Below are 57,671 nucleotides of genomic sequence, written 5' to 3' on the forward strand. Positions count from 1 at the left end.
TGATGATTGGTCCTTTATGGGCTTCTTTCCTATTCCACAAACTTTAATCTCTAATCTAGTAGTATAAGCGACTCAAAAGTGATGTAAACAACACGTAACGAACGCAAACTTCTAAACATTTTGACTTAATCGACTGCTTCCTATTCCATACTTATTGCCAGTAAAATTAACTTTGTCTTGCGACTTAGCGAGTAGAAATATAATAAATAAATTGAAATAAAAAAAATATATGAAGGAAATCGACGACCATTTTATTGAAAAAATTTCTGTCGATATTTATTCCAAATCAGTGGAGAATGCCAGGTCTATAGAAAAAAATATAGACACTTTTATTGAGGACTATATCATTCCCTCTGTTGCCAAATATCTTGATGAATTGGAAAAGGAGTTGCATTATGCTTCCATACAGATTCCTGAGATAAGTATCTCTTTGGAACTTATGGAAGAGGATTTTTCAGACCCTAATTTTGTTCAGCAAGCATTTATAAATCAATTTAAAAGAGCAATATCAAAAGCAATTTCAACAACAGCCATAAATGACTTTAATGGAAGAGAAAAGAAAGGTGCATTTGTTCCAAGTAATTGGGCTCAGGATTCTATTTCAAAAGATGGCAATAAATCAAGCTTGGCTTTAAATTCAGTTGAAAACACTTTGAAGTCGTGGGTCTATTTTTTGGAACATGGCAACCTTCCTTGGTGGTATTCTATAAGGCAAGCAAGAGAATATTTCACTTGGGAAAAAATTAGCACCTTATTAAGTAAATCTATAGATAGGGAAGGATTGCTTAAAAAATTTCAACAAAAATCATTTCTGAATAGGCTATTTAGTCAATATTCAAATGATGATATAAGTGAATTAATATGGATGATCATAGAGAATAGTGCTCTGATAGAAAAATATCAATATGATCAAATTATAGCACGACTAGGGAATAACCAAATGGTTGTTTTATTTAGGTTCATTATAGGTTTAAGCTTGAAAAAAGTAATGAATGTTAGAGAAGATATAATATTTCAAGTTTGCCATTCAGAAGTCAGTACCTCAGAAAGAAAAATAGTAGAGAAAATCTTCAGAGAAGTCATAAAATTTGATGATATTAAAGGAAGAAATAAAGTTTCTCCTTTAGTGTATGAATTTTTAGAAGGAAATAAGGGATTAGCCGATGAATTATCGATTATGAAAAAGGAAAGGGAGATTATTTCCGAGGATTCTTTAGAGACCTACTATATAAACAATGCAGGTCTTATTTTACTACATCCCTTTTTAAAGGCATTTTTTATGGATTGCCAATTGATGGATGAAAATGAAAAAATAGTTGATGCAGATTTGGCAGTTCACGCCTTGCATTTTCTATCTACTAAGGAGGAAAAAGCCTTTGATTTTGAATTTGTTTTCGAAAAATACCTGATTGGCTTAAGCCAAGGCACAACTATAGCAAGGGAGGTGGAAATCTCCAATGAAATAAAAGAAAAGACGGATAAACTCTTGGGAGCCTTGAAAGAAAACTGGACTAGGTTGGGCAATACAGGCTTGGATACAATTAGAAACGAGTTTATTAATAGAAACGGTAAATTGGTGATTGAAGCGCATTCCAATCACTTATTTGTGGATAGAAAAGCCCAAGATGTTTTATTGGACAGTATTCCCTGGAATATATCCTTGGTAAAACTCCCCTGGCAAAAAAGACATTTGTTTGTAAACTGGTAACAAACATCCTTATGAAAAGACATGGTTTTAGAAAGTCATCCGTAGGTTTGATGAGTCCTGCATTTCAAAGCAAAGAAAGCAATGGTTTTTTTCGTCGGCAATCGGATAAAAAAGAAGCATTAGTTCCCAATGCAATCAATGATCATTTTTTTGACCCCTTCCTACAAAGAGCAACTGAAGAGAAAGAATCAGCGGATCCGGTACAGAGTAAGGAAGATGCTGAAGATAAGGTAAGCATGAAAGAAAATGCCGAGGAAGAAATAAAAAAACAAGCGAATTCGGAAGAAGAACCGGTACAGAAGGCAGAAGAGGAAGAAGCTGTTCAATCCAAAATAGAAGATAGTTTGCAAAAAGCAGAGGAAGAGGAACAGGTAAGTGCGTCAAGCGAAGAAGAAGAGGCGGTTCAACAAATGTCTGAAGAGGAGGAAGCTGTTCAGTCCAAAACGGAAGAGGAGGAACCTCTTCAAGCAAAAAACGAGGAAGAAGGCATTCAGGCCAAAGAAGATGGATCAAAGGAAATTAAAAGAGGCCAAAGTCAGGCCGATAGCATAGAAAGTACACTTTTTCAAGAAAAGGGTAAAGGCATGGCCCTAGTGCCTGATGTCAAACAAAAGATGGAGAATAGTTTTGATGCTGATTTTAGTAAGGTTAGAATTCACACGGGTCAAAAAGCACAAATGATGTGTAAAAAGATTCATGCCAAAGCCTTTACCCATGGTTATGACTTGTTTTTTGGTCAGGGACAATACCAACCGGAAACCAAAGCAGGAAAACACTTATTGGCCCATGAGCTTACGCATACCATACAGCAGAAAGGAAAAACCAAAAAAACTGTACAACCCAAATTAAATGATGGGCATGATTTTCATCCAACAAGTAGGTTTTCCACCATTGAACTACTTGAAGATATATATGACAATTATACAGTCTTGAAAATCGGCTCTAGTGGAAAAGAAGTAATGCTATTGCAATACGCTTTAATTGGTTTAGATTATCGTTTACCAAAATATGGTGCAGATGGCTCTTTCGGTGGGGAAACTAGCAGAGCGGTAAAAGCTTTTCAAGCAGATATGGGTTTGACTGTGGATGGAATTGTTGGTAGGCATACGATTAGTTACCTTGATAAACTTGACAGAAGAGTGGATGTTGCCGACCCTGAACTACCGATTACCATTGATACTAAAATCAACTTAAATAATGTAATAGCGCAAGCCGGAGCAATTCCTTCAAATACTTTAAGCCCCGTAGATATGGGGAGAGTATTTCCTGAAAATATTGAGGTTAGATTAAAATTGGTAGATGATGGGGCGATGTGGCACCCTATAATTACCGGATTAACAGGTCATTATTCAGTTCAAATAGGTTTGCTTCCGGGAATGAAGGAAGTCACAGGGCCGGGAGGAAACACCACAGAAGATAATTATTGCGATCAGATCAAGGATTTAAACAGTAATGCGCTTTCTTATGTAGATTGGTATATGGAGGATGCTATTTTAGCCCATGAAAGAGTTCATGCCTCTAAAATGCGTGAGACTTTGATTTCACCTGTCGTTTTGAAACCTTTAGAAAAGGCGATAATTGATTTGGCTTTTCCAAAAAATAATTTGGTGTTCAATGAAAAGGTGGCTGAAGTGATGCTGAGAATGGATAAAAGGTTTGAAGATGCAGTTTTTGAAACAGAAATAGCCTGGATAGAAAATTTTATTAATGTTATAAAAGATGACCATGGAGACCCGAAGGGTACCGGTCCTGCATATAGAGAAGGGAAAAAAATTGTAATGCCGATGATTAATAAAATTCGAAAGCATGCAAAAGCAAACAATTGGTCTTCATGTCCGCATGGCAGTACTTAGGATGAAAATGGTTATGAATAATTCTTGAAATGTAGTCAAAAAATGAATTGATGCAAGCAGTTGTATGAGCCACTTTAGTTCCAAATCCAAACTTAATCGAGGGCATTCCTCACAAAACCAGTCTGACCGATTTTTTCAGGCCAAATTAACGGTTGGACAGCCCGGTGATCAGTATGAGCAAGAAGCTGATGCCATGGCAGATAAAGTGGTACAAGAAAAAACGCAAGAAGAAAATGTTCAATCCCAAACAGAAGAAGACATCCAAACCCAGTCTATTGCTGAGGGGCTGACACCTTTGGTACAGAAAAGCACGAGCAACCCTGACTTACAAACGAATGAAGAAGGTGAAGATCAACTTTCTTTGGAGGCTGAAGAGGAGGGAGCCGAAGAATCTGTACAAATGAAAAAGGAAACAGAGACAGGTATTCCACCGGGTTTTGAACAGCAACTTAATCAAAATTCCGGGGGGGAAGCAATGGATCAAGAAACCCTATCGGGTATGGAGCAATCCTTTGGTGCAGACTTTAATGAGGTTAGGGTACACACAGACAGCCAGGCAGTACAGATGAGCCAAGACATAGGCGCACATGCCTTTACCCATGGTAATGATATTTATTTCAATGACAACCAATACAAACCTAGGGAAAATTCTGGACAGCACCTTTTAGCACATGAATTGACCCATACAATTCAGCAAGGAAGTAGTCCCGCGATACAAAATAGTACGATCCAAAAAGAAGGAGAAGAGGAAGCAGCTCCAGAAATGGAAGAAGAAACCGGAATTCTCGACGAAAGTGCCAAGACCATTACCTTTGACAAAATACCAATCCCGGGCTTTAAGTTGCAAGACCATAGGGGAACATTGTTTAGTAGCAAGGCACCGCTTAAAAGGAAAAACAATTATTTACGAGGCAATACGAACCAAAGGGATGGGGTTTGGAGGGAAGAAATTAGCACGGCAAATATAACGACGAAGTTAAATACGCTTTATGAAGAACATCATAAAACACCCCCTACGTCAGATACTACTCATGTTTTTAAAGCAAAAACCAATGGTCGTGGTGTAAAGCCAACTTTTATCGGTGGGATAGATGTTATTTCAAAAGAATTAACTACTCCAGGTTGGGGGAAAGATAAAAGTTATAGGAATTTTCATGTGGACCATATTGTGGAGCTACAGTTGGCCAACTGGAACACTGCAACTTGGCCCAATACTCTCGATAACATGGAATTGTTGGATGCCAGCAAAAACACTTCTAGTGGTTCTGTAATTAAAGGTCAAATTACTGAAAAACTCAATACTTTTAGAGAAAGACATGGGGCTCAATATCCCGGTGGGGATGCCACCTTTAAAAATAATTACACCTTGGTTTTTAATCAGGCAGATGCTTTAGCAGGAGGAGATGGAAACGCCACCGAAAACGAATTTTGGACCAAAAATCAAATTGAAAGTGGAGATCATTTAGAGCCCATAGAAGTAGGCAATTTAGCAGATATAGGTAGTGAAGGGGAGGTGCGTATCTTTCCCAATGAATCGGGAGGAATAAGCAAAAAGTTTGTATGGACAGGAGAGGGCAGCCCTGTTAGGTCTTCTGAGAAAAACTGGTTGGGAAAACCCTTCAGAATTACTGCCAAGCAGTTTGTTACAGAAGGTGAAAATGTTGAAAACACAGAAAATCTTGGCAGCATCTCAGTAAACATACCCTCATCTGATAAAACATGGGCTCCATGGCCCGAAGACAAAGTTTTTCCAGTTAAACGCTACCCCGGCTCAAAGTATGCGGGATACCTTACCAAACAATCCATTAAGTCAGGTTTGTATGGATTGCGTATTAAGAAGGCAAGTCCCGTGGAAATCCTTGAGTTGGATTTATTGCCTACAGGTATAGAGGCCTACGGGCAGATACTTCCCAGTATTCCCATTTTCGAAGGCAGCCCTATTGAACTATTTATTTCCAATGGAGAAATTCGGGTATCAAAAACCTTTGCCATTGAAGAAATCAATGTTCCGGCTCCTTTTGAGATCAGTGATAGTTCATTGACAATTTTTGCAAGTTCCAGAAATGGCTTAGGATTGACCGGCCAAACAAATTTTGCCATCAATCAGGTAGGTGAAGGTCATATTAGCGCTACGGCATCTACTGCTTCAGGGTTTGAACTTGAGGGGGCATTTAATTTTGATTCTGAATTATTTGATCCGGCGGAGATCAATATGGAATACAAGGAAAATATTTGGACCATAGGTGGAGAAATAGGAATTCCGGAAGGCAAATTAAGGGGTATCAAATCCGCAACCATTACGGCCAGTTACAGTGAAAACAATTTCTCTGCAACAGGTGAAGCGGAATTGGATGTTCCGGGGGTAGAACGGGGTAATATGGCTTTCAATTTTGGAGAGGACGGTTTTTCTTTCAGTGGAGATTTTGACTTAAATAGTGATATACCGGGGATTACCGGAGGAAATGTTGCTGCCAGTGTTGCCAAACCTGCAGGAGCGGAGAATTATGAAATAATGGTTACCGGAACCGCTAATCCGGATATACCGGGAATTTCATCCACACTGACCGTAACCTATGAAAATGGTGCGCTAACCATAGAAGGCTCAGCTGCCTATAGCCGAGGTATGCTGAGTGGAACAATAGAAGTGGGAGCCACCAACCGAGCCATTGGTGAAGATGGTCAACCAACAGGTGATCCGGATGAGACCATGCGGGTGTATGGTGGAGGGGAGCTTACCTTACAACTTACCCCATGGCTCGCTGCAACTGCAGGAGTAAGGTTACTTCCCAATGGGGAAATAGAGGTAACAGCCAGGCTGGCTTCAGAAAGTTATGAAGTTTTCCCAAGAAAAGAATTCAATAGGAATTTGTTTAGGGCGCCAACCATAGAAATTCCTTTGTTTGCCATTCCCATAGGTCCACGAAGTATAGGTTTGGTAGCTCAAATTGGAGGTGGTTTGGATTTTACCGCAGGATTTGGACCGGGAGAGCTCAGAGAAATATCAGCTGAAATCACCTATAATCCTGAAAGGGAGGATGAAACTACCATCAGCGGTCATGGGGAGTTTGGCATTCCTGCAGATGCAGGACTTACCTTAAGAGGAGACTTGGGATTGGGAGTAAGTGTAGCCATAGCTAGCTTGACAGGAGGTATAGAGTTAACCGGGGAATTAGGTTTGGAAGGAGAAGCGGCAGCTGAAGTAGATTTAAATTGGGGACCGCAAACCGGCTTGTCACTAGATGCAACCGGAAGGATTACTGTAAATCCTAAGTTTATCTTTGAGGTAAATGCCTTTGCCAGAGCAAGTCTCGGTGTAGGACTTTTGTCTGTATCCGAAACATGGCGGCATAACTTGGCCGGTTTTGAATGGGGTCCTGATATACAATTTGGATTGGTGTTTCCCGTCAATTATCGTGAAGGAGAACCTTTTGATATGTCTTTTGATGATATTGAAGTGATTTACCCTGACTTAGATATTGTAAATATGGGAAAAGGACTTGCACGAGATATAAAAAACGATTTATTCGATTAAATGAGTATTATGGAAAAAGAGAAGGCAATTGCCTTGAACAATGAGGGGGCCAGACATTTTTTAAATCAATCTTTTGGTAAGGCAGAGGAATGTTACCTTAAAGCCTACGCTATAGACCCGAAAAATACCTCCCTATTAAATAATATGGGACTTTATTATCAGCAGCAAAAATCCATCGACAAAGCCATAAGCTTTTTTGAAAAAGCAATAAAAATAACCGTCAAGCCTCATTTCTTGGTTAATTTAGGAAATGCCTTGTCCATGAAAGGTGATTTTGAGTTGGCATGGAAAAAGTATTTTGAAGCCAGTGAGCGGTTTCCTGAACATGAAAATGCAAAAATTGGCATGGCCAAGTTGGCTACACATATTAATAAATTGGATCAAGCGGTTCAAATATGGCAAAACATCATAGCTTCCAATCCAAACGAACAGTATAAGATTCATCTGGTAAAGGTTTATATGAAGAAGCAGGCTTGGGAAAGAGCCATCCAATTATTGAATACCATGGATTTGAATAGCAAAGAAGCTAAGCTATGGTTTTTAGCGGGACAATGCGAAATGCAGTTAAAAAATTTCGGGTTGGCCCTTAAAGCATTTAAATCAGCATTAGCTGAGGAGCCGGACAATACCAGTTATCGACATTATTTGGCCATGACTTACCTCGGTATGGGGAATGTGGAAGATGGATTGGATCAATTGATGAAAAATGAACGGTTGGCCCCAGAAAACCCAGCCATATTAACAGATTTAGCTGTAGTATATTTGAGTAAAGGAGATTTTGAAGCAGCTTCAGGCTATCTCAACAAAGCATTGAATTTTGCTCCGAATTTTGAAAAGGCCTTGTATTACAAGTCTCAATTGAATCAAATTAATTCTGCCCGACAAAAACAAAATTGATAAACAGTAGGTATTTCTAAAGATTTATGAAACAATTGTTGATTTTTTTGGAAAAGGTGATCAAGAGCAGAATGGACCATGAACTTGGGAAAACGGAAACACTGGCAAAGCCAAATCTGGATTTGTTCTTTGATTCGAATGACTATCTAGGAAAAACAATCAAAGCACTCGATATAAAGAACCAGGAGTTGTTGCTGTTATCATTGGCGATGGTACCCTATATCGACCCTGGATTTTTGAGTAAAATGGTTCAGGACTACTTTCCCGAAGGGACTTCTCTACCGGAGTTTGGAGGCTATAAAACAAAATACCATAGGGGAATTATTCCTACAGGAGAAACCCTCATGTATCTTCTGGCAGGGAGTGACCCTGACTCCAGAAAGAAATATTTTTCAATATTCAGAGATTCCAGATTATTAAAGGAGGGGCATATTATTCTTGGAGAGGCAGCTGAAGAAGAACCATTTTATGCTGCCCCTTTGTATCCTGATCCGGAATTTGCAGATAAAATTTTAATGGAAAGCATTAGGCCTCCAAAACCCAGCCCCAATTTTCCTGCAGAAAGGATTCAAACCGACCTAGACTGGGAGGACTTGGTTTTGTCTGAAAAAACACTAATCCAAATTAGGGCATTGGAAGACTGGCTGACTTATAATGATCGGCTTATGGAAGAATGGGGTTTGAAAAAAAGTGTAAAACCAGGTTATAGGGTTATGTTTTTTGGCCCTCCGGGCACAGGAAAAACTCTTGCATCAGGTTTATTAGGGAAATATACCGGTAAAGAAGTGTACAGGGTAGACTTATCTTTGGTGGTTTCAAAATACATTGGAGAAACAGAAAAAAATCTTTCCAGGCTTTTTCAAAAAGCATCCGGTAAAGGATGGATCTTGTTTTTCGATGAAGCTGATGCACTTTTCGGAAAAAGAACCAACCTAAAAGATGCAAAAGACAAGCACTCCAATCAAGAAGTAGCTTATTTGCTTCAAAGAATAGAAGCTTACCCTGAAATGGTAATTCTTGCATCCAATTATAAAAGTAATTTAGATACTGCTTTTATTAGAAGGTTTCAGACGATAATTGACTTTGAGCCTCCCGGTGTAGCTGAAAGGTTGGCTTTATGGAAGCAGTATTTGCCGAAAACGGTAAAGCTTGATGAAAAAATAGTAATAGAAGATTTGGCACGAAAATACCAATTGACCGGTGCCAATATTGTCAATATAATTCAACAATTGGGATTAAAGACTTTGGCAGGAAAACAAAGTCAAATCAATGAAGACTTATTGATCCAATGTATTCGATATGAAATTCAGAAGGAAGGTAAGATCCACTGATTTCCATTTCACCCAAAATTTTTAAGTAGTTTAATCAACAACCACAATGAAAGAAAAAATAAAAGTAGTCCAGCAGCTTTTGGTAGAAAAAGGTTTGTATAATGGAGCAATTGACGGTGATTTTGGACCTAAAACCCTTGCTGCGTTAAATCAGGTAGCAGGTATCCCTCAAAACCTTCCACAAGTAAGAAAAATCACCATGATGATACAGCTAGGGGCAAGGGAGAAAGGCTTTAATTCTGGAGCAATTGACGGGATGTGGGGCCCTCAAACTCAATTTGCCTTTGAAGAATTGGTGTATTTGCAAAAGTTTGGTAAGCCAAGTGATCCTTGGAGACCGGAAGACATAAACCCAATGAATCGATGGCCAAGACAGAATTCAGCGGCTTTTCATGAATTCTATGGGCTTAGGGCTAAAAATCTGGTTACCATTCCTGTGCCTTATGAAATGAAAATTGCTTGGGACATGAGGTACAGGGCAAGAAAGATTACCTGTCATAAAAAAGTAGCGCAAAGTTTATACTTGGTGCTGGAAAATGTTCTCAAAATATATGGGGAAAATGAAATTGACAGATTGGCCTTGAATAGATTCGGTGGTTGTTTCAATAACAGGTTGATGCGTGGAGGGACCCAATGGTCTACCCATTCCTGGGGTGTAGCCTTGGATTTTGACCCGGCGAGAAACCAATTGAAGTGGGGTAGAAATCAGGCCGCATTTGCACATCCTGTTTACAATGACTGGTGGCGATGCTGGGAAGAAGAAGGTTGGGTGAGCCTTGGTAGAAGAAGAAATTATGATTGGATGCATGTCCAAGCCGCTGAAATATAATCTCAACCCATAATCCCTTTTCGAGCTGAAATTTTCCATTTTGCCATAGGCTTTACATATGTGCTTTATGAGAACCAAGGTTAAAGCCCCAACGGGGTTCAATTGAAGCAAAGCAAAAAAACAACAAGCACATATAAGGGGTGGTATGGAAGTATCCGATATTCCACGAATCAGAAGGTGAAATCGTTAGGTTTACCCTTAAAAGGAAATTATTTAAGCTATTAAGGCTCAAAATATTTGATATGCAACTTTGATGTTCTAATTTTAGAGGATAAAGAAATTACTGCAATTGATTTTTATGGATGAAGCATTTCTTTATGCAATGGCAATTTTTTATTTAACAATGGGTGTAATGCATTTTGTAAAACACCGTTTGTTTACAAGTATTATTCCGCCCTTTATTCCTGCACCCAAACTGGTTAATAAATTAGTAGGGAGTATTGAGCTGGGATTGGGGGTTGGCTTGTTCTTTGAAACAAGTCGTACTGAAGCTGCCTATGGAATCATCCTTTTGTTAATTGCGGTATTTCCAGCCAATCTATACATGTACCAAAAAAAGCATTTAGGTATTCCAAAGTGGTTGTTGTTGATAAGACTACCGATACAATTGTTATTAATTGGCTGGGCGTATATGTACACTTAAATTAGAGAAAATTGACTTTTAGTGAATTTAATTTTGTTCCCGAACTACAAGAAGGTTTGGACGCAATGGGTTTTGAAAAAGCAACCCCAATACAAGAACAAGCAATACCAATTATATTGGATGGCAAAGACATTATTGCCACCGCACAAACGGGAACGGGTAAAACTGCTGCTTTTATCTTGCCTGTTCTCAATAAGATAAGCAAAAGCAATGGGAAAGGTGTGAAGGTATTGATCATAGCTCCAACCCGAGAATTAGCCATTCAGATTGATCAACAAATTCAGGGCTTAGCCTATTTCTTAGGTATTAGTTCAATACCTATTTATGGAGGAGGGGATGGAAAGGTGTGGGAACAACAAAGGAAAGCTTTGGAAATGGGGGCTGATATAGTGGTCGCTACACCTGGAAGATTGATCGCTCTGCTAGCAGGAGGTAAAGTGAAATTTGACAGCCTTGAAAACTTGATTCTTGACGAAGCAGATAGAATGCTAGACATGGGCTTTTCAGACGATATTTTAACCATCGTCAAACATCTTCCACAAAAAAGGCAAACCCTGTTGTTTTCGGCAACAATGCCTCCAAAAATCCGACAGTTTTCACAGCAAATTTTGCACAAGCCGGAGCAAATTTCTATTGCCCTTGGTAAAACTGCAAAAGGTGTAAGTCAATATGTTTATCATGTTTTTGATGGCCAAAAAGAAGCATTAGCTAATCATATTCTTAAATCTCAAGATTATCAGGCGGTCATCATCTTCTGTTCCACCAAAGACAAGGTAAAGTCTTTATTTAAAACCCTGAAAAAATCATTTATGGTGGAGGCTTTTCATGCTGATTTGGATCAGAATGAGCGGGAAAAAATCATGTCTGCCTTTAAAAATAAATCGCTTAAAATATTGGTAGCTACAGATATACTGTCCAGAGGTATAGATGTGGAGGACATTGAATTGGTAATCAATTTTGACAGTCCAAATGACCCGGAAGATTATGTTCACCGTGTAGGAAGAACAGCAAGGGCTGAGAAAAAAGGGAAGGCTGTAACCTTCGTAAATGAGAAGGATAGGTACAAGTATAGAAATATTGAAAACCTTATCGGCATGGAAATTGAGGTATTGCCTAATCCGGAAGATATCGGTGCAGGGCCTGATTTAAATAAAAAGCATGCTAAGAAATCTACCGGAGGTAATAAAGGGTCTTCATCAAATTATAAAAAGAAAAAGCCTTTTAGAAAACAGTCTAAACCTAAAGCAAATAGAAATTCAAATAGCCCTGAAAGTGGAAATCAGGAAACCAAGGCTAAAGCCAAACCCTCAGATGGAAAAGGGAAGTTTCGTGAACGTAAAAACATTAAAGATGGGCTTGATTAATTGATTGTAAAATTAAATCATACCTATGCTTGCATCTGAAAAATCAATATACATAATTGGCGCCGGAATATCCGGTTTAGTGGCTGCAATTGAATTGGAAAAAGCCGGTTATTTCCCGGTGATTCTTGAGGCTTCAGACGGTATAGGGGGAAGGGTTAAAACCGTTGAAGCATACGGTTATTTACTCGACCAAGGTTTTCAGGTGTTGCTCACTTCATACCCCGAATTGAGCAGGTACCTTGATTTGGGTAAACTGAACTTGAAGAAGTTTAAACCCGGAGCAATAATTTTTGAAGGAGGGGAGGATTCTTTTGCTGTACATGATCCCATAAGAAATCCTATTAAGTTGTTTTCCATGGCGTTTTCTAAAGTGGGTACAGTCTGGGACAAATACAAAATGTATTCCCTCACCAAAGCACTTAAAGAGAAGCGTATAGAAGAAATCTTTGACAGCCCCCAGCAATCAACTTTAGCTTATCTGGAAGAATATGGTTTTTCGAAAAGAATTATTCATAATTTCTTCAAACCATTCTTTAGAGGGATTTTTCTCGAAGAAAAGTTATCAACTTCTTCTGCAATGTTTGAATTCGTTTTTAAAATGTTCGGGGAAGGTTATGCTGCGGTTCCTGAAAAAGGGATGGGAGAAATTAGCCAGCAACTTTATGCTCAACTTGAGCACACACAGGTACGGTTTCAAACAAAAGTAACTTCGATAGAAAAAAACACCATTCATTTGGAGTCGGGGAATCAATTGACTGCTGACCAAATTATTATTGCAACAGTTCCAAATGAGATCATTGGTAAAGAAATATTAAAATACCACATGGTTACCAATTTGTATTTCACTTTGCAGCAATCTTTTATAGGTAGGCCAATGATAGGGCTTGTACCTGATGAGGAATACCTTATAAATAACATGGTTTTTATGACAGATGTAAGTAAGCGTTATTCCAGTGATGGGCGAGCACTTCTTTCTGTTTCCATCACCAAGGATATTGAAGGTGTTGAATCATTAGAAAATCAGGTTTCTAAGGAGTTGGAAGCATTGACAGGTATCAATGCCAATCATTTTGAACACATCAAAACTTTTTCGATTGAGAAAGCATTGCCCGTACTTTCAGAAGTTAAAAACACATTACCACTGCAACATGTGAAATTGTATGACAATGTTTATCTGGCAGGTGATTACCTATTAAATGGCTCAATAAATGCAGCCATGACTTCCGGAAGACTTGCAGCCAAGACTTTAATGGCCAATGACGGATAGTAGGGTAGGTCAAGTTATCCATGTTTTATTCTGAATTGCTGAAGAAGAAGGGTTTTAAAAGGCTTTAAATTCTTGCTTGGAAGGTGTACAAATCATGGTAACGTCCCTTGGATTGAATCAATTCATCATGACGTCCACGTTCTACAATTCTACCTTTTTCTATGACCAAAATTTGGTCGGCTTGCCTTATGGTACTTAGTCTATGGGCAATCACAAATGTAGTCCTGCCGGCCATTAGACTTTTTAAACTGGACTGAATAAAATGCTCACTTTCTGCATCTAGATTACTTGTTGCTTCGTCTAAGATTAATATGCGTGGGTCAGCTAATATTGCCCTGGCAATAGCCAATCTCTGTCTTTGACCTCCGGATAGTTTTACTCCCCTTTCTCCAATTACAGTTTCCAGCCCATTTTCAAATTGATCAGTAAATTGATTCACATAAGCAGACTTAACTGCTTCTTGAAGCAATTCCTCAGAAGCATCCGGTCTTGGGAACATGATGTTTTCCCTGATTGTCCCCTCAAATAGAAAATCATCCTGAAGTACTACTCCCAATTGCTTTCTAAATGAATCCAGATCCACTTTACTTAAGTCCTGACCATCTATGCTAACAGTGCCTTGAGTTGGGATTAGAAAGGAAGCAACGAGGCCTGAAATGGTTGTTTTCCCAGATCCGGAGCTACCAACCAAAGCGGTTACGCTTCCCGGTTCAGCAACAAAATCTACCCCTTTTATTATCTCGGATCCGGGATCATATTCAAAATGAACATTGTCAAAAGATACCCTTCCCTTTATTTCCGGGAGCATGATATTCCGGTTAGCAGGATCGGCTTCTAATGGTATATTCATTAACTCCTGTGTCCTGTCTAGTCCTGCAAAGGCCTCCGTTAATTGGCTTCCGATATTGCTCATTTGAAGGATCGGGGCGATCATAAAACCCAATAATAAAGTGAAAGCTAGGAAATCCCCGAAAGTCAATTGGTCTTCCATGATCATGTAGCCACCAATTCCCATAATGCCTGCAGAGGCTAGACCTAATAAAAAAGTCGCCGCACTTGTGACAACACTTGTGGCTGTCAAACTGCTTTTTACATTTAAAAAGAGTTTATTTACTCCCGATTCAAATATTTTGGTTTCCTGATCTTCTGCATTGAAGCCCTTAATTACCCGAATCCCTCCTAAGGTTTCTGTTAATCGGCCTGTAACGTCTGCATTGATTTTACCTCGTTCTCTAAAAATGGGTCGGATTCTTCCAAAGGCTTTCAAAGAAATTACACCAAAAATTATTACCGGAACCAATACATATAAAGTCATCTTAGGACTGATGTAAATCAATAGCACAAGACTTATTATTGAAGTTAACAATCCTCCTACCATCTGAGCTAGCCCTGTTCCTACCAGGTTTCGGACTCCTTCCACATCTGTCATTACCCTGGATACCAATTCACCTGTTTTGGCATTGTCAAAAAAACGTATCGGTAACCTTATAATATGGGCCTGCACTTCAACCCTTAATTTTGCAATAAGGTTTTGGGCTTCAACACTTAATATTTGTGTCAATCCAAATGAGGTTACTGCCTGTACTGTGACAGCTATTACCACGGCTACAATAAGCCATTTAAGCAATTCAAAATTGCTTGATGGAATTACATCATCTACCAAATATTTGCTCGCCCATGGTAAAACCAGCCCGGAAAGCCTACTTATAATAATTAAAACAAGTCCAATGAATATATATTTTCGCCTTGGCCAAATAATGGTTTTAAAAACACTATTTAAACTAACATTACTTTTATTTTTTGCCATAGAATTATTTGAAGAGGGATTGAATTATAAACAAAATTTCACTAAAAACATTCCCTTTGGTGAATTCTATTTGATGATGACTTGTTTAATTTTTTAAATAACTTCTAAAAGTATGGTTTTGCTAAAGAGTTTACCTTTAAAATATAAAAAATTAAACGTCATTCTTTTACTTCCGATTAATTAATCGTAATATTGCAATGAAGCGATGGTTGTACCAATTCCGGTCGATTTAAATTTTAAACTTCCATAAAGTAACCATCGTGATACAATCGAATTATTAAAACAATAAGGATATGAAACTTTCAGAAATCAAACCCCTGTTGACAAAACAGAAAGAATTATTATTTCAATTACCTGATGGATCTTTGGTTCCGGAGCATTTTCATGTAACCGAAGTAGGGAAGGTGGTTAAACATTTCATAGACTGTGGAGGAACAGAAAGAAAAGAGGAAGTGATTAATTTTCAGCTTTGGTCTGCAGATGATTACAACCATCGTTTACACCCGGAAAAGTTACTTCACATCATTGAATTGTCGGAAAAGGTGCTGAAGTTAAATGATACCGAGATTGAAGTAGAATATCAGGGACAGACCATCCAAAAATTTGGCTTAGAATTTAGTAACGATCGATTTTTACTTACAAGTAAACAAACCGATTGTTTGGCCAAAGAGCAATGTGGTATTCCTGAAAAGAAGCCAACATTGAAAATGGTTTCAGCTGAATCTGCTGGGGCATGTACTCCCGGAGGAGGTTGCTGTTAATAGGTAGGCATAGAAAAAAGTCAAATTTCCCTTCATCATAAATTCTTAAAAGGAGATATGGTGAAGGGTAATTTTTTTCTTTTAATGCTTTCTTAATGGAGTCTCGGATTGAACCCTTTAATATAATTGGTCTAATCCCTTCAAAATCTGTGATTATTTATTGCTTTCGTTGATTACAAAAATTGGACTTTGATTAATGGATTTTAAAATAGGGGCAATTATTCTGGTCATGTTTCCTATTTTTGTATAAAATAGTCTTTTGCACCTTTATGACAATTGGAGATAAGATAAAAAATGAAGTTTTTCATTCTGAATTTAACTTTCAGACCTCTAGAAGTAGTGGGCCCGGAGGGCAAAATGTAAACAAGGTAAACTCAAGAGTGACATTGTTTTTTAATGTGCCCAATTCTCAGTCATTAACTGAAGCAGAAAAAGAGCTATTAATGGGTAAATTTCCTAATAAAATGGACAAGGAAGGTAGCCTCCATTTTGATGCCCAATCCTCTAGATCTCAACTGGAAAATAAAAAAACGGCGGTAAAGAAGTTCAATGAATTTCTAGAAAAAGCATTTGAAAAGAAAAAGAAAAGAAAAGCCACTCGACCTAGTAAAGCTGCAAAGGAAAGAAGATTAAAGGCCAAGCGAGTCCGTTCAGAAAAAAAGGCCATGAGAAATAAAAACTTTTAACCTACTACAAACCCTGTTCCCTAAGATCTGCCTATTAAAATATATAAGGCTAAAACTGCTAATGACAGCTTTAGCCTTATTGAATGGTACTTTTTTAATGCTTAAACCAAATCTGACCAACCGAATTTGTCTGGACTCAGGCCCCTTCGGATGTCAGCAAGTCTATTTTTTATTCGATACATGTCTGCATTCTCATCGACAAAAGTTTCAAAGACCTCATCTCTATAAGCAATTTCTTTAATAGGTGAAATTACAGCTGCAGTACCCACCCCAAAGGCCTCTACCTTTTCCCCTGAACGAATTCTTTTCAGAATTTCAGTAACTTCAATGGCTCTTTCTTCAACTTCAAGTCCCAAGTCGGGAGCAAGGTTAAGGATAGAGTTCCTGGTAATCCCATCCAATATACTGTCACTCAAAGAAGGGGTAAGCAAGGTTTTTCCATTGAGAATAAACATGATATTCATGGTGCCGGACTCCTCTATAAACTTACGTTCTTTGGCATCTAGCCATATTATTTGATCAAAGCCATCTTCTTTGGCTTTGATTTGTGGTAAAAGAGAAGCTCCATAATTCCCTCCGTTTTTTGCTGAGCCTGCACCACCTCTTGAAGAGCGGATATATTCTGTTTCTACTTTTACCCTTAATGGTCGGGAATAATAGGCCTTAAGTGGTGAGAGCACTACCATAAATAGATACTCCTGGGAGGCGTCTACACCTAATTTGTTTTCAGTTGCAATGGCAAAAGGTCGAATATAAAGGGCATATTCAGGATCATCAATTACCCATTCACTTTCTTTGCTTAGCAGTTCGCGTATTCCATCGATAAAACATGAAGCAGGCAAGGGAGGCATGGCCATTCTTTCTAGGGAACGGTTCATTCGCTTAAAATGGCTTTCCAATCTGAATACATTGATTTTACCATCCACTGTGCGAAAGGCTTTTAAGCCTTCAAAAACAGTTTGCCCATAGTGTAAACACATGGCCAAGGGGGATAAAGAAATATTTTGAACCGGCCCAATTTTAAAATCTGACCAAGCTCCATTTTCATAGCCGGCTACCAACATCCGGTCAGTTGCCTGTAATCCGAAGGTGAAATTATCAAAATCAAAATCAGGCTTCTGAGTTATCGTTTCGTTCATCATGGGTAATTCTAAATTATTGAAACTTCTTTCTTTTCATTTTAAGAAAAAAGTAATTCTTTTTAACCTATTGAATATCAATTGCTTTTTTAGATGATGATAAAACCGATGCTTTACGGGTTTTTTTAAGTAATTTTTTACCTATAAATAAATAGGCTACTCGATTGTTCTACAAAATCAATTGATTGTGATTGCAAATTAAATAAGAATCTTTGATTGGTTACAGATACAATTTATTTAAATTTGAAGGGTACAGTTCAAAATCTACATTAATGACTTTATTCGAAGAATTGGCTGAGAATTTCCAAAACCTGATTACAAAAAAAACTTTAAAATTAGGTGACAAAATGCCTTCTATTCGAACGGTTAGCAAAGAATATGGAGTTAGTAAAAATACGGTAATTCAAGCTTATTTGCTTTTAGAAAGCAGATCCTTTATAGTTTCCAGACCACAGGTGGGTTTTTTTGTTTGTCAAAGAGAAGACCAAATCTTGCCCATGCCCATGGCAAGTAGCCCCAATGTCAATGGCATGGTAGGGAAAGAAGATGGATTAATTGGCAAAGTCTTTTCTCATTTTGTAAACAAAGACATCACCCAGATGTCTTTGAGTGTGCCTGACGAGTCTTTTTTTCCTGTCGCCAGATTAAATAAATGTATCCAAACAGCTACCAAAACTTTGGGGGCAGGAGGGACTGCTTACGATGATATTCAAGGCAATATGCGATTAAGGAAAAATGTTTCCAAATGGTCCTTTACTTGGGGAGGGAACCTGGGAGTGGATGAATTGGTGACCACTTCCGGGGCCATGCATGCCATTTCCTTGGCATTTATGGCTTTGACCAAGCCCGGTGATCGAATAGGTGTCGAAAGCCCTGTTTACTTTGGCATTTTGCAACTGGCCAAGAATATGGGGCTTAAAGTGATTGAACTGCCTACTGATCCTGAATATGGGGTTTTGCCCAAAGATTTGGAAGAACTGGTTGATAAAATTGACATTTGCTTGCTGGTGAGTAATTTTAACAACCCTTTAGGCAGTTGTATGCCTGATAACAATAAAAAGGAAGTAGTAAAGCTCTTGACTAAACACAATGTTCCACTCATTGAAGATGATTTGTATGGAGATGTATACTTTGGTCAATCACGTCCTAAACCATGTAAAGCTTACGATACAGAAGGGATTGTGTTGTGGTGTGGCTCTGTATCTAAAACCTTGGCCCCAGGCTATAGGGTAGGCTGGATGGCTCCCGGGAAATTCATGAAAGCGATTTTAAAGCTTAAACTATTTCATTCTGTATCCGGGACGACAATTACCCAAGAAGCCATAGGATTATTTTTAGAAAACGACTATTATGAAAAGCACCTCAGGCAGCTAAGGGCAAGGTTATATAGCAATTCTTTGCATTTTATCCGAGCTATCGCCGACTATTTCCCAAAAGGAACTAAAATAAGTAGACCCCAAGGAGGCTTCGTCTTATGGGTAGAATTGGACAAAAAATGGGATACAGGTAAATTATTTGATAAGGTCTTGTCCAGAGGGATAAGCATTGCTCCCGGTAGGATGTTTACCTTGCAAAGTCAGTTTCACAATTGTCTCAGGTTAAATTATGGGCTGCCATGGTCGGAAAAGTTGGAAAAAGAACTAGAATTGTTGGGGCAGATTTTAAAAGAATAAATCTTCTTAAAACCTGCCCATATGGATGTTAAAATTCCTTTTCACCAAACTCACTTTTAACAAATCTGGATTTGTTTTTACCGGGATTAATGGTGTAGCTAAGATTCAATAGTATCATATCTACTTCCAAAACATAGTTGGTAGTGGTGTAAAAAGCATCTTTTCTCCAGGTGGTAATTCTTTGCTCGTTTGTCGGCAATAGCCCCATGTCCATATTTAACCACTGTAAACTAGCGGTGAGTCTGTCTCCCATAAAAGTTTTCTTGGCTACTAGATTAGGGGATAAAAACCTGGAATCTTCCCCTTGAGCTGTTATCCTTTTGGAAAGGTAGTTTAGGGACCATTGCAAACTAAAGGTAGAAGAAAAAGCATAACTCGTATTGGCATTGATGGAATACACCCAGGCTGAATTATCAATGGGGCGATTGTCAAACTCTCCGGTAATTTGATATTGGTATAAATTCCCACCCGCAAATATTTTCCAATTGCTTGTTGGGTTGAGCTCCAGGCCCGCTTCCAGTCCAAGAGATCTTCCTGTGCCCACATTTGAATAAATGCGATTCAATATGGTGTCATTATAAATGGTGTTTACTCTATTTACTAAGTTTTGAACATTTCTATAGTAAGCCGTTGCATAAAAACTATTTTCACCAAAGTTTTTAACAAAGCCCGTTTCCACAAGGTCGATAAATTCAGGCAATAAAGTTGGATCTCCCTGTTCCAATGTCTCGGAATGTTCCCTTTCAGGGAAGGGATTCATTTTAAATGTTGTAGTACGATCTACTCTACGGCTGTAGGCAGCTTTAAAGTTGAAATTCTCGTTTACGTTGTATCGAATATTGGCTGAAGGGTAAGGTTTAAAGAAATCGTAGGTATAGGTGCTGTCAACCGTATTGCCTTTGTCTTTCAAATGCAGTATACGATCCATATGCTCAAACCTTAAACCTGCCGTATAATTCCACTTGCCTTTGTTGCCATTTACCTGACCGTAGACAGCATGTATCAATCTTTTTAAATCTACATTTGAGGAGAATTCAGGAACCAATACAAATTCCCCTTCAGTATTTTTTCTTTCGTAGACAAAGTCCCCCAAATGGTTCAAACTTCTAAATTGATATCCTCCCTCAAATGATCCCCAAGGCTTGGCTTTTGCCTTATAGTCAATTTTCCAACGAACTCCATGCAAAGGATTATCATTGGTATTGTACTCATCTTGGTAGATAAAATCCATATTTGGGTAGCCAAGGTTTCTATTGGTGGTGGGACCTCCCAACATGGTGTATTCGTACAGAAAAGAAGAAGATATGGAAGATTCATTATCAAATATGTGGGAGTAATCTAAACTACCCAAAGCAAAATCACTTTTACGTATCCTCAAATTCTCATTGTAATATTGCATGGTATATAGCCTCTCTCCATCTTGCACAGCATGATTGTCATAATATACAATGTCAGCGGTACGGTCTTTACTTCTGATGCCGCCATAAAAGCCCAGACTGAAATTGTTTTTTTCATTGGGAGTAAACCCTAAAGTAAATCTTCCAGAAAAAGCCTCTTCATCAAATCCACGCTCGCCATCTGATGGGAAATAAGTTGTTATACCATCAATTATGGTGTAAACTTCACCTTCTCTTCGCCCATTGATGTCATTTCTCAAATAACTGGCTCCAAAAGAGAGGTCCCAAGCTTCACTTTTGTGGTTGATAGTGAAATCTGCTCCGTATCTTTGGGGTTTTTCTTTGTTGTTATAGTCTTGAATGCTTGGAAGCCCAAGCCTTGTATTCACTTGAATATAAGTGCCATCTGTTGCTCCTTTTTCTGTAGTTATATTTATAATTCCGGCCTTGCCTTCAGGATCATATTTAGCTGATGGGGCAGTGACTAATTCAATGTTTTTAATGGCATTGGCCGGCAACTGACTGAGAATAATTGAGGGATCAGATTGGACCGGTTTGCCATTGATCATGACCACAAAACCTGTTGCACCCCGAACAGACAGTTCTCCCTCTGCATTAATTGATACCGATGGTAGATTTCTTATCAGATCTATAGCGTTACCTCCTTTTCCCGTCAAAAACTCGGAGGAGGCAAAAACCTGGCGGTCCACTTTGTGCATGGTGGTAAACCGAGAACCGGAAACTTCCACCATGGCCAGTAATTGCTCATCCGGAGAGATTAGCAATGTGCCTAAATTTAAGGCTTTACCTTTCTCAACATTTACAGGGCTAATAATTAAATTTTTATAGCCCATAAATTGAGCGCTTAAATAATATTCACCTGCTTTTAATCCCTCCAAGACAAATGTACCATCGGGTTCAGTGATAGTTCCATTCACAAGGCTTGAATCCGCAGGACTGTAAAGGCCGATACTTCCATACTCAATGGAAGTGTTTTCATTGGCATCGTTTAAGGTCCCTTTTATCAGCGTTTGCGCAAATGCAGCATTGAAAAAGAATAAATAAAATACGATTAGATGGGCTTTTTTCATTTCTTATTTTGTTAAGATGCAAAATAAGTGAGGAAAAGTACTAATCCTGCGGTAGATTTTTACCAATAATGGTGAATTTAGGACAATAATCGGGCACGATACTCCAAAGGGGTTAAAGTAGTTTGAGATTTAAAGAATTTTATAAAGTTGGATGCGTCTGAAAAATTCAGTTGGTAGGCAACTTCATTGACAGGAAGATTGGTATGTGTCAGTAAATTTTTGGATTCTATTAAGAGTTTTTCTTTGATGATTTCAATGGTGTTACAACCAGCTGCTGCCTGACAAATTTGATTCAATTTCCGGCTGCTTAATTTCATAAGGTTGGCATACTCTTCCACAGTCCTCAATTTGATATAATTATCATTGAGTAGTTTTTTTAACCTACTGAACTCACTTACAAAGCTTGGATGAACTTGGTCTTTTAATGCAGGGAGGTAGAGTGTTTTTAAAATAAGTGTATTGAGGTGAGCTGAGAGAAGGTCCAAGGGCTCATTGGCTTTAAAATCTCTATAAAATAGGTTGAGTTGATCCATTAAAATAGAGTTTTGTCGCGGAAGGTTGAATTTATCATGTAATCGAAAAAGATTGTCTAAAGCTGCAGGATATTTGGCAAGTGCTTCCTCCTTAAACATCACCACATAACCTTCAGGGATTTTCGAAAAATCCCAACAGTGGACTTGCCCAAGGTTTAAATAAAAACCAACAGGAGGGCGGACTTCATATTTGATGTCATCAACTACATGGTATCCGGATCCCTGATTTAAAAATATCAATTCATGGTATCCCTCATGCCGATGGGGTTTGGTTGGTTTAATAACAGGCTTCATTTTTGAAACCTTGATCACCAATTCTTTCTCAATTTTATTTTTTTTGCCTATTTCCTTCACTTCTTTTTCCATAGCCCTTGTGAACTTTCTAATTTTTTTCCCTTATTTACATATAGCAAACTTACAGAAGCATTTTAGAGAATTTACCACTTAAATGGGATTTATTTCGACCTAAGAAATTAAATCTTTACCTACCCAAATATTGCCTACGAATTTTTAAACATTTATTAAAGAAAAGTAATTACCTACAAATCAATACTATACAATGTGTTTGTTGATTGTTAGGGTCCAAATTAAATATGAATGGATGTAATCATTTCATTAGGATTACTAATAATTTAGAGTGTCTAAAAATAATATCATTAGCAAAAGATTTAGTTATATAATTGATCAGGTAGGTGGAAAATTTTAAGAAAATAATAGATAATTATATTGTTAAATAACCATTAAATTATTAAAATTTCTTCTTCGAAAAGGAATGCTTAATTGGAAACTAGGAAATGTTCCCATAAATTCGAAGGGTGTAGTGTTATTTATCCTACTATAAATAAAATGAAAGATTCCGATGTACTATTGTTAAAAGCTATGGCCTTGGACAATGTGAAAGCATTCGAAGCCATTTACAATAAATATTGGGAGCTATTAGTGAGGCAAGCTTTCGCCAAACTAGGAGATGTTTCCGAGGCGGAAGATTTGGTGCAGGATATTTTTTTAACACTTTGGAACAACAGAAAATCCATAGCCATTCAGAAAGAACTCAAGGTGTATTTGCTCACTGCTGTAAAATATAAGGTTTATAGGGCCATTTATAAGAGAAAGGTACTATGTGATATTGCCGAGCTTGATGAGGTTCATATGAAATCCGAAGCGCCCAGAATCTTGGAGTTTGAAGAATTGTATGAAAAAATTGAAGTAGCCATTAATAAATTGCCTAAAGGACAAAGAGAAACGTTTAAGCTAAGCAGAATTAATCAACTTTCTACAAAAGAAATAGCTTCAAAATTGCAGATTGCCCCTCAAACAGTACACAATAAAATCCATTTGTCCTTACTTTTTATCCGGGCGGAAATAAAGAATTATCTTTTCGGTTAACCGGTAATTCAAAATAAAATTTTCCCAAATTATATTTTTCTTCTTTCATTATCTTTAATGGATAAAGGTATTGGACATTGTATAGTTAGTTCATTTAAGTTTTTTTAAGAAAAATTTAAAATAATGCCTTTTTTTTAGGTAGTGTTTTAAGTTTTTGTACACTTAGTATATATAGAAGAGATATTATGAATTCCCCAAATCATATTTTGCGTCTTATTAAAAAAGAACTAGAAGGAGATCTAAGTCCTGAGGAAAGATTGATCTTGAATAAATGGTATGAAAATCTTGACGCTAGTGGTGAGGTAGATTTTGATTCCAGAAAAGAGAAAAATTTAAAAAAATTAAGAGCTGCCATAGCACTGAAGTCAAGTTATAAGATTGATTTCAGCTGGATTGGTTGGGCAGCTGCAGTGATTATTGTCTTTATCGGGATGTTTGAAGTTTATAACAATAAATATTCAGACGAACCGGCAGTGGAGACCGTGGTAGAGGAGCGTTTCGAAGAATTTGTAAACCCTCGAGGTGTAAGGCGACAGCTTACATTACCGGATGGTTCTAAGATTTTTTTAAATGGGAATAGTAAAGTGAAAATAAGCAAGCAATTTTCAGCCAATAGGAAGGTATTTCTGAAAGGTGAAGCTTTTTTTGATGTGGAGAAAGATTCGGCCAATCCTTTTGTGGTAGTGACAGAGGGGCTAGAAACTAGGGTGTTGGGTACAGAGTTTACTGTTAGCGCATTTGAAGGTAAACCACAGGTTGTGGCAGTAAAAGAAGGAAAGGTTAAGGTGTCTGAAGCCCAGGAAGGAAAAACTACCGATAGTAATTTTTTAACCGCCAATGAGCAGTTGACTTTTAAGGAGGGAATAGGTTTAGGAAGCAAACAGCGGATCAATCCGGAAAAAAAGTTTGCCTGGATCAACGGTAAGATAATATTTGATCAAACTCCTATCAATGAAGTGTTCACAGTTTTATCTGACTGGTATGGTTTAGAATCTATTGAATTGAGTGATGAAAATATGAACTGTCTGGTTACAGGCATTTATACCCGAATGACCCTTGAAGATATTATGGAATCAATTAAATACGCTACTGGAATTGCCTATGAGATAAACGGAAAACACTTAAAAGTCAAAAAAGGGAATTGCTAAAAGTGGCGCTAGGTCGAAGTAGCGCCACTGTAGAAAAGCAATTCATTTAAAAAAGAATTACATTTAACCATTACAAAATTATGAAAAAAAAGTTACTCATCCTTTTTATGAGGATTACTATGCGGATATTTTCCATTGCTTGCCTATTTTATTTAGGCTTAGGGGTAGGTTGGGCATATAATTCAGATGCCCAAATAATGAAAGAGACCAAGGTCATTCTTTCCCCAGAAGCCGAAACACTGGTTGACATTTTCAAACAGATTGAAAAGCAGACTGATTTTAATTTTGTGTATGAAAATGCATTAAAGAAAGATGTCGTTTTGAATATCGGTCTTGAGAAATCAAATGTTGAAACTATTCTTGAAGAAATTTCAAGAAAAAGCAACCTTGTGTTCAAACAAATCAATCATACCATAACGGTGGCTGATAAATCCATACCGGACGATTCAGACACAGCTCCCGAATTGATGAAAATAATTACGGGTACAATTGTGGATGAGAATGGAAGCCCGATACCGGGTGCCACTATCATGGTAGAAGGTACAAGTACTGGTACTGCTACAGACCTTGATGGAAATTTCTCAATTGACGCACCTTCCGGAGCAGTCTTGCTAATTTCCTTTATAGGATATGAGTCTGTAAAAGTGGAAGTGGGAAATCAAACCAAATTAAGCATCACATTGAATGAAGATGAGTCTGCTTTAGATGAATTCGTTGTGGTTGGTTATGGTTCAGTAGAACGAAGGGAAATTACAGGTTCGATCGCCTCTATCGGTAGACAAGATATTGTGAGTGAACCTACTTATTCTTTTGAAAGCTTGCTTCAGGGTAGAGCAGCAGGAGTTGATGTGGTAGCAGATAGCTACAGACCTGGTGCAGGAGCCACCGTAAGAATTAGGGGCGCAAGGTCTTTGGTTGCAGGAAATGATCCTTTGATCGTAATGGATGGAATTCCTATTGCCGGAAACTTGATGGACATTAACCCTTCGGATATTGAATCCATAGAGATTCTTAAAGATGCCTCTGCAACAGCTATTTATGGTTCTAGGGGATCTAATGGTGTGATTTTGATTACCACTAGGAGAGGTTATTCAGGTGGTACGCAGATTGAATACAGCGCGTTCGCCGGCATTCAAAACATAGCCAATAAGGTTGACTTGATGGATGCAGAGACATTCACTGAAATGCAAAGAGATGCAGCCAGACAGCAAGGCTCTTATACTACCGATGAGGCTTTGTTCTTAGATTGGGAGTTAGAAGGAATTCAAAACGGTGTTGATACAGACTGGCAAGAAGAGGCCTTCAAAACCGGTTTTCAACAAAATCATCAGTTAAGTGTTCGAGGTGGGACAGAAGACACCAAATACGCCATATCAGGCACCTATCTGGATCATAAATCTATTGTTTCAAACAACGATTTTTCTCGTTTCGTAGGTCGATTAAACTTAGATCAGGAAGTCAGTGATCGATTCAGAGCCGGTGTATCTGCTCAGGTAACCACTAGTGAGGAATACCAAGGAGGTGATTTTGGAAGTATTATTCTAAGAAGTCCTTTGGATTGGCCGGAAAGAGCTGAAGGAGCTCTTTCAAGTGAATTTGCAGTTGGAGAGAGTTTCCCAACTTTGGCTTTGGATAGGGATTTGTACATTGATAGAAGAGACAGGACCCGAATCATCACCAATGTGTATGCTGAGGCAGATATTATTGAAGGTTTGAGTTACAGGTTTAATTTTGCGCCGGATTTGACTTATTATGACAGAGGAACCCATACTTGGCAAACCTCTACGGCTAGTGTTGCCAATAGCAAAACCAGCAATATTTTGTATGAGAACATTGTTAACTATTCCAAAGACATAGGTACAGATCACAAAATCCGAGCAACCGGTTTGTACAGTGTACAGAATTTCAGAGAAACAGGTTCAGGTGTATCTGTAAGAGGTTTGCCTTTCGAGCAACAACGTTACCACAATATTGGAACTGCTGAAGAAACTACCTCTAGGAGTTCTTACTTGAGCGAGTGGGCACTTGAGTCATATATGCTTCGGTTGAATTATTCAATGAAGGACAAATACATAGTAACCATGACAGGTAGGGTAGATGGTTCATCTAGACTAGCTGAAGGTAATAAATATGGTCTTTTCCCTTCCATGGCCTTGGCTTGGTTGTTGGATAAAGAAGACTTTATGTCTAATAGCTCAAGCTTTGACGAATTGAAATTACGTGCCAGTTATGGTGATGTAGGGAATACAGGAATTGATCCTTACCAAACCCAAGGAAGGGTTCAGCGTGTAGGTTACGCCTTCGGTGATCAGTCAGTTTATGGATTTCAAAGCGCAGAATTAGCCAATTCAGAGTTGAGATGGGAAAGAACCAGACAAATTGATATAGGAGTAGATTTTTCTCTTTGGAACAGTAGAGTAATGGGAACTTTTGGTGTTTATCAGCAAAGAACCATTGATTTGCTGATGAACAGACAATTGCCGCCAACCTCAGGTTTTGTAAGTACTTTGGAAAACGTGGGAGCTACTAGAAACAGGGGGATTGAGTTCAATGTTTCGGTGGTAAATGTGGAAGCCAAAAGGCCAGGAGGTTTTAGGTGGACGACAGATTTTGTTTTCCATGCCAATAAAAATGAAATTACAGAGTTATACGGAGGAAAAGAAGATGATCCGGGTAACTTATGGTTTATTGGACAGCCTATAAATGTCTATTATGACTGGGAGTTTATCGGAATATGGCAGGAGTCTGAAAGAGATCTTGCCAATTCATACGGTGCAAACCCAGGAGATATGAGAATGAATGACATCAACAATGATGGAAAAATAGGTGCGGATGACAGAGTCTTGTTAGGATCTGATGTACCAAGCTGGACAGGTAGTTTAAACAACAGGATTACTTATAATAATTTTGATTTCGCATTTTTCATCTATACGACTCAGGGAATCAATATTTCCAGTGAGGCAGGAGGAACTTCCCTAGGAGGTATGCTTAACCTTAGACGAGGATACAATTTAAATTCCAGAGATGTGGATTACTGGACTCCGGATAATCCAAGTAATGAATACCCTCAACCTAGGGTGCGTGGTCATGATTATTCTACTGCTATGAGTTATTTTGATGCAAGCTTTGTCAGGGTTAGAAACATTACCCTTGGTTATAGTCTTCCTGATAAGCTTTTGGATCGATGGGGCTTACGTAAATCCAGAATTTACTCCGGAGTACAAAATCCTTTTACTTTCACCTCATTTCCGGGACTTGATCCTGAAGGGGCAAGGGATCTTGATATGCCAAATTACAGAACCATTTTGTTCGGTATTGAACTTGGATTTTAAACCACTAATGTCTAAAAGATGAAATCAATAATAAAATATATACTAGGATTGGCTGTCTTCAGTACCAGCATAAGTTGTGCTGACTTGACAGAAAATATGATTACAGACACTGTTGCTGATGTTCAATTTTCAACGGCAGAAGGATTGGATGAAGCTTTGGTTGGTGCCTATGTGCCTTTAAGATGGTATTATGGTCGTGAACCCGGATTATTGATGAACCTATTTGGAACGGATATGTTCATGGAAGGACAAAGTTATAACTCGGAATGGGACAATTATGGACCTGGCCTAAATGCGTCAACCGTACTTTCTCCATCCGGTGATGTTTTGGTTTGGGAACATTTCTACCAAGGAATTAATTATGCCAATACCGTAATCTCTAGAGCAGATGGTATAGAAGGGATGAATGAAACTACTAAACTTGAGAAAATAGCAGAAGCAAAGTTTTTACGTGCTCACTATTATTTCGTTTTAGTACAGCATTTTGGTCCTATTCATTTGACCTTAGAGGAAACAACAGGAGTAGAATTGGAAGCAAATAGGACTTCTGAGGATGAAGTGTATGCCGCAATTATTGCGGATTTGGAATATGGAATGGAACACCTTCCTTTGGAACAGGTACAATACGGTAGGCCTACAAACGATGCCGCTACCAACCACTTGGCTAAGGTATACCTTACCATTGGAAATTGGGAAAAGGCTTCTGAACTAGCGATTCAGGTAATTGAAGGTGGAAGACATCGATTGTTGGACAATTATGCGGATGTATTCGATCCTTTCAATCAAAGACATGAGGAAGTGATTTGGTCAGTTCAATGGGGAGATGATACAGAAGTTAATAATCCCGGGAATGAACTTCAAAGGTTCTTGGGCCCAAGACAATGGTTACTTCCAGGTCTAATTGGTGATGATATGTATCATGTTGGGATCGCCCGTTTCTGGCCAACTGATTATACGCTTACTACCTTGTTTGGAAATGATTATAGAAATGGTGGCCTACATATTAGAAATGATTCCAGGTACAGCGTGACTTTCAAGGAAGCTTGGTTGTACAATGACGAGCCTAATGTGCCCGAAGGATTTTCTATTGGTGATACTGCTGCTTGGTTTACAAATGATCCTGTTCGAAGGGAGTATACGCAGGAGCAAATTGATGCTGCGCCTTATAGGTTGGTAATTATTGAGGATAGGAATGACGTGTTTTCTCCTACCGTTCAAAAGCATCGCTACCCTTACCTAAGAAACAATGGAAGGGACTATATGTACATGCGTTTGGGTGAAACTTACCTTATTGCGGCTGAAGCATTGATGATGCAGGGCAAGTTAGATGAAGCAACTTCTTATTTTAACATTTTGAGAAAAAGAGCCGAATTCCCGGGTGGAGAAGAAATTCCTTTGATCACACCTGATGAATTGGATATTGACATGATCCTTGATGAAAGAGGTCGAGAGTTGGCAGGTGAATTGCATAGATGGCCGGATTTAAAAAGAACTGGTAAACTTTTGGAGCGAGTGAAAGCACATAACCCGAATGCAGCTCCAAATATTAAAGATTACCATAACTTGCGCCCAATTCCCCAAAGTCAAATTGACAGAACAAAAAATGATTACCCTCAAAATGATGGTTATTAATTTAAACGCTGACCTTATAATCGCATAGCAATTGTAAGTTAGTGTATAAATATTTCCCCCGACTTTTATAAAGTCGGGGGATTTTTTTTAGCCAATTCCGAGTTCTGTCTGTATGCTACCACCTTGGTAAGAAGAAGATTTATGCGAGGGACTGTTTTCCAATATAATTGGATGGTAAAAAGCACATACAAGATGGGATTCTAACGATTTCAAAATCTCTGGACTCAATGGTAAAGTGATTTTAGCATATAATGGATTCCCATTTTTTGGTTTAACTATTCAAGTGTATAGGAGATGCTTTCTTTTTTTCCATTTTTGCTTATTTCCAAAATAACCTTTTTGCTTCCAATTTTAGTTTTAGAGGCTACTTTAACAATTACATCAGAAGGGCTTGTTCCTTTAAAAGGTTCAAGACTTGTAACGAACCTCATACCTTTTCCCTTACCATTCCAACCCTTCTGAAAAGAAAATGCAGGTCGTGGCTCTTTCTTGGTATAGATAAAGGATACTTGGCCTTCCATTGGGTTTAGGTTAAGACCTTCGGTTTCATGTGCTTTGATTGAAAGGTTATAGCCCTCATCAAATAAAGTTTTAACTGCAAGCTGATTCTCATTCATTTCTACTTTTCCTGGAGCAAGTTGAAAATTCAGATCGAGTACTCCTTCCGCATCACCTAAAGCTTCATCGATAATAATAAAGAAGGATTTGTCATAAAAGATCACCGCTCTCCTATGTGCCATTCCTTCATAATTTTGATTTTCCACCACCAGAATATCATGTTTTTCTCCGGGTTTCCATAGTAATAATTTTGGTGCATAATTAATGTTTTCCCCATTTAAAGTAAGGGTTTGGTGTACTTTGCTCTGCCTGAACCAAGCTCTCCCTTCAGGATCACCACTATAAATAAAGCTGCCTGAATCTGGAGTAAGATTTCTTCCCCCTGCATAAAGGGCAAATGTGCCATTGTCCGGTTGACTGTGTCCTCCACCATTGGGACCACATTTTAATACCAAGGCAATGGCTGAAGGATCCCAAGCGCTTCGCATGGAATAGAGCCCACTCTGGGGGAAAGCAAATGCTGTGTTTTCGGGTTTGTTTCCTTCTTTTCCTTCTGTGGCAACATACAGGAAATCTGGTCTGTCAAAGAGTTTGGCCCATGTTTTTAGTTTATTGTAATGTTGTCCTGGACTTCCTGTCCATGCGTCTCCAAATTGAGGAGTTGTACCATCCGGGAATGCAAGCTTCATTGGAACCTCAGTCATTTTTTCAATCATCTTCAGGTAATCTTCAGAAAATAGATCCGCTTTCCCATTCATTTGGGCAAGCTCATAAGTCCGCAGAAACCAACTTATACTCCCCATATGGTAACCAAATGCCAATTCTCTTTGGTGTCCATCAGGATAAACCTGCTCGTGAATCTCATTGTTAAATCGCCTTATTGCCTCTTTCAACCATTGGTCAGCGTCCTTAAATTCAGGAAAGGTCATGGCAATAAAGGCCATTCCTTCAGCTTCCATTAATGCCCAATTACTCCCTGTACTGTATTTTGTCATTAAGTAGTCGGAATGATCATAGATACTGCTCAAAAAGAAAACCAAGCCTTCCGGGGTGAAATTTGAAGAGTGAAGGAAGTAATTGAATAGATGTGTCCACCTGTTACCCCTAATCCCCGCTTCTATAGACCGCCATGGAAGTGGGTGATCTTGGTCTTTGGGGTTTTTTATTACCCAGTCTATAATCTGTTGGTTCCACTCAAGGGCATATTTTTCATCTTGTTGCTCTTTATAGACCTTGCCCATACTTTGCCAAAAAACCATTCTATTCAGTTGCCAAACCCACTCTTTGTCCTTTACAGGTTGACTTTCCCAATCGATGTCCCAGCCTACAAAGTAGGAGGGGTAGGCAGGCTGACCTACCATCACATGTTTTAAAGCATTCTTAGCATGAAGCATGTCTTTTTGGGTGGGTTTGCCTGAGTAGTGGACCTTGTCTGAAGGGTGTATTACCCCGGATCTATTTCGGAAATAATTTAGCAAGGCCCTAGCGGCTACTAAAGGGTTGTCACTATGATTTTTTACCTCTTCTGGTAAATTTAACTTTTGGGTAATTTTATTCCATTTGTCTAGAAATTGACCATCCGGAACAATTGTGGCGATGCCCTTCTTATTGTAACGAATTAAATTATAATCCCATGTTTGGGCGAGTGCTAAAGGAGACTTTATACCCATTTCTCCGTTGGTTCGAATGGTATTTTCAGCTATGGTTATTTGGTCATTTCCATGGTTAAGCTGTTCTAGATACAATCCGTTTCGATCATTTCCTTCAAGAAGGTTGTTTTTTATTTCTATTTCTTGTGATTCGTTGACCTGTACGCCATCTAATTTGTTGCGACTGCTTTCATTACCGCTTATTTTTATGTTTTCACAGAGACTTGCCATAATTCCTGATCCCCATGGAGAATTACTAAGCCTACTCCCTGTTATTGTGACATGTTTGGACTGGAATAGGTGTAAGTTGTGGTGAAGTCCTTTGCCCGGTACCACATTAGAACCATTGTCACTAAAATCACAATTTATGATCCGTACATCTTTGACACCTCTAAGTGAAACTCCATTTTTTGTAAAGTTTCTTACTGTTAGGTTTTCCAAATGTATATTTCGAATTTGTTCAGGGAAATTTGCGGAAAATACCAGCCCTTCTTTTCTTGGGGCAGATTGCCTGGCACGGGCCCTTCTTCCTTGATTGGGGTCATATTCTGCTTCTGCACTTGACCTTCCTTCAATGACAAAATTCTTTAATACTATATTTTTAGAATCAGGCATTTGGTTGCCTATGGTAAGGCCGTTTACTTTCTCTGCTAGCAATAAAATGGTGGATAAACCAAATCCTTCCAAATGAATGTTGCTTGGTAATTTAAGGGTTTCATTTAACACATGTTGACCTTTTCCCAGTAAGATTTTTTGTCCTGAATTAACTGCCTTGTTGATTGCCTTTTGGATGGATTGCCCGGGGTTTACCAAAATAGCATCTCCCTCATGGGAGGTTGTATTTTCTCTTATTGCCCCGGTTTGTTCTCGGGCCTTATTAAGAGGAGCCGTATTTACAAAGGATGGTTCTTTATTGACCGGTGCTTTTTGAGCAACCAAAAAGTCCAAGCCTGAATCATCCCTTGTCAGGGCAATTGCTTTTTGTGTGTTGGGCATTGGGATCCCTTTCACGGTAGAATAGTGGTTGTAAACGGACTCATATATATCCCTGAATTTCCCACGTCCTCTTTGAGAGATAATTCCATAAACAGGTACTTCCTCACCCAACATAAACTTTGTAGTGTATTCAAATCCCAAAGCCAGCCTGTTGTCTGCTACAGCATAAAAATCCACACCTTGTGTCCAGGCAATCTGGGCTGCCTTAGCAAATTCTCCCAAGCCTAGTTGAACATGTGGCCAATCTCTGGTTGTTTCTTGAATTTGACCATTTGGATAAATGTATTTGGTGATACCGCCATTATTTGGCCCCCAGAAAAAACGGTCTACCGCTTTCTTAAATAAATCAGGACGATCAGTGAAAACTCCGATTCCAAGCATGGTATTGATCATGGCTGCATCCCAGTTCCCATTGGCTTCAGTAAAAAAATCTTTGATATAGGGATAAAAGACAGTAAGCATTAATTGCTCAAATTTTTGGATGCCCTCAGGTTCCCAACCTGAATTACTATATCGCAATATTTCTGCTGCATTTAAGAAATGCTGCCCAGTCAATGCGGCAATTAGTTTTGCATCATTGTCGTCAAAATCCCATAGCTGTTCAGACCAAACGTTAATTATTTCAATGGCTTTTGAAGCGTGTTTCCTGTCTTCTGTTATGTACCAGAGTAAAGCTTGTCTATAGGCTTCTTTAGCGCTGGAAGAAAGTTCACGGTGTCCTTGTCCTTTTCTTCCATAAGAGCCTCTTACTACATGTGTGAAAGCCTGAGGCTGAAAATCAGTAGCGGCTTCATTTTTTAGATTTATGAAAGCAGTTTTCCAAGGTTCTTTTCCTTGATCGATTTGTGATTTCATATAATCCAAATCAGCTTGGTTTTGCAAAATACCGGGATGAACAAAAGAGGTAGGATAAATTAAATCAGAGAGGTTTTTATCTTTCTGTGCTAGACTATTAAAACCAATAAAAAATAAAAATGCAAAAATTGCAATTGATGGGCGTAATAATTTCATAGGTTGATTTTGAGCTTTGTTCAAGAACTGAAAATATACGGGTATACAGTCAAAAATGAAAGTGATTTAAGAATGTTTGATAGTGAGCTATTGATAAGTTGATTTAGGAGGTTACATGATCCTATTACAAAACCCGGGTTTAAGTATAAATTTCTCTTGATGGCTATTTTTGTTCAATAGTTCAAATCCTTTGAAACCAAGTGACAGGGTTAAGCCCTGGCTAATACTATTTTTTGTTAGCCCCTTATTCCAAAAAGATAGTGAATTAATTAACTGTTGTTTTGTGAAATAGTAGTGAATTTATTTTTAAATAAATTGTAATTAAAGTTGAATAAATGGTTTAAAAAATATAAAAATAAAATTATTAATGTTAATATTAACGTAATATTGCCTTTATAAGTATCAATTTTATTTAAATTTTTATTTTAAGGTAATTAATTTAATATGAATTAAATGAAGTAGGATAATTATCATTATATGATTTTATCTATTATTAAATTATTTAATCACAAAACCACAAAACAATGAAGGAATCATTACTTGTCAGATGTAGAGGATGCTTTCTCTATACTAAACGGACCTTTGCAAGTCTAATAATTTTACTTGCATATGCAACTATACCTGATGTCGGGTACGGTAACAGTATTGCGTCAAACGACTTAGATGCGATTAATTTAGAGTTGAGGGCTCAAGTTACCGGTACGGTGGTGGATGTAAATGGAGACCCTATACCGGGCGTTACGGTTTCCGTACCTGGGAGTGGGCGGGGAACAGCCACTGACTTGGACGGAAAATATTCCTTGGATGTAGCCGAAGGAGCTACCTTGGTTTTTTCATTCATAGGCTTTGTGTCCCAAAGGATTCAGGTTTCAGATCAAAGCATTGTAAATATAACTTTGTTAGAGGATACCTCTGCACTTGATGAGGTTGTGGTGGTTGGATATGGCACTCAAAAGAGAGAAAACTTGACTGGAGCAGTTTCTTCCGTGAACTTTGATGAAGAACTTCAGAATAGGCCTTTAACCAATGCTTCCCAGGCATTAAGTGGTCAGGTACCGGGAGTTTGGATCAGTCAAAACTCAGGAAAACCGGGAAGTGATGGAGCCCAGATTCGAGTAAGAGGTTGGGGTACATTAAATAATTCAAACCCTCTGATTTTGGTAGATGGTGTTGAAGCTTCAATCAATGAAATCAATCCCAACGATATCGAAAGTATGACGGTCTTAAAAGATGCAGCAAGTTCAGCGATTTACGGTTCCAGGGCAGCGAACGGAGTGGTGTTAATTACCCTTAAGTCCGGGAAATTCGGTGAAAGAACAAGCATTAATATAGGTAGCTATGTGGGCCAGCAAAGCCTTGGCAGGCGGTATAATATTATTGAAAATAGTGCCGAGTATATGGGCATGTGGAATCAAGCCTTGGCCAATCAAGGAGGAAGTCCTCTGTTTCCCGAATCAGTAATCAATGATTTCGCAAACAATAATGACCCATATGTATATCCCAATACAAATTTCTTCGACGAGGTGTTTAGAAAAGCACCAATAACAGAACATAATATTTCCGTAAACGGTGGTTCTGAACAAACGAAATTCTATGTATCCATGAATTATTTGAATCAGGATGGCATTATGTTAAACTCTAAATCCAATCGTTACGGTTTGACAGTAAACTTAGAGACGAAATTAAAGGAATGGCTTACCATAGGGGGGCGTCTTAATGGTATCAAGAAAGCTTCTGAAGAGCCATTCAATATCGGTCGAATGATGTATATCTTCTCTAATGGAGGGTATCCCTTTACAGCACCGTATACAGAAGACGGAAGGTTTGGATCTGTTCAGGCCATTAATAGTAGTGGTAATACAATTGTAGGCAATAGGAACCCTTTGATTGAGACAGCCAATGGTTTATCCATTTCCGAAAACAATTTTTTCAAAATGAATGTATTTGCGAATATTGACTTTACTGATTACCTGACATTAAAGACCAATTTGACCTCTCAATACAATAGTAATTTGGTGGACAAACACAATAATTTAGTTTATGGATATACCAACACAGGGGTAGAAGGCAAAAACCTAGACTACCTTACAATTTTAGAGGCCAGCAGAAGTAATATTCAGAGCAATTACAACACCCTGTTTTCTACCTTGAATTTTAATAAAACCTTTAATGAAATCCATAACATTTCAGCCATAGCAGGAATTCAAATTGAAAGCACAGTCATAAAGGATGTATATGGGAGAAGATCAGGACCTCCCAAAGAAGGTTTGATTCAAATAGATGCAGGAACCGCAGGTTTCCAAGCTAATGGAAACATGAGTGAGCTCAAAATGATGTCCTATTTTGGACGTGTAAATTATGCGCTATCAGATAGGTATTTGTTTGAAATGAATTTAAGAGCTGATGGTAGTTCCCGGTTTAAGGAGGATTATCGCTGGGGCGTTTTTCCGGCATTTTCAGCAGGTTGGAGAATGGGTGAAGAGGAATTTATGAAAAGTCAAAATTTAATTTCAGATCTAAAAATAAGAGCATCTTGGGGTAAGTTAGGGAATCAGAACATCAATTCTTACTGGCCATATCTCGCAGTAGTCAATCAAACGAATGGCCTAAGTTATAATTTTGCAGGAAGTTTTGCTCCGGGGGCCGGAATAACAGCCCTAGTAGATGAGAGCATTGGCTGGGAAACTTCAGTAACCACTGATTTAGGAGTTGAATTTGGTTTGCTAAACAATAGGATTTTCGTTGAGGCAGATTATTTCAGAAAAACTACCAATGATATCATTGTTCAATTACCTATTCCATCCATATTGGGAGGAGTAAGTGCTCCTTTTGAGAATGTTGGAGAGATGACCAATAATGGGTTTGAATTCAATATCAATTACTCAAAATTGGCCACAGATAGGGATGAGTTAGGATACAATATTGGTGTTAACATGACTTATATAGTCAATCAGGTAACCAAATTTAGAGAAAACTCTCCTGACCAATTGTACCTTATCCGTGAAGGTTTTTCTTACCGAGAACTTTACGGTTACAAAGCCATAGGGATTTATCAAACAGATCAAGAAGCTTCAGAACACATGAATGCCAATGGTTACATACCACAAGCTGGAGAGTTAAAATATGAAGATGTAAATAATGATGGGCGCTTGGGTTTTGAAGATAAAATGGCTTTGGGGAATACCATACCTAAATATACTTTTGGGCTTACGCCAAGTATAAATTACAAAGGCTTTGATCTTAGTACTTTGGTAATGGGAATTGCCGGAGCCAATGTATATACGCAAAATGCATGGACTCAACCCTTAGGGATTTCCGGTGGAACAATTACTGAAAAATGGAGAGATGCATGGACTGTAGATAATCCAAGTACAACGGTACCAAGAATATCAATTAGTGATACTTGGAGAAGTGAAGCCTCTTCTTATTGGGTAAGCGATATTTCATTTATTAAGTTAAGAAACGTGCAGCTTGGCTATACCTTTCCAACGGCCATTACCGAAAGGTTAGGTGTTCAAAAATTATATGTCTATGGAAACGCCCAGAATTTAGGTTCAATAGTTTCCAAAGATTATGAAGGATTTGATCCTGAAAGAAACACATTCGATTCAGGGGATAATTTTTATCCACTTCCCAGAATCCTTTCCCTTGGTGTCAATATTAATCTGTAAGCATTATGAAAACGATAAAAATAATTCAAATAAATTTCGTGGTCCTAGGTATGCTCCTTTTAACAAGTTGTGGTGATGACTTTCTTGAAGTGTATCCTACGGATAGGATCACCACTGTATCATTTTGGCAAAATGAAAATGATGTCAAATTGGCGCTAAATGGTATATACAGTGTAATAAAACACAGGGCTGTATATGGTTCCGGTCCAACATTTGATGCCATCACACCTTATGCCTACCAGTGGGCTCATTGGAATGGTTTGGAAAAACAAATAGGAAACGGATCAATTACAGCAAGCACAACCGGCGGTTTGGTAGATGAGCGGTGGACCATGTGTTATAGGATCATCAATTTCTCAAATGATTTTATTGCCAACATAGAAAATGTGGCGCTTGAAGCAGATAAAAAAGCGACTTATTTGGGAGAAGTCCACTTTATTAGAGGGCTTGCCTATGCATTATTGGCAGAAACTTATGGTGGTGTACCAATCATTCTGACAAAATTAAATACAGAAGAAGTTACCTCTTTAAGTAGAAACTCATTGGATGAAACCTGGGCTCAGGCAATTTCAGATTATGACTTTGCGATACAAAATTTAGCTCCTGTTAGTTATGAATTGGGTCGGGCTACAAAAGGAGCTGCCTTGGGGATGAAAATGAGAGCTTACTTGTACCAGAATAAATATACAGAAGTATTGCAGGTTATAGATCAAATAGATGCGTTAAACATGTATGACCTTTTCCCTAGTTATGAAGGGCTTTTTATGGTTGACAATGAAAATAATGAAGAGGTATTGTATGACATTCAATACATGGCAGGTGAGCAAGGTCAGGGTAATTTCTTTGCTTGGTTAGCACTTCCAGGTGGAGTTGCCGCTGCAGGTGCTAGTGATCCAGCACCAACTCAGCATATTATTGACGAGTACGAAATGATAGATGGTTCAGAAGTAGATCCTAACAATGAATTTGCAGGAAGAGATCCAAGATTGGATTTCTCTATACTCAGACCTGGAGCAACCTTTGAAGGAATGTTATACCCCTCTGAAGTTCCCAATCATACCGGACAAAGAGTTGGGTTTGGCTTACGTAAAAATGTAGGAGAAGGCATTGCCCTACTAAGCCCAAGGGTTTCTCCTTTAAACTTTATTGTGTTGCGTTACGCCGATGTTTTATTGGCCAAAGCAGAGGCACTTATCGAGACCAACCAAGATATTCCAGAGGCGATAAATATTATCAATCGAATCAGAACTGAACGTGTTGATGTTAAAATTACTTCTTTGTCCACAGGGCTTTCTCAAGAGGAAGCAAGAGAAAGGTTGAGACATGAACGTGTAGTTGAATTTTTTGGTGAAGGGATTTTATGGGCAGATATAAAGCGATGGAAAATTGGTCAGGACATTTACCCTGTAGACATTAAAGCTGCTGATGGAGGCTTGATTGAAGTTAAGTTCCCTAACGGGTACGAAGATAGGCATAACCTGTTGCCAATTCCTGACAATGAAATAGCGTTCAATGAAAATTTGGAACAAAATCCTGGTTGGTAAGCAGAATTGTTTAATAAAACTTGATTATTAGGCTGATAAAAGGAATGTCAACTGATTGTTAAGTATTTGAAAAATGTCATGACCGAAACTTTTGTGGATAGCCCTTACAAACACAAATATTTCAGGTCATGACATTTTCATTAATTTATATAAAGGCATTTCGTATATTAGAATGAAAAATTTTGCCAACTGAGTAAAAGATGAACAAAAACCTTTTATTAAAAATATCTTTTCTTTTAACCATTGTTTTAGTGGTTGTTTGGGTCATTCCATTTAATAAAACCATTGAATTTTCAGAGGAAATAGAGAAAGAATTACCTGATAATGTAGACTTTAATTTACATATCAAGCCGATTTTGTCTGATAGGTGTTTTGCTTGTCACGGACCTGATGTGAATAAAAGAGAGGCAAACTTACGTTTGGATGTGGAGGCAGATGCTTTGGGTTTGATAGGAGAAAATAAGGATCATTATGCCATAGTGCCCGGGAAACCATTAAAAAGCGCAGTCTATGAGCGTATTGTAACAGAGGAAGGGGATTTGGTAATGCCTCCAACAGATTCGAATTTGAAACTTTCTCAAACGGAAAAAGCACTAATTACACGGTGGATTGAACAAGGAGCAAAGTATAAACCCCATTGGTCATTTATCCCCCCAAAAAACCAAAATCTACCAAATCTTAAAGATTCAGCACGCGCTTGGGTAAAAAATGAAATAGATTATTTTGTTTATGATAAATTGGCTGCCAACGGTTTTCAACCTTCAAAAAGAGCGAATAAAGAAATACTTATCCGAAGGCTTTCATTTGATCTTACAGGACTGCCACCAACAGTGGAAGAGGTGGAAAGTTTTTTAGCAGATACTTCTTCACAGGCTTATATGAAAATGGTAAACCATTTTTTGAATTCACCCCATTATGGAGAAAGACTGGCTTCTAAATGGCTAGATTTAGCAAGATATGCTGACTCCAATGGTTATCAGGATGACGGAATGAGAAATATGTGGCCTTGGAGAGATTGGGTGATCAATGCATTCAACAAAAACCTGCCCTATGATGATTTTATCCTTTGGCAATTGGCAGGTGATTTATTACCTAACCCAAGTTATGATCAAATTTTAGCAACCGGCTTCAATCGCAATCATCCCCAAAGTCAGGAAGGAGGAATTATTCCGGAAGAATACCGTGTTGAATATGTTGCTGATAGAACCAATACCTTGGGAAAAGCTTTTTTGGGATTGTCTACGGAATGTGCAAGGTGCCATGATCATAAATATGACCCTATTTCTCAAAAAGAGTACTTTCAATTATATGCTTTCTTTAATAATATAAATGAAACGGGTCAAGTACCTTACGTAGGGGATGCAAGTCCTACCTTAATACTAAAAGATGATATAGAGGTCGAGGAAAAGATTGCCTACCTCAATGAAAAAATTAAAGAAAAAGAGATTGCAATCAATAAGGTTAAAAATGAAGCACTTAAATCCTTTGAAAGCTGGGTTGCAAACCTAGGTTCAAAAACCAATTCTTCACCAAGAATTATAGGTGAAATAGGCCATTACCCACTTGATAAACCTGTGGACAACAAATTCAGTAACCTTATCAATAAGTCCAATCCAGCTGATATGGTGGTAATTCAAAAGGACAAAGAAATTATAACGGTAGATGGTAAATTTGGTAAAGGTATCCAGTTGGTAGGAGACAGTTATGTTGACTTGGGTCCTGAAATAGCTTATTTTGAGCGGAGTGATCCATTTACCATTAGTTTATGGTACAAAGCCATTGAAGACAGTTTAAATGGGCCTATTTTTTCAAAAACAGGAGGCTTTGCGAATGGTTTTAGAGGATATGAACTTTTGATAAGAGAGGATGGCAGCCTTACCGGTCTAATGAGTCATACTTGGCCTGCAAATGCCATTGAAGTGCATACCAAAGAGAAGGTGCCACTCGGAGAATGGGTGCACTTGGCCATGACTTATGATGGTTCCAGTAAAGCTTCAGGATTGAAAATCTTTATGAATGGAAAACCTTTACATGTTAAAGTAATAACAGATCACTTGAAGCAGAGTATTTTGGCTTATGGGAAAGAAAAGAGAGGAATTGGGCACCCCGGTAATTTACAAATCGGTAAAAGAGGGACAAATTTTGCAGAAACTTTGGATAATTCCCTTGTGGATGAAATCCGAGTTTTTGATCGCGCATTAACAACCATTGAAACCCAAATTTTAGCAGGGTTGCCTGATCCGATTTTGGAAAATAAAAGAAAAGGAAACCTTGCTGAATTACAGGAATATTTTTATGCTGTAATCAATAAACAAAACAGAAAACAAGAAAGCGATTTACACCATCTTAGAAGAGAAGAGAATGCGTTGGTAAGTGCCAAAGGGGAAGTCATGGTAATGAGGGAGAGAAGTGAGGAGAGGGCAACCTTTATTTTGGATAGAGGCGTTTATGATGCGCCAACTGAGCAAGTATTTCCAAATACACCGGAAGCTCTTTTGGATTTTCCCGATTCCCTACCAAAAAATAGATTGGGACTGGCCAAATGGTTGTTAGGCAAAGAAAACCCTTTAACTGCCAGAGTAATTGTCAACCAATATTGGGAAATGATTTTTGGTCGTGGGATAGTGGCTACCCCCGATGATTTTGGAAATCAGGGAGAGTTTCCCTCTCATCCTGAATTATTGGATTGGCTTGCCCTTAAATTTATTGAATCAGGTTGGGATCTCAAAGAATTGATAAAATTGATGGTAAGTTCAGAGACCTACCAGCAATCTTCAGTTCTAATGGACCATCATAGGGAAAGAGATCCGGCAAATATTTGGCTATCAAGAGCCAACTCCTCCCGTCTGCCGGCAGAAATGGTAAGGGATCAAGCCCTGCTATCGAGTGGTTTGCTGGTTAAGAAAATTGGAGGTGAAAGTGTTAAACCGTACCAACCAAAAGGGTTATGGCGTGAGTTGACAGCAACTTATGCCAATGAATACATTCCCGATACAGGTGAAAATTTATACAGACGTAGTCTTTACACCATTTGGAAACGGAGCTCACCTCCGCCGGCGATGATCAATTTTGATGCTTCAGATAAGTATGTGTGTATTATCAAGCGTCAAAACACCAATACACCTCTGCAAGCATTGGTACTAATGAATGATCCTCAATACATGGAAGCGTCGAGGGTTTTGGCGGAAAAAATGTTAACAGAAGGTGGAAATAATACTTCTGATCAATTGAAGTATGGTTTTAAAGCGATAACCAGTAGAAATCCTGAAGCAAGTGAGTTAAGGGTTTTAGAGAAACTGTATCAAAATGAACTTGAAGAATTTATAAAGGCTCCACATGATGCCGATAGCCTACTTCATGTAGGGGAATATAAAAGCGATGTTAGTTTATCGAAAGAAAAATTGGCTGCATTAACCTTAGTCAATTCGACCTTAATGAATTTTGATGATGCCATTTACAAACGGTAAATAGGCCTATTTCAAAAAAACATCTTAGCAATAATGAAAGAGTTATTGAATATAAATATAACTAAATGAGTTTATTACATAATTCAAATATTGACCGTCGGCAATTTTTAACCAAAACGAGCTTGGGTCTGGGGAGTTTGGCTTTGTCGTCTTTATTGGATCCCGGGAATCTTTTGGCCAATATTGGTGGTAGCAATTCGGCAGGGCTAGGTAAGCTTCCTTTGGTTCCAAAGGCCAAACGTGTGATTTACCTTTTTCAAAGTGGAGGACCATCTCAAATGGAACTATTTGATTATAAACCATTGCTTAATGAACGGTTTGGGCAGGAATTACCGGCCTCAATAAGGGCTGGTCAGCGATTAACGGGCATGACATCGAGTCAAAACTCCTTCCCACTTGCCGGGTCGGTATTTGATTTTGCACAATACGGACAAAGTGGGGCATGGGTGAGTGAATTGATGCCCCACACCGCCAAAATTGTTGATGAATTGTGCTTTGTTAAGTCCATGCATACTGAGGCGATAAACCATGATCCTGCCATTACTTTTTTTCAAACCGGATCTCAATTAAGTGGTAGACCATCCATGGGGTCTTGGGTCAGTTACGGTTTAGGAAGTGACAATAAAAACCTTCCGGAATTTTGCGTTTTGCTATCTAGGGGAAAGAATGGTGGACAACCCTTGTACGCCAAACTGTGGGGGAGTGGCTTTTTACCTTCACTGCATCAAGGTGTACAGTTTAGGTCTGGAAAAGATCCGGTTCTTTACCTTAATAACCCAAATGGCCTAAGTAACAAAAGCCGACGAAGGATGCTGGATGCTTTAAAGGATCTTCATGAAATAAAATATGATCGGGTAATGGATCCGGAAATCAATTCAAGAATTTCTCAATATGAAATGGCTTATCGAATGCAGTCCTCTGTACCGGAAACAATGGATATTTCCAAGGAGCCGGATTATATATATGATATGTATGGTCCAGATTCAAGAAAACCCGGGACCTTTGCTGCAAACTGCCTCTTAGCTAGGCGATTGGCTGAGAAGGACGTGAAATTTATACAGTTATACCACCAAGGTTGGGATCAACATGGTAATTTACCACGTGACATTCAAATCATGAGCAAAAGTGTGGACCAGGCAGGAGCTGCTTTGGTAATGGATTTAAAACAAAGAGGGTTATTAGAAGATACTCTTGTCGTTTGGGGTGGTGAATTTGGTAGAACCAATTATTCTCAAGGGAAATTGACAGTAGATAATTATGGTAGAGACCATCACCCAAGATGCTTTACCATGTGGATGGCAGGTGGAGGGGTAAAGAAAGGGGTTACCTATGGCGAAACATGTGAGTTTGGTTATAATATAGTAAAGGATCCTGTTCATGTGCATGATTTTCAAGCAACCATGCTTCACCTTATGGGTGTGGATCATGAGAAATTAATTTTCAAACACCAAGGTAGAAGGTTTAGACTAACGGATGTAAGCGGACACGTTGTCCATGATATAATTAGTTAATAAAAGGAATGTATTGAAACATAGTGTATTGATAAACAAACCCACTCAATGACGAACTTAGAAAGAAGGTCTTTTATTAAAGGCGCGGCAGCAGTTTCTGCCATTACGATTTTGAAACCAAGCACTGTGTTTGGCACTAAAGCAAATTCTGCCATTCAACTTGGTATAATCGGATGTGGAAATAGAGGAACTTCTGTAATATCTGCCATGTCCAAGTATACAAATGTTAATATCATGGCCATGGCAGATCTCTTTGATGACCAACTGCAGGTAGCCAAAGAAAAGTTTGATGGGTTAAATCAAGAAAAGGGATTTGCAAAAATTGATTCAAGGAATATTTACCAAGGTTCCAAAGCCTATTTGGATTTACTTAATAATAAAAAGGTCGAAGCAGTATTAATTTCATCTCCGGCTTACACCCATCCTGAATTTGTTGAAGCAGCAATCGCTGCAGGGAAGCATATTTATTGTGAAAAGCCGGTAGCAATAGATGTGGAAGGTGTCAAGAGAATAGAGAGGGCAGGTAGCTCCATAAATGGGAAGTTAAGTATGGTTGTGGGGTTCCAGATCAGACATGCTACTGCTTACCAAGAGATGGTCAAGAGGGTTCAAGAAGGGGCTATAGGTGATTTAGTGACAGCTCAGCTGTATTATTTGGCTTCAGGACTACCCCTTAAACCAATAGATAATATGTCTAAATCTGAAGCCATGATTCGGAATCAATTTCACTTTAGAGCATTGTCTGGTGGAATCCTTTTGGATCAAGGAATCCATATGTTGGATGTTTGTAGCTGGGCCCTTCAAAAGAAACCTATTTTGGCTATGGGAACAGGAGGTCGAGACCATAACAATGCTTTTGGTGATGCATGGAACAACTATCAAATAATATACAAATACCCGGATAATATAAGGGTGAGTTTTCATTCAACCCAATTAGGACCGGTTTTTGGAGATGTTTGTGCGCGTTTTATTGGAACCAAAGGCATTGCAACTGCTCATTATAGCGGAGGAGTATTTATAGATGGCGAGCAGGCCTGGGATTCAGGTGTGTTAAGACATGAAAGCCAAGGTCAAGATCAAAATCAACAAGCAGCCGGAGTATTTACCTCAGCTTTGCACGATTCCAATGAGAACAAAGTCAAAAGTTTTATCGGAAGTATACGTTCGGGTAATTTTCTAAATGAATCTGCTTCTGGTGCCGCATCTACTTATACAGCAATCCTAGGTAGAATGGCCGCTGAAAATGGGGAACAAGTTTCTTGGGAATCCATGCAGCATTCCAATGAAAGCATAGACCCAAATTTGAATTTGCCTCAATTTGATTGACTTAACTTTCAGTCAATCGGTGCTTTAAGGAATTGGGACAGGTGAATTAATATGCTTTGTAAGCATGAGACCTGCTACGTTAGCAGTGAATGTCAATGCAACTTCAAGGAAGTTGTATAATGATAAATGCTTGCCTATAATATCTTCTAAAAGTGTAATAAATTCTGTTTTGGGTTTAATTGAATCAATGGGTTGAAGTAATTTTTTCGGAAAAAAATAGTTGATACCACACGATCTGATGGTATTTATATGGAATAGGGCCGTAATTATATTTTTGGATAGTTTCCATATCAATAAAAGTAATATGATGTTTGATTTGAAGCCTATGCTTTTGTAAAAGATGAGTTTTAAAAATGTATATGCATTTCATCGAAGTGAGATTTAAGTACCGTTCTTCCTTAAATTGGGAGACTTGACCAAAAAATAGGTAAGGTTTAGCTTTCACACCACGGGTTTTGTCAAAAAAAAACTAATTTTGATAATAAGGTGAAAGTTAAAATGCCATTTTAGTCAAATTGGCAAATGTCTTGGAAGCAGTAAGAAGAAAACAGTATTTTTATTAATAAAGCAACAATTAGTTAATAATTAAGGCGAATAATTATATATGAAGAAATTTAACTCAAGTAAAGTGTGTTGGGGAGTGATTGGAGCAGGGAGTGTATGTGAGAAAAAAAGTGCCCCAGCCATGAATAAAATAACTGATTCATCGGTGATAGCTGTGATGCGTAGAAATGCAGAAAAGGCAAAGGATTACGCTGAAAGGCATGGAGTTCCAAAATGGTATGCGGATGCGGATGAATTAATCAATGATCCGGAGGTAAATGCAATTTATATTGCCACCCCTCCCAATTCACATTTGGAACTAACCAAAAAGGCTGTTGAAGCCGGGAAGCCGGTTTATGTAGAAAAGCCAATGGCAAGGAACCATGAAGAGTGTTTGGAAATGATCAAAATTTGTGAGGAAGCCGGTGTACCGCTTTTTGTTGCCTATTACCGGCGTACCCTTCCGAATTTTTTAAAAGTTAAAAGTTTAATAGAAGAAGGAGCCATTGGAGATCCAAGGTATGTAAACATAGTCATTAACCAATCCAAGCACCCGGATGTAATCAAAGATGAGTCCAATTGGAGGATAGATCCTGAAGTGGCTGGTGGAGGCTATTTTTATGATTTAGGCTCTCATCAATTGGATTATTTGGACTTTCTATTCGGTCCAATGAAGGAGGTCAATGGTGTGGCAGCGAATCAATCAGGGGATTATCCGGCTGAAGATATTGTTTTGGGGAATTTTATTTTTGAAAGTGGTGTGTTAGGGAGTGGTAATTGGTGTTTTACTACCGGTGAAACTTCTCAAAAAGATGAAATAGTAATAATAGGAAATAAAGGAGAAATAAGGTTCCCTTGTTTTTGGGGTACTTCTGTTACCTTAAAAAGAGATGGCAAAGCCGATGAAGTTTTTGAATTTGAAATGCCTGAAAACATTCAGTTTTTTCTTATCCAATCAATTGTGAATGAATTGCTTGGTAAAGGAGGGGAATGCCCTAGCACTGGAGTTTCTGCTGCAAGAACAAATTGGGCCATGGAACAAATGATTAAAAATTTTAATTGATTAAACACTTTAAAAATGACTAAACAAAAGCCATTAAGGTTTGGGATTATAGGTACAGGTGCTATTGCTGGAATGCATGCAGCAGCAATCAATGCCAGTAAAGAAAGCGAATTAATTGCTGTTTTGAGTTCTACTGAATCCCGCGCAAAACTGGCCGAGAAAAAGTTTCAAGTTCCGGCTGATTTTGAAATTGAGAAGTTTTTAAGTAGAAAGGATTTGGATGTTGTCTGCATTTGTACCCATAGTGGAAATCATCTTGAGCCCGCTGTGGCTGCTGCTAAAGCAGGCAAGCATGTATTGTTGGAAAAGCCCATTGAAGTAAGTACCGAACGAGCGGATTTACTGATAAAAGCTTGTGAAGATGCTGGAGTGAAATTAGGAGTTATTTTCCAGAATAGACTTAAACCTGGGTACCTAAAGTTGAAAGAAGCTGTAAGGGCTGGTAAAATCGGTAAATTACTTATGGGAACAGCTGCCATTAACTGGTATAGAGACCCTTCTTATTATAGTTCCAGTGATTGGAAAGGAACAAAAGAAGGTGATGGTGGAGCTGCACTTATTAACCAAGGAGTCCATACCATTGATTTACTATTGGATATTATGGGGGATGCAGAAGCTGTTTATGGACAGGTTAGGACGATGGTACATCAGATAGAGGGAGAGGACCTAGCTTCGGCAATTGTGAATTTCAAAAGTGGTGCACTTGGAACAATTACCGGTGGCACTTCACTTTACCCGGGGAATCCTGAAAGGTTGGAGATTTATGGTGAGAATGGAAACATAATATTAGAAGGAGGAAAAATTATCGCTTGGAATATTAAAGGTGAGGAAGATAAGTTGATTCCCGGTTCGAATATTGGAGGAAGTGGTGCTTCAGACCCTATGGCCATAGATTTTAAGCTACACCAAGTGCAGATTGAAGACATGGTAGAGGCCATTAGAAAAGATACTAATCCGGTGGTAACCGGGCAAGATGCCAAAAGATCACTCGCCTTAATTTTAGGGGTGTATGCATCCTCAGCAGAAAATAAGAAAGTAAGTTTGTAAATATTTTATGGTTTAGAAATAGACCGTGTAGATGTAAATCCCCTCAATCAGAGGATAGTTTATAGATCTCTTAAAACCGAATAATTATAATAAAATTGTTCGCTTTTAAGAGATTTTTTTCTAGAATTTACCTTTATACTACTGTTAAATTTTTTAAGAAGGAATCGAGATCCAGAATGAGGCAAGTTGTACTTATTTATTGCCTAAAAAAGCCAAATCAAACTCTGTCTACCTTATTATTATTGATATTGATTTTTTTAATTTCTGAACTTTAAGAAGTGGTCCTTTCCGGTTTTTTTTTGGGGAGCACCTGATCGTTTTTCTATTTCATTGCTTACCTAAATTAATTGATGAAACGTTAATGTAAATGTTCCAATTTTAAACATAAACTTAGTTTTTAGAATAGGTTTAATTTTATTTGATTATTTTTAGATAGAATGGAGAATTTGGGAGAGGGCTGATCAAGTATTTATAATACCATGGAAGAAAAAAGGACAGATGAAGATCGTGGAATAGTAGATAATGGAATCACAGATGAATTGGATTCAATAACTGATTTAGCTGGGATTTTGACCGGTGCTCCTGTTAGTTTTCTATTTAAAATTAATAAAGGTAATACCGCTATAGTTTCTTGTATTGGATTAGATGATTCTAAGTCTCTAGAAGAAATAGGCTTAATGGAATTAGTTAGCCATTTCTCTGAAGAGGTGCATGTAGTGACTGATTGCAAAAAAGATCCGGAACTTTCACAAATTTCTTTTCCGGAAATGTATTTCTATGCAGGAGTACCACTAAAAACCTCATCAGGTGAAATTTGGGGCATGTTGTGTGTCATTGATTTTGAGCCAAGGGAATTGGATGAGAAGAAAATTAAAGCGCTTAAACTTTTAGCGACACAAACAACCAAATTATTTGAGATAGAGCAAAGTAATAGTGAATTAGCAATAACAAAAGAAAAGCTAAAAAGTGAATCAGATAGGTTGAATAATATATTAGAGGCAACCCAATTAGGTGCTTGGGAGTGGGATATGGAAAAGAATATTGTCTCTATTAATCACCAATTTGCATCTATGATAGGGTATGAGCTTGAGGAGTTGTCACCATTTACAATGGATGACTGGTATAAAATTTTACACCCTGAAGATAGAGGGAATTCTGACAGCGTTTTAAAAGCTTGTTTCAATAGGGAGTTGGATTTTTATGACATAGAATGCCGGCTGATTCATAAGGATGGTCATGAGGTTTGGGTCAATGATAAAGGAAGGGTGACCAAGTGGTCACCTACCGGCAAACCATTACAAATGTCAGGTACCCATGCGGATATTACGAATAGGAAGATTAATGAGATTCAGTTTCAGACAGTGTCTGATAATATTCCAGGAGTAGTTTACCGATATAAAAAGCTACCATCAGGTAAAAATCGCTTTGAATGGGTAAGTAATGGTGCCAATCAAATTTTCGGATTTTCTCCTAATCAAGTTATGGAAAATAGCAATTTGGTTTGGGATAGTGTATTTCAGGAGGATGTGAAAAGCCTTAGCGAATCTATAGATAAATCCGCTGAAAGTTTAACCTATTGGTTAAAAGAGTACAGGTATCTACATTCAGACGGTTCCTTGCGCTGGCATAAAGGTGCCGGTACTCCTCACAAATTAGAAGATGGTAGTATTGTGTGGGACTCCATCATCATGGATGTTACCAAAAGGAAGAAAATAGAAGAAAAGTTAGGCGAGACTTTGTTTTTTTTACAAAATAAAATTAAAGAACAAGAATGTATATTCAATATTAGTAGACTAGACTATTCTTGGGATCAGATTGATTCTTTGTTTCAAAATGCAAGCAATATCTTTCCTTTGGCTTGGCCAATCCCTGAGGAAACTCATGCAAAGATCACGTTTCAAGACAAAGTGTATTTAAGTTCAGGATATCAACCTTCAAAATATATATTAAAATCTGAATATATATTACACGATGGTAAATCTTTGGAACTTGAATTAGTACTTCCCAAAAACACCTTTGGTGAAAATAGATCTAGCAATATAAAAAATGAATCTAGGCTAATTGATAACCTAATGTATCATTTAGGTACTTATTTAGACCAGTTAAGTAGCCAAGAAGCATTACGGATATCAAATGAAAGAATAGGAACGCTTATTCAAACCATCCCCGGAGTATTTTGGGAGTCTCATTCCGATAGTTTTAAACTTAGTTATATAAGTCCTCAAGTAAAAGATATTTTAGGTTATATGCCGGAAGAATGGTGTGAGGATTCGGAATTTTGGGTGAATCATATTTATAGTGATGATAAAGAAAAAGTTCTTAAAATAATTTCGGAAAACTCCAAAACTAATAATGACTTCACAATCGAATATCGGTTTATAAAAAATAACGGTTCCATTGTATGGGTCAGTGATATGATTAAAGTAATTGTTGATGAAAAAAATGGAATAATGTACAGGGGCCTTATGGTAGATATTACCAAAAGGAAAGAAGCAGAAATAGCCCTTAAAAAAAATGAGAAGAGATTTAAAGCGCTTGTAGAAAATGGTAGAGATGCCATTGTTATTTTTGATGCTGAAGGTGTCCAGAAGTATGTTTCACCTTCAATTACACAAGTTCTCGGTTACAGTGAGGAAGAAGCGTATGGATTGCAATTGAATGAAACCATTCATCCGGAAGATATGGCACTGTCTTTGGCAAAAATTCAAAGGGCTATGGCTTCACCTGGGCTACCAATTGAAGGGGGGATTATAAGAACGAAACATAAGGATGGTACGTGGAGATGGGTAGAATCTACGATAACAAATTTTTTAGATGATCCTGACATTAATGGATTGGTTGATAACTTCAGGGATATAACTGAGAAAGTAAAGCTTAATAACCAAATGGAGAAAAGGGAAAAAAGATTCCGGTCTCTGGTTAAAGAAGGTTCTGACTTGACAGCTATTATCTCGCGGACAGGAGAGTATTTGTACGTAAGTCCAAATTATCCCCAAATTTTAGGGTACAAAGAAGAGGAACTAATCGGCGATTATCCTGTCAATTATTTTCACCCGGAAGACAGAGATCGAGTTATAAAAGAGTTTAGTAACCTTCCTCTAAGGCAAAGAACCAAAGGCCACCCTTACCGATACAAACGTAAGGATGGCTCTTACTGCTGGCTACTAACAGTAGCTACAGATTTATCGGATGACCCTAGTCTTGGAGGGGTTGTTGTGAATAGTATGGATATCAGTAAACTAATTGAGGCACAAGGAAGACTTATTACTAGTGAAGCCAGGTATAAAAGCTTTCTTGACTCCCAAACCACATTTGTCATCCGGATTGATCTTGAAGGTTACATTAGCTTTGCTAATACCAAATACATTGAGACTTTCAATTGGCTCTTTTCTGACAATGAAAAAATTAATGTTATCAATACTGTCCCGGATGAAGAAAAAATCAAATTAAAGCAAATTATTAATAAATGCATACAAGAACCTGAAAAAGCACACAAAGTAGAACTTCACAAATTAAACCCTAAAAAAGGTACTTATACCACAATATGGGACTTTGTTGGTATACTTGGGGTTGATGGAAAACCCCAAGAAATTCAATGCAATGGAATAGATATTTCCGAACGAATTGCTTTTGAAGAAGAACTTAAAAAGAGTAATGAGCGCTTTGAGTTGGTTATGCAAACAGACTCCGGAAGTATATGGGATTTTGATCCCAGTACTGGTGATATGTTTTTAGGGGAAGGGTTTGCTTTAAACTTCGGTATCAAAATTCAATCTCTATCAAATAATTACGAAGTTTTTTCCAATAGCATCCATCCTGATGATCTCGACTCATACAGGGAAAAAGTAAGGCAAATTATATTTAACAGCTTAGAGAATCAATTAGAAACAGCATATCGCCTTATTAAAGAGAATGGGGAATGGGCATATGTAAAAGAGAAAGCAGTTATTCTAAGAGATCAAAATGGGAAAGCTTACAGGGTGGTCGGTGCTATAAGGGACATTACTTTGGAACATTTTTATGGTGAACTTGAAACCATTGAAAAAGAGCTGATGGAGATGAGCATGGAAAAGGACGCAAACCTACCCGATTTATTGATCAGTTTTCTTTCCAATTTAGAAAGACTGTTTCCCTCCATGAAAATGGCAATTTTGAAGGTTTCAGACAACCGTCTATTGAATTTGGCCACACCTTCTTTTCTTGATTTAAATAAAGTTAGCGTCAAAGATTTTGAGTTGTATTTGAATGAGTTAACTAGCCAAGAAAATTTTTCAGATTTATTAAATAAGGAAGTTTTTATACCTGAAATTAGAAAAGACAATAGATGGAAAGGATTGATGAACTTTTCGAAAGAAGAAAAAATTCGATCTTGCTGGTTATTACCAATTAAGAACTCAAGTGAGAGGTTAGATGCAGTTTTAATAAACTTTTTTGAATATGCAAGAAAGCCTAGCGGTTATGAATATTATGCTATTCGAAGGAGTCAAAGAATTTTCCCTGTATTGTTAATGAAATTTGAATATTTTGAAAACTTACATAAAAGTAATGAGCGCTTTACCTATGTCAATATGGTTACCAATGATGCCATTTTTGACTGGGATTTTAATAAGGACGAGTTCCACTGGGGAGAGGGATTTTATAGGATTTTTGGCTACCAAAAAGGTGAGGAGATCAATAAAATTTCAGAATGGGCTTCTTTTATGCATCCGGTAGATTCCATAGAAACCGACAAAGTGTGGGATGATTTTGTTTCTGATTCTAAAAGTAATAGATGGCATAAGGAATATAGATTTCGACATAAATCCGGTCAATTTCTTCATACAGAGGAGATTAGTTATATGATTAGAGACAGCCAAGGTAAACCTTTAAGAATGATTGGTGTCTTACGGGATAAAACCGATGAAAAAGAAGATTTTTTTCAAAAAGAAGTGCAACACCAACTTGCCAAATACTTCAAAGATGATTTAACACTGAAAGTAATCTTAAAAGATGTCTTGAAATATATTTCTTCTATATCAGACTTTTCAGGGTGTGAAATTTGGCTATTAAATAGAAAGGAGGTTGGAATAAATTTACTTCAAGATTATTGGGCTATTAAAAACCCGAATTTGAATGATATAAAGAAGATAAATAAAGGTTTAGCTAATCATGCTTTAAATTCCGGTTCATTTTTAAAGTTCAATGAACTGGAAATGGAGCCTAGTTTTGCAGGGATAAATTCTGATATACACCAATTTATTAAGGAAGTTATAGGAATACCATTGTTTCAAAATAACATTCAGGTTGGGGTGTTGCTATTATATGTCAATGACATAGTTACATTGCCTAAGGATTGCCAACAGTTTTTTGAACCAATTGGCGTCTTATTAGGAGGAGAAATTAAACGGAAACAGCAGGAAGAAGAAATGAGGCTTCTTTTTGAAAGCGCTCCTGAAGTGTTGACTGTAATTGATACAAGTGGATATTTTGTAAAAGTTAACCCCTCATTTTGCAAGGTATTTGGATATAGAGAAGAGGAGGTTTTAAACAAAAAGTTTGAGGACTTTATTCATCCTGAGGATAAAAGTTTATCAATGAGGAAGTTTTCTTTAGAAAAGGGGGGGGGAGTAAAAAACCTAATTAATAGATACCAAACCAAATCAGGTCAACACAGATGGATTTCTTGGAATACTTCCGATAAGTTTGGAGAAGAAGATTTGGTATTTATTTTTGGCCATGACATTACGGAATTAGTATCTTTACAAACCTTACTTGACAATGCTTCTAAACTCTCAAGAATGGGTAGTTGGGAAATTGACTTGGTAAATAATGAACTTTTTTTATCCTCCACGTCCAAGGAAATTTACGGTCTTCCTCAAGATAGTTCTCCTTCCCTAGAAGAAATTTCAGCATTTTATGATATTAACACAAAGGATACAATCGAAAATGCACTTAAGCAGGCAGTAAGTAAGGGAAAGTCTTGGGATTATCAGATTCTATTAAAGCATTTGAATGGAAGTGAAACTTGGATAAGAAGTATTGGTAAGCCTGAATTTAGCAATGGTAAATGTGTTCGTATTTCCGGATCACTTCAGGACATCCACAATCAAAAGATAAGCGAAATTGAATTAGCGAAAAACAATCAACTTCTCGAAATAATTTCTAGAGTAATTGAAAAATTTCTGTTAGTTGAAGATTGGAAGGATGCCATAGAGAAGGTTTTTCAACTTACGAGTGAAGCAGTTGAAATTGATAAAATTAATTACTTTCAAAAAAATGAAGTTGGAGATGATGGGGAAGAGTATGTTACAAAGATGATTGAATGGACGGTAGGGGAGGATATAAACTTTACAGAAAATGTTGCTGTCCAAAAGCTAGCTGTTGATGATTTTCCTGAGATAATGGATGTCTTGAAAAGAGGAGAATTGTTTATCGTAAATACAAGTGAATTACCCCATTGTAAATTGAAAGAGAATTTTGAAAAGCTAGGGGTTTATTCTAATGTTTCAATTCCGATCACAATTAAAAATAAATTTTATGGATTTTTAAGTTTCAAAACCTGTCATACAGAACGAGATTGGAGCGAGAGTGAGATTTCATTTTTACAAACCATTTCTTCTAACTTATCTTCAGCGATACAGCGAACCAATAGCCAAAAGGCCCTTTTGCAATCCTTTAAAGAAAAGAATGCCATTTTGGAGAGTATAGGAGAGGCATTCTTTGCTTTGGATAATGATTTTAAAATCCTCTATTGGAATCAGCGTTCAGAAGAAATTATCGGCATAAGTAAAGAACGAGCACTCAATAATGTGATTTGGGAGGTGATTCCGCGAATAAAAAATTCCAAAGTTCAAAAACAGCTATTTTTCGCTCTACAAAATCAGGTGAATGTACATTTTGAGATGTTTTCCGATCGAAGAAAAATATGGTTGAATGTAAATGGTTACCCTTCTGAAGATGGCATTAGTGTTTTTATTAAAGACATAACCCAAGAAAAATTAATATCAGAAAAAATTCAACTTTCTAATGAGCGGTTTGAGAAAATAGCTGAAGCCACCAATGATGCTATTTGGGATTATGATATTGAAAACAATGAAGTTTTTCGAGGGGTGGGATTTCACACCCTCTTTGGATACGATTTGAAGGATAGCTCTCCGGATATAGTAGCCTTACAAGAATTGATTCATCCAGAAGATAGGGAAAGAATCACGGTGAAATTTAAAGAATTTATTAATAGTGATGTTCTTACCAATTGGTTCGAAGAATATCGTTTATTATGTAAAGAAGGACATTACGCCTTCGTAATTGACAGGGCAATTTTTATTAGAAATAAAAGCAATAAAGTTACTCGGGTGGTAGGTGCCATAACTGATATTACCTATAGAAAAGAGTATGAAGAATCCCTTCAAGCTATGAATGATCAAATGGCCCAGCATGCCATTGAGCTGGAAAGGTCAAATAAAGAGCTGGAGCAATTTGCCTATGTAGCTTCTCATGATTTACAGGAACCTCTGAGAATGGTGAGCAATTTTATGGGATTGTTAGAAAGGAAATACCGAGATGAATTGGATGAAAAAGCGCACCAGTACATAGGGTTTGCTGTAGACGGAGCTATGCGGATGCGCCAAATTATTTTAGATTTATTGGAGTTTTCAAGAATAGGAAAACATGAAGACAAGCTGAAAATATTAAATATTAATGAGTTAGTTGATGAGGTCTGTGTGCTACAAAAAAAGAGGATTAAAGAATCCAAGGCAATTGTAAACTTCAATAAACTTCCTCGAATTGTTTCTTATAAAACACCACTATTTCAGGTTTTTTATAACCTTATTGGAAATGCTTTAAAGTACAAGAATGAAAATGAAGAACCAGTAATAGATATTAGTTTTGAAGAAAAGGATGGGTTTTGGCAATTTTCTGTCGAAGACAATGGAATTGGAATAGATCCAATCCACCACGAAAGAATTTTCACTATTTTTAAACGTCTTCATGGAAAAGGTAAATATGAGGGCACCGGGATGGGATTGGCCATTGTAAAGAAAATCATAGACAACTTGGGAGGAGAAGTTTGGGTAAATTCGGTAAAAGGTGAAGGTGCTAAATTTTATTTTACTATACCTAAGGCCAATCCGGAGATGAATATGGAGTGAAAAATCGTTTTAATATAGAAGGATTCAAATTTAAAAGATGGGTAAATTCTTTCTTAAAAAATAATGAAATGGGTAGCTTCGAGAAAAATCATCGTGATATATAATCAAATTTTTTTTGATTAAATCTATTAGTAACCTCATTAGAGGGTTATTAATGTTGTTGAAATGATTAAAATAGAAAAGCCCCGGAAGCGGAATTCCGGGGCAAAAACAATTTAATTCTATTTAAAATACCACCACTAAGCACTAGTGTTCATTTTAAATGCTTAAGTGCTATATCTAATAAAGGTTAGGTTTATATTTTTGGAAGTTCAAAACCTTCTCTGTATTCTTTCGATACAAACTGATTGGCAGGTTCAAAATTGGTAACCTTCATGTTTTCACCATCCCATAATAGTTTAATGCCTCTACCAGGATAATCAAAGCCCTTACCATCGGCTTTAGGTGTTCTCAAGTCATAACTCTTTATGGCCAAATTGCCCATAAGTACGGATTCAGTCAAAGGACCCGCAATAGAAAAAGGAGAACTTAGCTCATTGTATTCTTTACTTCCATGACCTGCAATACATGCATTAACCCACTGTGCATAGTGACCTCCCACGCCACCTTCTACACGTGGTAAAGTGGGAGCTACATTTACGCTATCATTGATTGAAGAAGGTAATAACTTAGGATTCATACCATAGGTAGAACACATCATTTTACCCCTTGTTCCTTCAATTATAACGCCATTTCCACCATCACCCATTTCTTCATTAGGACCAAGCTCTTCAGGCCTGCTAGGTTGGATACCACCGTCCATCCAGTGAAATTCAATATTACCTCCATTAGGCCTGTCAAAACCCAAGGTGATATGAGAGGAAGGAGGACAGCTTTCAGGGAAATAGCCTTTTGTAAATTCTCCTGTATATACGGAGCCAACACTACATTCTGCACCGGTAGGGTATCCTAAGTCTAAGGTACGGAAAGCAGGTTCCATCAAGTGACATGCCATATCTCCTAAGGCACCTGTACCAAATTCCCACCAGCCTCGCCAGTTAAAAGGGTGTAAATTTTCCACATATCCCATTTGCCTTGCCGTTCCTAACCAAAGGTCCCAATTAAGATTTTTAGGCGCTTTTTTTCCTGATTCCCCAGGCCAAGGAAC

General features: G+C 37.8%; 30 protein-coding genes (1 of these 30 cut by a window edge). 24 read left to right on the forward strand and 6 right to left on the reverse strand.

Annotated elements, in window-relative coordinates:
• The first annotated feature begins 229 nt into the window (after positions 1-229).
• From Q4534_RS05615 to Q4534_RS05655, 9 genes are all read left to right on the forward strand, one after another.
• Entirely contained in the window at positions 230-1,708 is a 1,479-nt protein-coding gene (locus Q4534_RS05615; protein ID WP_303612189.1) for a contractile injection system tape measure protein, read from the forward strand.
• 11 nt (positions 1,709-1,719) lie between these two features.
• Entirely contained in the window at positions 1,720-3,561 is a 1,842-nt protein-coding gene (locus tag Q4534_RS05620; RefSeq protein ID WP_303612190.1) for a DUF4157 domain-containing protein, read from the forward strand.
• Positions 3,562-3,625: 64 nt separating this feature from the next.
• Positions 3,626-7,093: a DUF4157 domain-containing protein gene (locus Q4534_RS05625; RefSeq protein ID WP_303612191.1), complete on the forward strand. Its 3,468-nt coding sequence runs from the start codon at positions 3,626-3,628 to the stop codon at positions 7,091-7,093.
• 9 nt (positions 7,094-7,102) lie between these two features.
• Positions 7,103-7,990 (forward strand): lipopolysaccharide assembly protein LapB, encoded by an 888-nt coding sequence (locus tag Q4534_RS05630; RefSeq protein ID WP_303612192.1) that lies wholly within the window; start codon positions 7,103-7,105, stop codon positions 7,988-7,990.
• A 26-nt stretch (positions 7,991-8,016) separates the two neighbouring features.
• Positions 8,017-9,321, forward strand: a complete 1,305-nt coding sequence (locus tag Q4534_RS05635; protein WP_303612193.1) for an ATP-binding protein — start codon at positions 8,017-8,019, stop codon at positions 9,319-9,321.
• A 46-nt stretch (positions 9,322-9,367) separates the two neighbouring features.
• The gene (locus tag Q4534_RS05640; protein ID WP_303612194.1) at positions 9,368-10,150 is read left to right on the forward strand and encodes a M15 family peptidase; all 783 of its coding nucleotides are present in this window, start codon (positions 9,368-9,370) and stop codon (positions 10,148-10,150) included.
• A gap of 352 nt (positions 10,151-10,502) precedes the next feature.
• Entirely contained in the window at positions 10,503-10,793 is a 291-nt protein-coding gene (locus Q4534_RS05645) for a DoxX family protein (protein WP_303612195.1), read from the forward strand.
• 11 nt (positions 10,794-10,804) lie between these two features.
• A complete protein-coding gene (locus Q4534_RS05650) occupies positions 10,805-12,157 on the forward strand; it encodes a DEAD/DEAH box helicase (RefSeq protein WP_303612196.1) in 1,353 nt (450 codons plus the stop codon).
• 25 nt (positions 12,158-12,182) lie between these two features.
• On the forward strand, positions 12,183-13,424 hold the full coding sequence (locus tag Q4534_RS05655) for an NAD(P)/FAD-dependent oxidoreductase (RefSeq protein WP_303612197.1): 1,242 nt from the start codon (positions 12,183-12,185) through the stop codon (positions 13,422-13,424).
• A 64-nt stretch (positions 13,425-13,488) separates the two neighbouring features.
• Here the strand turns inward: Q4534_RS05655 and Q4534_RS05660 are convergent, their stop codons facing one another.
• The gene (locus tag Q4534_RS05660; protein WP_303612198.1) at positions 13,489-15,231 is read right to left on the reverse strand and encodes an ABC transporter ATP-binding protein; all 1,743 of its coding nucleotides are present in this window, start codon (positions 15,229-15,231) and stop codon (positions 13,489-13,491) included.
• Positions 15,232-15,524: 293 nt separating this feature from the next.
• Here Q4534_RS05660 and Q4534_RS05665 point away from each other — a divergent pair, with 293 nt between their 5' ends.
• Positions 15,525-15,992 carry a DUF6428 family protein gene (locus tag Q4534_RS05665; RefSeq protein WP_303612199.1) on the forward strand — a complete coding sequence of 156 codons (468 nt, stop codon included), beginning with the start codon at positions 15,525-15,527 and terminating at the stop codon, positions 15,990-15,992.
• Positions 15,993-16,261: 269 nt separating this feature from the next.
• Positions 16,262-16,678, forward strand: a complete 417-nt coding sequence (arfB, locus tag Q4534_RS05670; RefSeq protein ID WP_303612200.1) for an alternative ribosome rescue aminoacyl-tRNA hydrolase ArfB — start codon at positions 16,262-16,264, stop codon at positions 16,676-16,678.
• A gap of 101 nt (positions 16,679-16,779) precedes the next feature.
• Here arfB and Q4534_RS05675 read toward each other — a convergent pair whose 3' ends face one another.
• Positions 16,780-17,820 carry a branched-chain amino acid aminotransferase gene (locus Q4534_RS05675; protein ID WP_303612201.1) on the reverse strand — a complete coding sequence of 347 codons (1,041 nt, stop codon included), beginning with the start codon at positions 17,818-17,820 and terminating at the stop codon, positions 16,780-16,782.
• Positions 17,821-18,089: 269 nt separating this feature from the next.
• Between Q4534_RS05675 and Q4534_RS05680 the strand changes: the two genes are divergently transcribed.
• The gene (locus tag Q4534_RS05680) at positions 18,090-19,490 is read left to right on the forward strand and encodes a PLP-dependent aminotransferase family protein (protein WP_303612202.1); all 1,401 of its coding nucleotides are present in this window, start codon (positions 18,090-18,092) and stop codon (positions 19,488-19,490) included.
• 28 nt (positions 19,491-19,518) lie between these two features.
• Here Q4534_RS05680 and Q4534_RS05685 read toward each other — a convergent pair whose 3' ends face one another.
• Together Q4534_RS05685 and Q4534_RS05690 are read right to left on the reverse strand one after the other, a co-directional pair.
• Positions 19,519-21,978: an outer membrane beta-barrel family protein gene (locus Q4534_RS05685; protein ID WP_303612203.1), complete on the reverse strand. Its 2,460-nt coding sequence runs from the start codon at positions 21,976-21,978 to the stop codon at positions 19,519-19,521.
• A gap of 77 nt (positions 21,979-22,055) precedes the next feature.
• The gene (locus Q4534_RS05690) at positions 22,056-22,877 is read right to left on the reverse strand and encodes an AraC family transcriptional regulator (RefSeq protein ID WP_303612204.1); all 822 of its coding nucleotides are present in this window, start codon (positions 22,875-22,877) and stop codon (positions 22,056-22,058) included.
• Positions 22,878-23,357: 480 nt separating this feature from the next.
• Between Q4534_RS05690 and Q4534_RS05695 the strand changes: the two genes are divergently transcribed.
• The 4 genes from Q4534_RS05695 to Q4534_RS05710 all read left to right on the forward strand — a co-directional run bounded on the left by Q4534_RS05695 (position 23,358) and on the right by Q4534_RS05710 (position 30,009).
• On the forward strand, positions 23,358-23,897 hold the full coding sequence (locus Q4534_RS05695; RefSeq protein WP_303612205.1) for an RNA polymerase sigma factor: 540 nt from the start codon (positions 23,358-23,360) through the stop codon (positions 23,895-23,897).
• A 185-nt stretch (positions 23,898-24,082) separates the two neighbouring features.
• On the forward strand, positions 24,083-25,045 hold the full coding sequence (locus Q4534_RS05700) for a FecR family protein (RefSeq protein ID WP_303612206.1): 963 nt from the start codon (positions 24,083-24,085) through the stop codon (positions 25,043-25,045).
• An 80-nt stretch (positions 25,046-25,125) separates the two neighbouring features.
• Complete coding sequence (locus Q4534_RS05705; RefSeq protein WP_303612207.1) at positions 25,126-28,377, forward strand: SusC/RagA family TonB-linked outer membrane protein; 3,252 nt, start codon at positions 25,126-25,128, stop codon at positions 28,375-28,377.
• An 18-nt stretch (positions 28,378-28,395) separates the two neighbouring features.
• Positions 28,396-30,009: a RagB/SusD family nutrient uptake outer membrane protein gene (locus Q4534_RS05710; RefSeq protein WP_303612208.1), complete on the forward strand. Its 1,614-nt coding sequence runs from the start codon at positions 28,396-28,398 to the stop codon at positions 30,007-30,009.
• 275 nt (positions 30,010-30,284) lie between these two features.
• Here the strand turns inward: Q4534_RS05710 and Q4534_RS05715 are convergent, their stop codons facing one another.
• Positions 30,285-34,223, reverse strand: coding sequence for a heparinase II/III family protein (locus Q4534_RS05715; RefSeq protein ID WP_303612209.1), 3,939 nt, complete (start codon positions 34,221-34,223; stop codon positions 30,285-30,287).
• A gap of 524 nt (positions 34,224-34,747) precedes the next feature.
• On the opposite strand from Q4534_RS05715, the gene Q4534_RS05720 reads away from it, so the two are divergent.
• The 8 genes from Q4534_RS05720 (at position 34,748) to Q4534_RS05755 (ending at position 56,524) form a co-directional block, all read left to right on the forward strand.
• Positions 34,748-37,894 carry a TonB-dependent receptor gene (locus Q4534_RS05720; protein ID WP_303612210.1) on the forward strand — a complete coding sequence of 1,049 codons (3,147 nt, stop codon included), beginning with the start codon at positions 34,748-34,750 and terminating at the stop codon, positions 37,892-37,894.
• Positions 37,895-37,899: 5 nt separating this feature from the next.
• Positions 37,900-39,438, forward strand: coding sequence for a RagB/SusD family nutrient uptake outer membrane protein (locus Q4534_RS05725; protein ID WP_303612211.1), 1,539 nt, complete (start codon positions 37,900-37,902; stop codon positions 39,436-39,438).
• A gap of 200 nt (positions 39,439-39,638) precedes the next feature.
• Complete coding sequence (locus Q4534_RS05730) at positions 39,639-42,905, forward strand: DUF1553 domain-containing protein (protein WP_303612212.1); 3,267 nt, start codon at positions 39,639-39,641, stop codon at positions 42,903-42,905.
• A gap of 65 nt (positions 42,906-42,970) precedes the next feature.
• Entirely contained in the window at positions 42,971-44,416 is a 1,446-nt protein-coding gene (locus Q4534_RS05735) for a DUF1501 domain-containing protein (protein WP_303612213.1), read from the forward strand.
• A 48-nt stretch (positions 44,417-44,464) separates the two neighbouring features.
• Complete coding sequence (locus tag Q4534_RS05740; protein ID WP_303612214.1) at positions 44,465-45,742, forward strand: Gfo/Idh/MocA family protein; 1,278 nt, start codon at positions 44,465-44,467, stop codon at positions 45,740-45,742.
• A gap of 604 nt (positions 45,743-46,346) precedes the next feature.
• Positions 46,347-47,348, forward strand: a complete 1,002-nt coding sequence (locus tag Q4534_RS05745; RefSeq protein WP_303612215.1) for a Gfo/Idh/MocA family protein — start codon at positions 46,347-46,349, stop codon at positions 47,346-47,348.
• Between the two features lie 15 nt (positions 47,349-47,363).
• Positions 47,364-48,395, forward strand: coding sequence for a Gfo/Idh/MocA family protein (locus Q4534_RS05750; protein ID WP_303612216.1), 1,032 nt, complete (start codon positions 47,364-47,366; stop codon positions 48,393-48,395).
• A gap of 479 nt (positions 48,396-48,874) precedes the next feature.
• Positions 48,875-56,524: a PAS domain-containing protein gene (locus Q4534_RS05755; protein ID WP_303612217.1), complete on the forward strand. Its 7,650-nt coding sequence runs from the start codon at positions 48,875-48,877 to the stop codon at positions 56,522-56,524.
• Positions 56,525-56,819: 295 nt separating this feature from the next.
• Here the strand turns inward: Q4534_RS05755 and Q4534_RS05760 are convergent, their stop codons facing one another.
• Positions 56,820-57,671, reverse strand: the 3' portion of a protein-coding gene (locus tag Q4534_RS05760) for a Gfo/Idh/MocA family oxidoreductase (RefSeq protein ID WP_303612218.1). Its footprint extends 618 nt past the window's final position; 852 of the gene's 1,470 nt are visible here — the last part of the coding sequence; the start codon falls outside the window, past its right edge; its stop codon occupies positions 56,820-56,822.

The organism is Cyclobacterium sp. 1_MG-2023 (assembly GCF_030546805.1).
GTDB lineage: Bacteria > Bacteroidota > Bacteroidia > Cytophagales > Cyclobacteriaceae > Cyclobacterium.

Coding starts and splice junctions, on each gene's coding strand:
- Q4534_RS05640 (WP_303612194.1), top strand. CDS start 9,368: ATGAAAGAAAAAATAAAAGTAGTCCAGCAGCTTTTGGTAGAAAAAGGT.
- Q4534_RS05685 (WP_303612203.1), bottom strand. CDS start 21,978: ATGAAAAAAGCCCATCTAATCGTATTTTATTTATTCTTTTTCAATGCT.
- Q4534_RS05700 (WP_303612206.1), top strand. CDS start 24,083: ATGAATTCCCCAAATCATATTTTGCGTCTTATTAAAAAAGAACTAGAA.
- Q4534_RS05665 (WP_303612199.1), top strand. CDS start 15,525: ATGAAACTTTCAGAAATCAAACCCCTGTTGACAAAACAGAAAGAATTA.
- Q4534_RS05655 (WP_303612197.1), top strand. CDS start 12,183: ATGCTTGCATCTGAAAAATCAATATACATAATTGGCGCCGGAATATCC.
- Q4534_RS05660 (WP_303612198.1), bottom strand. CDS start 15,231: ATGGCAAAAAATAAAAGTAATGTTAGTTTAAATAGTGTTTTTAAAACC.
- Q4534_RS05740 (WP_303612214.1), top strand. CDS start 44,465: ATGACGAACTTAGAAAGAAGGTCTTTTATTAAAGGCGCGGCAGCAGTT.
- Q4534_RS05715 (WP_303612209.1), bottom strand. CDS start 34,223: ATGAAATTATTACGCCCATCAATTGCAATTTTTGCATTTTTATTTTTT.
- Q4534_RS05635 (WP_303612193.1), top strand. CDS start 8,017: ATGAAACAATTGTTGATTTTTTTGGAAAAGGTGATCAAGAGCAGAATG.
- Q4534_RS05720 (WP_303612210.1), top strand. CDS start 34,748: ATGAAGGAATCATTACTTGTCAGATGTAGAGGATGCTTTCTCTATACT.
- Q4534_RS05680 (WP_303612202.1), top strand. CDS start 18,090: ATGACTTTATTCGAAGAATTGGCTGAGAATTTCCAAAACCTGATTACA.
- Q4534_RS05690 (WP_303612204.1), bottom strand. CDS start 22,877: ATGGAAAAAGAAGTGAAGGAAATAGGCAAAAAAAATAAAATTGAGAAA.
- Q4534_RS05675 (WP_303612201.1), bottom strand. CDS start 17,820: ATGATGAACGAAACGATAACTCAGAAGCCTGATTTTGATTTTGATAAT.
- Q4534_RS05730 (WP_303612212.1), top strand. CDS start 39,639: ATGAACAAAAACCTTTTATTAAAAATATCTTTTCTTTTAACCATTGTT.
- Q4534_RS05705 (WP_303612207.1), top strand. CDS start 25,126: ATGAAAAAAAAGTTACTCATCCTTTTTATGAGGATTACTATGCGGATA.
- Q4534_RS05615 (WP_303612189.1), top strand. CDS start 230: ATGAAGGAAATCGACGACCATTTTATTGAAAAAATTTCTGTCGATATT.
- Q4534_RS05735 (WP_303612213.1), top strand. CDS start 42,971: ATGAGTTTATTACATAATTCAAATATTGACCGTCGGCAATTTTTAACC.
- Q4534_RS05710 (WP_303612208.1), top strand. CDS start 28,396: ATGAAATCAATAATAAAATATATACTAGGATTGGCTGTCTTCAGTACC.
- Q4534_RS05755 (WP_303612217.1), top strand. CDS start 48,875: ATGGAAGAAAAAAGGACAGATGAAGATCGTGGAATAGTAGATAATGGA.
- Q4534_RS05695 (WP_303612205.1), top strand. CDS start 23,358: ATGAAAGATTCCGATGTACTATTGTTAAAAGCTATGGCCTTGGACAAT.
- arfB (WP_303612200.1), top strand. CDS start 16,262: ATGACAATTGGAGATAAGATAAAAAATGAAGTTTTTCATTCTGAATTT.
- Q4534_RS05625 (WP_303612191.1), top strand. CDS start 3,626: ATGAGCCACTTTAGTTCCAAATCCAAACTTAATCGAGGGCATTCCTCA.
- Q4534_RS05645 (WP_303612195.1), top strand. CDS start 10,503: ATGCATTTTGTAAAACACCGTTTGTTTACAAGTATTATTCCGCCCTTT.
- Q4534_RS05630 (WP_303612192.1), top strand. CDS start 7,103: ATGGAAAAAGAGAAGGCAATTGCCTTGAACAATGAGGGGGCCAGACAT.
- Q4534_RS05620 (WP_303612190.1), top strand. CDS start 1,720: ATGAAAAGACATGGTTTTAGAAAGTCATCCGTAGGTTTGATGAGTCCT.
- Q4534_RS05725 (WP_303612211.1), top strand. CDS start 37,900: ATGAAAACGATAAAAATAATTCAAATAAATTTCGTGGTCCTAGGTATG.
- Q4534_RS05750 (WP_303612216.1), top strand. CDS start 47,364: ATGACTAAACAAAAGCCATTAAGGTTTGGGATTATAGGTACAGGTGCT.
- Q4534_RS05745 (WP_303612215.1), top strand. CDS start 46,347: ATGAAGAAATTTAACTCAAGTAAAGTGTGTTGGGGAGTGATTGGAGCA.